Annotated in this window: 52 protein-coding genes and 1 pseudogene (1 of these 53 cut by a window edge); 27 read left to right on the top strand and 26 right to left on the bottom strand. The window is 70.0% G+C overall.

What is annotated here, in order from left to right; all coding sequences use genetic code 11:
- A protein-coding gene (locus tag AC3A5K_RS12115) for a GAF domain-containing sensor histidine kinase (RefSeq protein ID WP_487617795.1) crosses the window boundary here: on the top strand, positions 1-1,099 show its 3' portion. The gene continues 146 nt to the left of window position 1, outside the view; only the last 1,099 of its 1,245 coding nucleotides appear in the window; the start codon falls outside the window, past its left edge; the stop codon is at positions 1,097-1,099.
- A gap of 11 nt (positions 1,100-1,110) precedes the next feature.
- On the opposite strand, the gene AC3A5K_RS12110 is transcribed toward AC3A5K_RS12115, so the two are convergent.
- Positions 1,111-1,893 carry a transglutaminase domain-containing protein gene (locus AC3A5K_RS12110; protein ID WP_487617794.1) on the bottom strand — a complete coding sequence of 261 codons (783 nt, stop codon included), beginning with the start codon at positions 1,891-1,893 and terminating at the stop codon, positions 1,111-1,113.
- Between the two features lie 145 nt (positions 1,894-2,038).
- Here AC3A5K_RS12110 and AC3A5K_RS12105 point away from each other — a divergent pair, with 145 nt between their 5' ends.
- Together AC3A5K_RS12105 and AC3A5K_RS12100 are read left to right on the top strand one after the other, a co-directional pair.
- On the top strand, positions 2,039-2,878 hold the full coding sequence (locus AC3A5K_RS12105) for an SDR family oxidoreductase (RefSeq protein ID WP_487617793.1): 840 nt from the start codon (positions 2,039-2,041) through the stop codon (positions 2,876-2,878).
- 170 nt (positions 2,879-3,048) lie between these two features.
- On the top strand, positions 3,049-3,225 hold the full coding sequence (locus AC3A5K_RS12100; RefSeq protein ID WP_487617792.1) for a CsbD family protein: 177 nt from the start codon (positions 3,049-3,051) through the stop codon (positions 3,223-3,225).
- A gap of 131 nt (positions 3,226-3,356) precedes the next feature.
- Here the strand turns inward: AC3A5K_RS12100 and dinG are convergent, their stop codons facing one another.
- Entirely contained in the window at positions 3,357-5,519 is a 2,163-nt protein-coding gene (gene dinG / locus AC3A5K_RS12095; RefSeq protein WP_487617791.1) for an ATP-dependent DNA helicase DinG, read from the bottom strand.
- 107 nt (positions 5,520-5,626) lie between these two features.
- Between dinG and AC3A5K_RS12090 the strand changes: the two genes are divergently transcribed.
- Both AC3A5K_RS12090 and AC3A5K_RS12085 read left to right on the top strand, forming a co-directional pair.
- On the top strand, positions 5,627-6,271 hold the full coding sequence (locus tag AC3A5K_RS12090; protein WP_487617790.1) for a DUF5671 domain-containing protein: 645 nt from the start codon (positions 5,627-5,629) through the stop codon (positions 6,269-6,271).
- Positions 6,268-6,714: a hypothetical protein gene (locus tag AC3A5K_RS12085; RefSeq protein ID WP_487617789.1), complete on the top strand. Its 447-nt coding sequence runs from the start codon at positions 6,268-6,270 to the stop codon at positions 6,712-6,714. Before AC3A5K_RS12090 ends, AC3A5K_RS12085 begins: the two co-directional genes overlap by 4 nt.
- A 61-nt stretch (positions 6,715-6,775) precedes the next feature.
- Here AC3A5K_RS12085 and AC3A5K_RS12080 read toward each other — a convergent pair whose 3' ends face one another.
- Positions 6,776-7,231 (bottom strand): Rrf2 family transcriptional regulator, encoded by a 456-nt coding sequence (locus AC3A5K_RS12080; RefSeq protein WP_487617788.1) that lies wholly within the window; start codon positions 7,229-7,231, stop codon positions 6,776-6,778.
- A gap of 156 nt (positions 7,232-7,387) precedes the next feature.
- Between AC3A5K_RS12080 and AC3A5K_RS12075 the strand changes: the two genes are divergently transcribed.
- From AC3A5K_RS12075 to AC3A5K_RS12065, 3 genes are all read left to right on the top strand, one after another.
- Positions 7,388-8,311 carry an NAD(P)/FAD-dependent oxidoreductase gene (locus AC3A5K_RS12075; RefSeq protein ID WP_487617787.1) on the top strand — a complete coding sequence of 308 codons (924 nt, stop codon included), beginning with the start codon at positions 7,388-7,390 and terminating at the stop codon, positions 8,309-8,311.
- Between the two features lie 65 nt (positions 8,312-8,376).
- Positions 8,377-9,366, top strand: coding sequence for a serine hydrolase domain-containing protein (locus AC3A5K_RS12070; RefSeq protein ID WP_487617786.1), 990 nt, complete (start codon positions 8,377-8,379; stop codon positions 9,364-9,366).
- A gap of 105 nt (positions 9,367-9,471) precedes the next feature.
- Positions 9,472-10,263, top strand: coding sequence for a dioxygenase family protein (locus AC3A5K_RS12065; RefSeq protein ID WP_487617785.1), 792 nt, complete (start codon positions 9,472-9,474; stop codon positions 10,261-10,263).
- On the opposite strand, the gene AC3A5K_RS12060 is transcribed toward AC3A5K_RS12065, so the two are convergent.
- The 4 genes from AC3A5K_RS12060 to AC3A5K_RS12045 form a co-directional block, all read right to left on the bottom strand.
- Positions 10,236-10,532: a hypothetical protein gene (locus AC3A5K_RS12060; protein ID WP_487617784.1), complete on the bottom strand. Its 297-nt coding sequence runs from the start codon at positions 10,530-10,532 to the stop codon at positions 10,236-10,238. The two genes, AC3A5K_RS12065 and AC3A5K_RS12060, sit on opposite strands and share 28 nt — an antisense overlap.
- Positions 10,533-10,799: 267 nt before the next feature.
- A complete protein-coding gene (locus tag AC3A5K_RS12055) occupies positions 10,800-13,619 on the bottom strand; it encodes a PAS domain-containing protein (RefSeq protein ID WP_487617783.1) in 2,820 nt (939 codons plus the stop codon).
- 2 nt (positions 13,620-13,621) lie between these two features.
- On the bottom strand, positions 13,622-14,428 hold the full coding sequence (locus AC3A5K_RS12050; RefSeq protein ID WP_487617782.1) for a DUF72 domain-containing protein: 807 nt from the start codon (positions 14,426-14,428) through the stop codon (positions 13,622-13,624).
- Between the two features lie 334 nt (positions 14,429-14,762).
- The gene (locus AC3A5K_RS12045; protein WP_487617781.1) at positions 14,763-15,374 is read right to left on the bottom strand and encodes a flavodoxin family protein; all 612 of its coding nucleotides are present in this window, start codon (positions 15,372-15,374) and stop codon (positions 14,763-14,765) included.
- A 166-nt stretch (positions 15,375-15,540) separates the two neighbouring features.
- Between AC3A5K_RS12045 and AC3A5K_RS12040 the strand changes: the two genes are divergently transcribed.
- The 4 genes and pseudogenes from AC3A5K_RS12040 (at position 15,541) to AC3A5K_RS12025 (ending at position 18,744) form a co-directional block, all read left to right on the top strand.
- A complete protein-coding gene (locus AC3A5K_RS12040; RefSeq protein WP_487617780.1) occupies positions 15,541-16,752 on the top strand; it encodes an MFS transporter in 1,212 nt (403 codons plus the stop codon).
- 73 nt (positions 16,753-16,825) lie between these two features.
- Positions 16,826-17,332, top strand: a pseudogene (locus AC3A5K_RS12035) (pyridoxamine 5'-phosphate oxidase family protein); the annotation flags it as partial.
- A 418-nt stretch (positions 17,333-17,750) separates the two neighbouring features.
- Positions 17,751-18,308, top strand: a complete 558-nt coding sequence (locus AC3A5K_RS12030) for a DUF6630 family protein (protein ID WP_487617779.1) — start codon at positions 17,751-17,753, stop codon at positions 18,306-18,308.
- A 91-nt stretch (positions 18,309-18,399) separates the two neighbouring features.
- Positions 18,400-18,744 (top strand): hypothetical protein, encoded by a 345-nt coding sequence (locus tag AC3A5K_RS12025; protein WP_487617778.1) that lies wholly within the window; start codon positions 18,400-18,402, stop codon positions 18,742-18,744.
- Between the two features lie 26 nt (positions 18,745-18,770).
- Here AC3A5K_RS12025 and AC3A5K_RS12020 read toward each other — a convergent pair whose 3' ends face one another.
- The 5 genes from AC3A5K_RS12020 to AC3A5K_RS12000 all read right to left on the bottom strand — a co-directional run bounded on the left by AC3A5K_RS12020 (position 18,771) and on the right by AC3A5K_RS12000 (position 23,830).
- Positions 18,771-19,841: an endonuclease/exonuclease/phosphatase family protein gene (locus tag AC3A5K_RS12020; RefSeq protein ID WP_487617777.1), complete on the bottom strand. Its 1,071-nt coding sequence runs from the start codon at positions 19,839-19,841 to the stop codon at positions 18,771-18,773.
- 69 nt (positions 19,842-19,910) lie between these two features.
- A complete protein-coding gene (locus AC3A5K_RS12015) occupies positions 19,911-20,636 on the bottom strand; it encodes a glycosyltransferase (protein ID WP_487617776.1) in 726 nt (241 codons plus the stop codon).
- A 21-nt stretch (positions 20,637-20,657) separates the two neighbouring features.
- Complete coding sequence (locus AC3A5K_RS12010) at positions 20,658-21,653, bottom strand: aldo/keto reductase (protein WP_487617775.1); 996 nt, start codon at positions 21,651-21,653, stop codon at positions 20,658-20,660.
- Positions 21,654-21,681: 28 nt separating this feature from the next.
- The gene (locus AC3A5K_RS12005) at positions 21,682-22,848 is read right to left on the bottom strand and encodes a mechanosensitive ion channel family protein (RefSeq protein ID WP_487617774.1); all 1,167 of its coding nucleotides are present in this window, start codon (positions 22,846-22,848) and stop codon (positions 21,682-21,684) included.
- A gap of 85 nt (positions 22,849-22,933) precedes the next feature.
- Positions 22,934-23,830: a cytochrome c oxidase assembly protein gene (locus AC3A5K_RS12000; RefSeq protein WP_487617773.1), complete on the bottom strand. Its 897-nt coding sequence runs from the start codon at positions 23,828-23,830 to the stop codon at positions 22,934-22,936.
- 103 nt (positions 23,831-23,933) lie between these two features.
- Between AC3A5K_RS12000 and AC3A5K_RS11995 the strand changes: the two genes are divergently transcribed.
- A complete protein-coding gene (locus AC3A5K_RS11995; RefSeq protein ID WP_487617772.1) occupies positions 23,934-24,455 on the top strand; it encodes a CopD family protein in 522 nt (173 codons plus the stop codon).
- A 449-nt stretch (positions 24,456-24,904) separates the two neighbouring features.
- Here the strand turns inward: AC3A5K_RS11995 and AC3A5K_RS11990 are convergent, their stop codons facing one another.
- From AC3A5K_RS11990 to AC3A5K_RS11970, 5 genes are all read right to left on the bottom strand, one after another.
- The gene (locus tag AC3A5K_RS11990; RefSeq protein WP_487617771.1) at positions 24,905-25,156 is read right to left on the bottom strand and encodes a hypothetical protein; all 252 of its coding nucleotides are present in this window, start codon (positions 25,154-25,156) and stop codon (positions 24,905-24,907) included.
- Positions 25,157-25,318: 162 nt separating this feature from the next.
- Complete coding sequence (locus AC3A5K_RS11985) at positions 25,319-25,858, bottom strand: DUF2231 domain-containing protein (RefSeq protein WP_487617770.1); 540 nt, start codon at positions 25,856-25,858, stop codon at positions 25,319-25,321.
- A gap of 15 nt (positions 25,859-25,873) precedes the next feature.
- The gene (locus tag AC3A5K_RS11980; protein ID WP_487617769.1) at positions 25,874-26,248 is read right to left on the bottom strand and encodes a hypothetical protein; all 375 of its coding nucleotides are present in this window, start codon (positions 26,246-26,248) and stop codon (positions 25,874-25,876) included.
- Complete coding sequence (ctaD, locus tag AC3A5K_RS11975) at positions 26,245-28,785, bottom strand: cytochrome c oxidase subunit I (RefSeq protein ID WP_487617768.1); 2,541 nt, start codon at positions 28,783-28,785, stop codon at positions 26,245-26,247. Before ctaD ends, AC3A5K_RS11980 begins: the two co-directional genes overlap by 4 nt.
- Entirely contained in the window at positions 28,782-29,630 is an 849-nt protein-coding gene (locus tag AC3A5K_RS11970) for a cytochrome c oxidase subunit II (protein ID WP_487617767.1), read from the bottom strand. Before AC3A5K_RS11970 ends, ctaD begins: the two co-directional genes overlap by 4 nt.
- Before the next feature lie 121 nt (positions 29,631-29,751).
- Here AC3A5K_RS11970 and AC3A5K_RS11965 point away from each other — a divergent pair, with 121 nt between their 5' ends.
- The 3 genes from AC3A5K_RS11965 to AC3A5K_RS11955 all read left to right on the top strand — a co-directional run bounded on the left by AC3A5K_RS11965 (position 29,752) and on the right by AC3A5K_RS11955 (position 33,117).
- The gene (locus AC3A5K_RS11965; RefSeq protein WP_487617766.1) at positions 29,752-31,032 is read left to right on the top strand and encodes a putative DNA modification/repair radical SAM protein; all 1,281 of its coding nucleotides are present in this window, start codon (positions 29,752-29,754) and stop codon (positions 31,030-31,032) included.
- 109 nt (positions 31,033-31,141) lie between these two features.
- Complete coding sequence (locus AC3A5K_RS11960) at positions 31,142-32,581, top strand: UdgX family uracil-DNA binding protein (RefSeq protein WP_487617765.1); 1,440 nt, start codon at positions 31,142-31,144, stop codon at positions 32,579-32,581.
- Between the two features lie 104 nt (positions 32,582-32,685).
- Positions 32,686-33,117, top strand: coding sequence for a PepSY domain-containing protein (locus tag AC3A5K_RS11955; protein ID WP_487617764.1), 432 nt, complete (start codon positions 32,686-32,688; stop codon positions 33,115-33,117).
- Positions 33,118-33,280: 163 nt separating this feature from the next.
- On the opposite strand, the gene AC3A5K_RS11950 is transcribed toward AC3A5K_RS11955, so the two are convergent.
- From AC3A5K_RS11950 to AC3A5K_RS11935, 4 genes are all read right to left on the bottom strand, one after another.
- Positions 33,281-33,787, bottom strand: a complete 507-nt coding sequence (locus tag AC3A5K_RS11950; RefSeq protein WP_487617763.1) for a hypothetical protein — start codon at positions 33,785-33,787, stop codon at positions 33,281-33,283.
- Between the two features lie 91 nt (positions 33,788-33,878).
- Positions 33,879-34,265, bottom strand: a complete 387-nt coding sequence (locus AC3A5K_RS11945; RefSeq protein WP_487617762.1) for an EF-hand domain-containing protein — start codon at positions 34,263-34,265, stop codon at positions 33,879-33,881.
- A gap of 79 nt (positions 34,266-34,344) precedes the next feature.
- The gene (locus tag AC3A5K_RS11940) at positions 34,345-35,085 is read right to left on the bottom strand and encodes a hypothetical protein (protein ID WP_487617761.1); all 741 of its coding nucleotides are present in this window, start codon (positions 35,083-35,085) and stop codon (positions 34,345-34,347) included.
- Between the two features lie 153 nt (positions 35,086-35,238).
- A complete protein-coding gene (locus AC3A5K_RS11935) occupies positions 35,239-37,266 on the bottom strand; it encodes a M3 family metallopeptidase (protein WP_487617760.1) in 2,028 nt (675 codons plus the stop codon).
- Between the two features lie 119 nt (positions 37,267-37,385).
- Between AC3A5K_RS11935 and AC3A5K_RS11930 the strand changes: the two genes are divergently transcribed.
- Positions 37,386-39,014: a Na+/H+ antiporter gene (locus AC3A5K_RS11930; protein ID WP_487617759.1), complete on the top strand. Its 1,629-nt coding sequence runs from the start codon at positions 37,386-37,388 to the stop codon at positions 39,012-39,014.
- Positions 39,015-40,216: 1,202 nt separating this feature from the next.
- Here the strand turns inward: AC3A5K_RS11930 and AC3A5K_RS11925 are convergent.
- Entirely contained in the window at positions 40,217-40,486 is a 270-nt protein-coding gene (locus AC3A5K_RS11925) for a YkgJ family cysteine cluster protein (RefSeq protein WP_487617758.1), read from the bottom strand.
- Positions 40,487-40,499: 13 nt separating this feature from the next.
- On the bottom strand, positions 40,500-41,348 hold the full coding sequence (gene aroE / locus AC3A5K_RS11920) for a shikimate dehydrogenase (protein WP_487617757.1): 849 nt from the start codon (positions 41,346-41,348) through the stop codon (positions 40,500-40,502).
- Between the two features lie 275 nt (positions 41,349-41,623).
- Here aroE and AC3A5K_RS11915 point away from each other — a divergent pair, with 275 nt between their 5' ends.
- The gene (locus tag AC3A5K_RS11915) at positions 41,624-44,980 is read left to right on the top strand and encodes a S8 family serine peptidase (protein ID WP_487617756.1); all 3,357 of its coding nucleotides are present in this window, start codon (positions 41,624-41,626) and stop codon (positions 44,978-44,980) included.
- An 81-nt stretch (positions 44,981-45,061) separates the two neighbouring features.
- On the opposite strand, the gene hemB is transcribed toward AC3A5K_RS11915, so the two are convergent.
- The 3 genes from hemB to AC3A5K_RS11900 all read right to left on the bottom strand — a co-directional run bounded on the left by hemB (position 45,062) and on the right by AC3A5K_RS11900 (position 48,883).
- Positions 45,062-46,054, bottom strand: a complete 993-nt coding sequence (gene hemB / locus AC3A5K_RS11910) for a porphobilinogen synthase (protein ID WP_487617755.1) — start codon at positions 46,052-46,054, stop codon at positions 45,062-45,064.
- A gap of 421 nt (positions 46,055-46,475) precedes the next feature.
- Entirely contained in the window at positions 46,476-47,507 is a 1,032-nt protein-coding gene (locus AC3A5K_RS11905; protein WP_487617754.1) for a chorismate transformation FkbO/Hyg5 family protein, read from the bottom strand.
- The gene (locus AC3A5K_RS11900) at positions 47,504-48,883 is read right to left on the bottom strand and encodes an NAD(P)/FAD-dependent oxidoreductase (RefSeq protein ID WP_487617753.1); all 1,380 of its coding nucleotides are present in this window, start codon (positions 48,881-48,883) and stop codon (positions 47,504-47,506) included. Before AC3A5K_RS11900 ends, AC3A5K_RS11905 begins: the two co-directional genes overlap by 4 nt.
- A gap of 138 nt (positions 48,884-49,021) precedes the next feature.
- Between AC3A5K_RS11900 and AC3A5K_RS11895 the strand changes: the two genes are divergently transcribed.
- From AC3A5K_RS11895 to AC3A5K_RS11855, 9 genes are all read left to right on the top strand, one after another.
- Entirely contained in the window at positions 49,022-49,291 is a 270-nt protein-coding gene (locus AC3A5K_RS11895) for a phosphopantetheine-binding protein (RefSeq protein ID WP_487617752.1), read from the top strand.
- Positions 49,288-49,971 carry a COG4648 family protein gene (locus tag AC3A5K_RS11890; protein WP_487617751.1) on the top strand — a complete coding sequence of 228 codons (684 nt, stop codon included), beginning with the start codon at positions 49,288-49,290 and terminating at the stop codon, positions 49,969-49,971. Before AC3A5K_RS11895 ends, AC3A5K_RS11890 begins: the two co-directional genes overlap by 4 nt.
- Before the next feature lie 104 nt (positions 49,972-50,075).
- On the top strand, positions 50,076-50,804 hold the full coding sequence (locus tag AC3A5K_RS11885; RefSeq protein WP_487618203.1) for a lysophospholipid acyltransferase family protein: 729 nt from the start codon (positions 50,076-50,078) through the stop codon (positions 50,802-50,804).
- A complete protein-coding gene (locus AC3A5K_RS11880; RefSeq protein ID WP_487617750.1) occupies positions 50,801-51,109 on the top strand; it encodes an ApeI family dehydratase in 309 nt (102 codons plus the stop codon). Before AC3A5K_RS11885 ends, AC3A5K_RS11880 begins: the two co-directional genes overlap by 4 nt.
- A complete protein-coding gene (locus AC3A5K_RS11875) occupies positions 51,106-52,092 on the top strand; it encodes a lysophospholipid acyltransferase family protein (protein WP_487617749.1) in 987 nt (328 codons plus the stop codon). The genes AC3A5K_RS11880 and AC3A5K_RS11875 overlap by 4 nt, the downstream gene beginning before the upstream one ends.
- Positions 52,007-52,741 carry a LolA-related protein gene (locus tag AC3A5K_RS11870; RefSeq protein ID WP_487617748.1) on the top strand — a complete coding sequence of 245 codons (735 nt, stop codon included), beginning with the start codon at positions 52,007-52,009 and terminating at the stop codon, positions 52,739-52,741. The genes AC3A5K_RS11875 and AC3A5K_RS11870 overlap by 86 nt, the downstream gene beginning before the upstream one ends.
- Positions 52,738-55,128 carry an MMPL family transporter gene (locus AC3A5K_RS11865; protein ID WP_487617747.1) on the top strand — a complete coding sequence of 797 codons (2,391 nt, stop codon included), beginning with the start codon at positions 52,738-52,740 and terminating at the stop codon, positions 55,126-55,128. The genes AC3A5K_RS11870 and AC3A5K_RS11865 overlap by 4 nt, the downstream gene beginning before the upstream one ends.
- A complete protein-coding gene (locus AC3A5K_RS11860; RefSeq protein WP_487617746.1) occupies positions 55,125-55,562 on the top strand; it encodes a hotdog family protein in 438 nt (145 codons plus the stop codon). The genes AC3A5K_RS11865 and AC3A5K_RS11860 overlap by 4 nt, the downstream gene beginning before the upstream one ends.
- A gap of 79 nt (positions 55,563-55,641) precedes the next feature.
- Positions 55,642-55,855, top strand: a 214-nt coding sequence (locus AC3A5K_RS11855) for a hypothetical protein (RefSeq protein ID WP_487617745.1), incomplete at its 3' end; no start/stop codon positions are given.

The following is a 55,855-nucleotide window of genomic DNA, read 5'->3' as shown; positions in this document are numbered from 1 at the left end:
CTGGATGGCCTGCGCGGTCCACGACGCGATGTCCTTCGGTCTGCAGCCGGGGGGCGAACTGGAACTCGGCACGACGATCTGCAACGAGGTCCGCCAGCACCGCCAGCCGGTGGTGTTCGGCCACGCCAGTCGGGATCCGGTATGGGCGGACCATCCCACGACCCGGCATTACGGACTGGAAAGCTACATCTCGGTGCCGATCCACCGCGGCGACGGTGCGTTCTTCGGCACGCTGTGCGCCATCGATTCCAGGCCGGCGGATCTCGACAACCCCGGCATCGTGCGCACGCTGGAACTGTTCGCCGACCTGATCGGCATGCAGCTCGAAAGCGAGGACCGCCTGCGCACCAGTGCATCGGCGCTGTCGACGGCGCTCGACGTCGCACGGCTGCGCGAAACCTTCATTTCGGTGATCAGCCAGGATTTCAGGGCGCCCATCCAGGCGGTGCTGATGGACACCTACGAGATCCGTGAACACCCGGAACTCGATGCCGGACTGCGCACGCGCGTGCGCGCCATCGAAGCGAACGTGTGGAAGATGTCGGCGCTGCTCGACAACATCGTCGACTTCTCCCACCGGCGCCTGTCCGGCAGCAGTCCGGCGGTCCTGCAGTCGGCCCACGTCGTGGCGCATGAACTCGAACGCGTGGTGTCACAGGTCGCGGCGCAGCATCCCCTGCGGCCGCTCGCGGCGTCGATCGGGATCGACCATCCGGTCGAGTGCGATCTGCCGCGCCTCGGTCAGCTGCTGGTGATTCTGGCCACGCATGCGCTCAAGAGCGGCGACGCCGAGGACACCGTCACCCTCGACGCGTACACCCGCGACTACACGCTGCATGTCTCGGTGCTGGTCGGCGGCCGCGAGCTCGGTCCGACGATGCTCGCGCAGCTGTTCGAGCCGGCGTCCGCACTGGATCACGGCAGCGATCGGGACGCACCCGGCTGGGATCTGTTCATCGCCGCTGAAATCGCGCGCGCCCATGGTGGCCGCCTCGATGCGAACGTCGATCGTCGCGGCACGCATCTGGTGTTCTCGATGCCGTGCCGCGCGGACGCCGCGGGCGATCCATCGCAGCCGGCGACCCAACGCCCGGACTGAAACTGCGCAGGTCAGGGCGACAGCCCGACCCACACCTGCATGTCGATCGTCGCCAGCCCGCCATGGTTGGTGAGGAAGGCCACGTCCGCCGCGTCGCGGCCCGTCGCCACGACGATGCGTCCACCACGCGGCTCGGCCTGGGTGGGGTCGTAGGTGTACCAGCGCCCGTCGAGCCAGACCTCGAACCAGGCATGCAGGTCCATCGGCTCGAGCTGGTACAGATAGCCCACCACCATGCGTGCCGGCAGCCGCAGCGCACGGCACAGCGCGATGCCGACATGGGCGTAGTCGCGGCAGACACCGGCACCGTGGCGCATGGTCTCCAGCGCATCGGTGCTCGCGTTGCTCTCGCCGTAGCGATAGACGATGTGGTCGCGGATCCACTGGCAGATCGCATCGACCTGCGCGCCGCCGGGCGCGGCATTGCCGACGATGCCCAGCACCTCGTCGAACAGCATGTCCGACGGGCAATAGCGGCTGGGCAGCAGGAACTGCACGGTGTCGTGCGGCAGCTGCGCGGGCGGTGTGGCCGGCGCGTGACCGGCCACGGCGATGTCCGCCTCGGTCTCGATCTCGATCTCGGCGCGCAGCGTCATCCGGCCCTTGGGCACGATGAAGCGCTGGCAGACGTTGCCGAAGCCGTCGATGAATTCCGCAGGCCGCACCTGCGGCGTGAACCGCCAGGTTTCGCTGACCAGCCACTGGCTGGCGGTACTGCGCGGACGCAGCATGGCCACCACTGCGCAGTCGGCGTCTGCCTCCACCACGATCTCGCAACCGGCCTGCAGGCGCATTTGGACATTCCCGTTCGAAGGCGCGAGCGTAGACGACGCGATGTGCAGCCCGTGCACACACCGCAGCGGGTCTGCCTGCGCCGGTCACGATCGGCCGACGTCTGGGCGGGCAGGGTGGCGGCTCTCCACGGTCGAGAGGCACCCCATGCAACAGCCCGCACAACAGCAGACGGTCCCCGGCGTCGAAGGCAAGCTCGATCCGCCCGCCGATCACGGCGAAGACAGCTACCGCGGCAGCGGCCGCCTGCAGGACAAGGTCGCGATCATCACCGGCGGCGACAGCGGCATCGGACGCGCGGTCGCGCTGGCCTACGCGCGCGAAGGCGCGGACATGCTGGTCAGTTATCTCAACGAAGACGAGGATGCGCGCGAGACGCAGCGCCTGGTCGAAGCCGCCGGCCGCCGCTGCGAGCTGGTGCCCGGCGATCTGGCCGATCCCGCGCATTGTCGCGCGATCGTGCAGAAGGCGGTCGATGCGTTCGGCCGGCTCGATATCCTGGTCAACAACGCCGCCTACCAGATGAGCTACACATCGCTGGAGGAGATTCCGGACGACAAGTGGGACTACACCTTCCAGGTCAACGTCAGCGCGATGTTCCACCTGTGCAAGGCCGCGGTGCCGCACATGCAGCCGGGCGCGTCGATCATCAACACCAGTTCGATCAACTCCGACAAGCCGAAGGCGACGTTGCTGCCGTACGCGGCGACGAAAGGCGCGATCGCGAACTTCAGTGCGGGTCTCGCGCAGCTGCTGGCCGACAAGGGGATACGCGTGAACTCGGTCGCACCGGGGCCGATCTGGACGCCGTTGATTCCGTCGACGATGCCGCCGGACCAAGTGGCCTCGTTCGGTTCGCAGGTCCCGCTCAAGCGGCCTGGCCAGCCGGCCGAGTGCGCGCCGATCTATGTGCTGCTGGCGTCGGACGAAGCGAGTTACATGAGCGGCGGCCGCTATGCGGTGACCGGTGGCGCACCGATCCTGTGATCCCCGCGCGCCCGGTGCTGATGCGCAGGCGACTGAATGCGCTGCTGGATGAACGTGTGGCATCCAGCGTCGCGTTACGCGGGTTTTGCAGCGGAAAACTTCACCTCTGCATCGCGCGATCGCTTCTACAACGTGCGCACCCTGCAATCCCCGCAGGCGGAGCGATGACGATGGACAAGAACCGTACCGAAGGTGCAAAGAACCAGGTCAAGGGCACCGCAAAGGAAATCGCCGGCAAGGTGACAGGCAACACCGGCAAGCAGATCGAAGGCAAGGCCCAGAAAACGGCCGGCAAGGTGCAGAGCGCGGTCGGCAAGGCCAACGACGACGCCCGCAAGGGTCGTTGAGTTCCAACTGCGACGCGTCACTCGACAGGCGGCTTCGGCCGCCTGTCGCATTTGGGGGAGTTATGGAACACACGCCGGTTCTGATGCCGGCGCATCACACCCCGCGCCGCGTGTGACCGCGCAGACAGCCGTCAGCCGATCACCCGCTCGAACGGTGGCAGCGCATCCAGGATCTTCTTGCCGTAGCGCCGGCTGATCAGCCGCGAATCGAGAATGATCACGCGCCCGGTATCGCTGGACGTGCGGATCAGGCGACCGGCGAACTGGGTCAGCGTGCGCAGCGCATGCGGAATCGCGATCAGGTTGAAGGCGTTGAGGCCGCGGCCTTCCAGCCATTCGCTGAGCGTCGAGGTCTGCGGGTCCGTCGGCACCGCGAATGGCACCTGGGTGATCACGACCGTCGTGCAGGCCTCGCCCGGCAGGTCCAGACCTTCGCCGAACGAGTTCAGGCCGAACAGCACCGAACCGTCCTTCGCCGCCACGCGCTTGAGGTGCTCGGCGACGACCTGCGATTTGTTGGTGCCGGTCTGCATCTGCACCTGCGCGCGGCGCGAGGCCGGCAGCAGTTCGGCGACCTTCTCCATCTTCCAGCGCGAGGTGAAGAGCACCATGCTGCCCTTCTTCCAGTCGAGTTCGCGCACGAGGTATTCGGCGATCGCCTTGGGATGGCCTTCGCGGTCGTCGGGCGTGACCGGGAAATTCGGCACGATCAGCTGCGCCTGCCGGCGCAGGTCGAACGGCGAGGGCAGCGACGCCATCTCGGCGTGATCGGGCAGGCCGGTATCGATCGCGAAGGACTGGAAATCGCCGCCGCCGGTCAGCGTCGCCGAGGTCATGACCACCGAGTCGATGTCCTTCCACAGCAACTGGCGCAACACCTGCGCCGCCGACACCGGCGAACAGTGGCAGACCAGGTCGCCATCGCGGGTGGCGGTGACCCAGCGTGCGAACGGCGGCTGGCCGTCGCGGTCCTCGCGGCGCCAGCCCGACCACAGGTCGTGCTGCTGTTCGACCATCTCCAGCGCCATGCCGAGGCTGCGCTGCAGGCGCTCGCGCGCCGGATCGTCCTGCTTGCTGCGCGCGACCAGCGTCTGCGCCGCGTGCACCCAGTTGAACAGGGCGCGGCTGTCTTCGCCGAGCGTCTCGATCGCCGGCTGCCATGCCTCGGGCAGGCGTCCGTTGACCGCGCGCCACATCGGATCGCGGTCGTCGGGCTCGGGCCGCCACACCGCGTCGATTTCCAGCCGGAACGCCTTCAGCGCCTTCGACACGCGCGTCGCCAGCTCGATCGCCTCGTTCGGCAGCAGCGTGCCGATCTTCTCCTTGTCGACCAGCCGGTAGGCACCGGCGATCAGGATCTGCAGCCGCGAGACGCGCCGGGCCATGTCGCCGAGCGGCAGCTTCGCCGCCCCCTGGTCGATCGCGACGCTGGCCACGTGATGGCCTTCGTCGAGCACCAGCAGCATGTCGGCCGGCGCCGCCAGCAGCGGCTGGCCGTTCTCGACATCGCCCAGCGACAGCGACGACAGCAGCAATGCGTGGTTGGTCACCACGATCTGCGCCTCGCGCACGTGGTTGCGCGCCTTCAGCACCGGGCACTGCTGGGCGAAGCTGCAGCGGCGGCCGGCGCATCCCGACGCCGGTGTGGTGATGCGCGTACGCAGGGCCGGCGAGACGGGTTCGGGCGCGGCATCCAGATCGCCGTCCCACAGCCGGTCGGCATGCGCTTCCAGCAGCCGGCGCGCCGCCTCGGTCTCGTGCGGCGCCAGCGGGCGGTCGTAGAGCTGGGCCTCGTAGTCGCCGCCCTCGTCGGCGCCGAGCGGGGCATCGCCGAACATGCCGGCCTGGCTGGTCTCGCCATGCAGCTCGGCGGCGTTGCGCGTGCACAGGTAGCGCGTGCGGCCCTTGGCCAGCGCGACGGTCGCCTCGATGCCGGTCGCCTTCAGGAACGCGGGAATGTCGCGTTCGACCAGCTGCGACTGCAGGGCCACGGTACCGGTGCTGATGACCAGCTTCTTCTTCGTCGCCAGCGCGATCGGCACGCCGGCGGTCATGTAGGCCAGGCTCTTGCCGACGCCGGTCGGCGCCTCGGCGATGCCGATGCCGCCCGACGTCGCCAGCGCACGCGAGACCAGGGCGATCATCTGGCTCTGCGAGCGGCGGGTGCTGAAGCCGGGGGTATTGGCCTGCAGCTTCGCGTACGCATCGCGGATGTCGGCCTTCAGCGCGTCGGTCAACGCGCGCGGCGTCGCGGCGGCCGGTTCGGCCGGCGACTGGAGTTCGGGTTCGCCCATGCGCGCATTTTCCCACGCGCGGTCCCGCAGGCCGAGATTGATTTCTGAACGCGATGACCGGACGGCCAGGCGGCTGCTAGATTCGCGCCTTCGACAGGGAGATGCCGATGGCCGCGGCCACACAGGATCTGGACGTATTCGTCCGCGATGCGCTGGCGTCAGGCGCCAGCCGCGATGAAGTAGCCGACGTGCTGGACCGGGCCGGCTGGCCGCCCGAACAGGTGCGCAGCGCGCTGGGCACCTATGCCGACATCCCGTTCGCGGTGCCGGTGCCGCGTCCGCGTCCGTATCTCTCGGCGCGCGAGGCCTTCCTGCATCTGGTGCTGTTCGCCACGCTCTACGTCTCGGCGTGGCAGCTGGGCAGCCTGCTGTTCGACCTGATCAACTACGCCTTCCCGGATCCGGCCGATCCGGATTACCGGCTCGAACGGCTGGGCCAGTCGATGCGCTGGGCCGCGGCCTCGGTCGTCATCGCGTTCCCGGTGTTCGCCTTCGTCGCCCACAAGCTGTCGCGGGAGATCGCGCGCAGTCCGCTCAAACGGCTGTCGGCGGTGCGGCGATGGCTGACCTACATGACGCTGTTCCTGGCGGCGACCGTGCTGCTGTGCGATCTGATCGCGCTGGTCTACAACGTGCTGGGCGGCGAGCTGAGCGTGCGTTTCCTGCTCAAGGTGCTGGTCGCCGGCATGATTTCGGGCGCGATCTTCTCGTTCTACCTGCTCGATCTGCGCCGCGAGGAGATGGAGCCATGACGGTCTCCGGATACGGCCGCGGCCTGCTGATCGCCGGGGGTGTGGTGGCGTTGCTGGCCGTGGGTACGGTGCTGGTGCTGATCGGATCGCCGTCGGCACAGCGCGAGTCGCGACTCGATGCCGCGCGCATCCGCGATCTCGTGCGTATCGAGCAGCTGGTCAACACCCACGCGCGCCGCGAGAACGCGCTGCCGGCATCGCTGGCGGCGCTGGGCGGCAACGCCCGCGTCGTCGATCCGGTCAGCGGCCTGGCCTACGGCTACACCGTCGTCGATCCCCGCACCTTCCGCCTGTGCGCGACTTTCGCGACCGACAGCCGCAACGCCCTGCGCCAGGCGGAACCGTGGACGCAGCGCGACTGGCAGCATCCCGTTGGCGAGACCTGCTTCGATCGCACGCTCGAGCGCGGCGTGCAGGCCGAGTCCCCGGATTCCGTGCCCTGAGCGCGGGCTGGCGGCGACGCGCCTGTCGACGTCGCGCTGCCCTCCAGGTGGCGGCCCCGTCCTAGGCGCGGTGTCTGCCTCGCCGGCCGGCATGCGTGGCGCGCTTCGCTTCGAAATCGCGGGCGATGTCGGCCAGCGTCACCGCCGCCAGCCTCGTGCGCAGCAGGGTCTCGGCTGCGCCCATGGCCTCGATGAGATGCGCATTGACGGCCTGTTCCACCAGACAGTTCGGGGTGTCGTTCGCCACACCGAACGCGAACGGGGCCGGCGCGCCGAGCGCTTCGTGGATGTCGAGCAGGGTGATCGCAGCCAGCGGCCGCGCCAGCGACCAGCCGCCGCCGTGTCCCTTCAGCGAATGGACGTGGCCTGCATCGCGCAGGCCGCCCATGGTCCGCCGCACGACGACGGGATTGGTGTCAAGCATCGCGGCGATGTCGTCCGACGTCGCCGGCGCATCGCGTTCGGCGAGATGGATCAACACATGCAGCATGCGGCTCAGGCGACTGTCGTTGCGCATCGGAAGCATCGGGGTGCCGGGGACGCCCGGTATAGCAGCCGCCCGCTCACGACACAACACAAGTTGCAAGAGCGCGCGTGATCGGCGCATCATGAAACTTCATAAGTGGCGTAATGACGTCGCCGTCGGTGACGGGCGCCGCGCGATGGAGACGACATGAGGTATGACGTGATCGTGGTGGGTGGCAGCTTCGCCGGACTGTCCGCGGCCCAGGCGCTGGCGCGTGCGCGGCGGCGTGTGCTGGTCATCGATGGCGGCCTGCCGCGGAACCGTTTCGCCGCCGCAGCGCACAACATCTTCGGTCACGACGGCACACCGCCGGCGCAGCTGTTCGCGCACGGACGTGCGGAACTGGCGCGGTATCCGACCGCCGAACTGCTGGCGGCCCAAGTGCTGACCGCGACCGCGGACGCCGCGGGCGTTCTGGTCACCCTGAACGACGGCAGCACGCGCAGCGGGCGTCGGCTGGTGCTGGCGACCGGCCTGCGCGACACGCTGCCGGACGTATCCGGCGTCGCTGCGCGCTGGGGCGCCACCGTCCTGCATTGCCCCTACTGCCACGGCTACGAGGTCGCCGGTCGCGCGCTGGGCGTACTGGCCAACCATCCCGGCGCGGCGCATCACGCCTTGATGCTGCCGGACTGGGGCCCGACGACGTATTTCACCCAGGGACGCTTCCCGCCCGACGCGGATACGGCCGCGCAGCTGGCCGCGCGCGGCGTGACGATCGAACACAGCCCGATCGTCGCGCTGCTCGGCGAGGCGCCGGCGCTCGACGGCGTGCGCCTGGCGGATGGCCGGGTGGTCGCGATCGCGGCGGTGTTCATGATTCCGGCGAGCCACCAGGCGAGCCCGCTCGCCGCGCAACTGGGGTGCGCGTTCGACGACGGCCTGCTGGGCGCGCACGTCCGCGTGGATGCAATGAAGCGCACCACGGTGCCGGGCGTCTACGCCGCCGGCGATGCCGCGAGTCCGATGCACAGCGCGACCGCGGCCATCTCCGCCGGTGTGCTGGCGGGTGTCGGTGCACACCAGTCGCTGGTCGCCGAGGCTGCGGGCGCAGGCAGGCGCGTGGCCTGAGCGGACGCGGTCGTGGACGGCAAGGGTTCACCGCGAGTTTCCGCGTGGGCCCGGATACTGCAGCCATGACACGTCTGCTCTGCCTGTGGCTGCTCGCGCTGTGCGCGCCGATGGCCGCTGCCTCGACCACCGCGCTCGATGCCGTACTCGACGATGCCCAGGCCCTGGCGCCGCTGCGCACGGTGATCGTCGCGCGTGACGGCGCGGTGCTGGCCGAGCGCGGCTACCACGGTGGATCGCCGGGCCGCTCGACCAACATCAAGTCGGCGTCGAAATCGGTGGTCTCGGCCCTCGTCGGCGTCGCGATCGAACGTGGCCTGCTGGACGGCGTCGACCAGCCGGTCGCGCCGCTGCTCGCCGACCGCCTGCCGGCGTCGCCGGATCCGCGGATGGCGGACCTGACCATCGGCCATCTGCTGTCGATGCAGGCCGGGCTGCAGCCGACCTCGGGTCGCCAGTACGGACGCTGGGTCGCGCAGCGCGACTGGGTGCGCGCCGCGCTGGCGCAGCCCTTCGTCGACGCGCCCGGCGGCGGCATGCTGTATTCGACCGGCTCGACGCATCTGCTGTCGGCGATCCTCACCCGCGTCGGCGGCAAGCCGACGCTGCAGCTCGCACGCGAGTGGCTGGGGCCGCAGCCGGGTTTCGCGATCACCGCCTGGGAACGCGATCCGCAGGGGATCTATCTCGGCGGCAACCAGATGGCGATGACGCCACGCTCGCTGCTGGCCTTCGGCGAGCTCTACCGCAACGACGGGCGCGCCAGTGACGGCGCGCAGCTGTTGCCGGCGACGTGGATCGCCCAGTCCTGGCGACCGCGCACGCAGTCGATCTACACCGGTGATGGCTATGGCTACGGCTGGTTCACGCGCCGGATCGAAGGCCACGACGTGCGCTACGGCTGGGGGCACGGCGGGCAGATGCTGTACATCGTGCCGGCGCTGGAACTGACGGTGGTCATGACGTCCGACGAAAGCACCGGCACCGCGCGGTCCGGACATCTGGGCCAGCTGCACGGCCTGATGGGCCGCATCCTGGCCACCCAGTCGCGCTGAGTGTTGCACCCCCGCGACGCTGCGGGACGGGCATGGCGCTTCCGCGCGCTGCCCGGGGCCCCATCGTTACGGGGGTCGCAGTCCGCGACGCGCCGGTCGCCCCGCATGTCCCGCCAGCCCGCCCTGTACATCTCCCATGGTTCGCCGATGACCGCGCTCGCGCCCGGCCGCGTCGGCGAGCGCCTGGCCGAACTTGCCCGCCACCTGCCGCGTCCGCGCGCGATCGTCGTCGCCTCGGCGCACTGGCTGGCGCCGCGACCGCAGGTCGGGGCGGCGGCCGCGCCGGAGACGATCCATGATTTCGGCGGCTTTCCGCAGGCGCTGTTCGATCTGCGCTATCCGGCGCCGGGCGATCCAGCACTCGCGCAGCGGGTCGCCGGTCTGCTCGGCGATGCCGGACTGGACGTCGACGTCGATCCGGCGCGTGGCCTCGATCACGGGGTCTGGGTGCCCTTGCGGCTGCTGTATCCGGATGCCGACATCCCGGTGGTGCCGCTGTCGATCCAGCCGACGCTGGGTCCGGCGCACCAGCTTGCGGTCGGCCGTGCGCTGGCCCCGCTGCGCGACGACGGCGTGCTCGTGATCGGCTCGGGCAGCATCACCCACAACCTGCACGACTGGCGCGGCCACGATGCGGTCGAAGCCGAGTACGTGCGACTGTTCACCGACTGGGTCGAAACAAGAATGCGCGCGGACGACACACAGGCCCTGCTCGATTACCGCCGCCAGGCCCCGTTCGCGGCGCGTGCGCATCCTACCGACGAGCACCTGCTGCCGCTGTTCGTGGCGATGGGCGCGGCCGGTGGCGACCGGCTCGGCGCGCAGCGGATCGACGCCGGCATCGACATGGGCTTTCTGGCGATGGACATCTACCGCTTCGACGGCGCCGAGGTCTGAGCGACCGCGCGTGTCCACTGCACGCGGTCCTCGAAGCGGGCCGCGTAGCGGTCGCCGACATCGCGGCTGATCGCCGTCGCCAGGCCGTGGCCCACGCGCGCCGCCGTGCACAGCGCCAGGAAGGTGTCGGCGCCGAGCTCGCGCGCCGCATAGACGTACACGGCGCCATATCCGAACTCGACCGACAGGGTCTCGGCATGGATCGACCAGGCGGTCACACCGCTGTCGCCGTTGCGGTTGGCATAGCGCTGGAGGCGGGGCGGGGTCATGGCGGCAACATCCTGCGATCTACCAGGTGAACGCGCGGCCAGTGGCCGGCGTCCGTGCAGCGCGCGGTACTGCGGTGTGTGCGTGCCGGAGGCGGCCTGTGACGTGCCCGGGCCGTGCGATGTCAGCCATCGGCGCGTGCCTGAAGGTCGCCCGCGCGGCCGTCCGGGTTCGAATCGCGACGCAGCCCTGCATCGATCCGGTCATGCGCAAGGCGCGACGGGGGACGTGACATCCGCCGGGCCTGCCGGCGGATGCGGTCCGGCATCTCAGGCGGCGGCGGACTGCTGCGCCTGCACCGCCGCCTCGACGCTCGCGACGAGCTCGTGCTGGCGGAAGGGCTTGCTGAGGATGGTCAGGCCCGGCTCGAAGTCGGCCATGCTGGTGTAGCCGGAGACGATCACGACCGCGGTCGCCGGCAGGCGTCCCATCACATTGCGCGCAAGTTCGGCGCCGGTCATGCCGGGCATCAGGTGGTCGGTCACCATCACGTCCGGCGTCAGGCCGCCGTCCAGTGCCTGCAGCGCCTCTTCGGCCGACGCGGCCTCCACCACGCGATAGCCCATGTCGTCGAGGGCATCGGCGGTGCACATGCGTACGCCGTCCTCGTCGTCGACAACCAGTGCGGTGCCGCGGGAATCCGCTGAAGTGTTCACGTGTTGCCCCTCGTTGTGATGTGCGTCGGTGCCCGCGCGGCGGACGCCGACGGGGAGCCAGAGTTCAATGGTGGTGCCCGCATCCGGTGCGCTGTCGATCGCCAGCCAGCCGCCCAGCTGGGAGGCCAGACCATGGGCCATCGACAGGCCCAGTCCCGTGCCCTTGCCGACACCCTTGGTGGAGAAGAACGGTTCGATCGCGCGCTGGCGCGTGGTTTCGTCCATGCCGTGGCCGGTGTCGCGCACCGTGATCACGACGTAGTCGCCGATGGCGGCGGTGTCGTCTTCGGCCACGCCGACCCGGTCGTTGCGCACCGCCAGGGTCAGCACGCCGCCATCGGGCATCGCATCGCAGGCGTTGACGCTCAGATTGAGGATCGCCATCTCGAGCTGGTTCGGATCCGCCACCGCCGGCAGCAGCGGGTCGGCGATGTCGACGACCATCTGGATCCGCGGACTGCTGGAACTGTCGATCAGGTCGGCCATGCCCGCGACCAGCTCGCCGGCATCCACGTTCACCGGCTGCAGCGGCTGGCGCCGCGAGAACGCCAGCAGGCGCTGGACCAGCGTGGCGGCACGGTCGGCGGACTGGCGCGCGACGGCGACCATGCGGGTGCGTCGTTCCAGGCGGGATTCGGGATCGGCGGCCAGGTCGAGTGCGGTGACGATGGGCGTGAGCAGGTTGTTGAAGTCGTGCGCGACGCCGCCGGTGAGCTGGCCCATCGCTTCGAGCTTCTGCGACTGGCGCAGCGCGGCTTCGGCGTTGCGGCGGTCGGTCGTGTCGATCGCCTCGGGCACGATGGCGATGATGCGGCCGCCGGTGTCGCGGATCGGGCGGATCGACAGATCGTAGCTGCGTCGCCCAGAGGTCAGATCCACGGCGATCTCGTCGCGGACGGTCTCACCGCCGACCGCGCGCAGGAACATCGCGCGCACGTGGTCGGACATGTGCGGCGTCCGCGAGAACCACGGCGTCGACCACAGCGGCTGGCCCACGATGTCGTCGAAGCCGATGCCCAGCGTGTCGAGCACGGTGCGGTTGGCGTCGGTCAGTGTGCCGTCGATCGTGCACATGGCCTGCAGCTGGTAACTGGTCTCGAACAGCACCCGCAACTGCGCCTGCGAGCGCGACAGCGCCTCGGCCGCGGCCTGGATGTCGGTCACGTCGCGCGCGCTGCAATAGAAGCGGCCGGCTTCCGGCGTGGCCACCCACGACAGGGTGCGCAGGCTGCCGGCGCGGGTACGCCAGCGGTTCTCGAAGCTGCGCACCGGACGGCCGGCACGCAGCGACGCCAGGACATCCCGGGTGACGTGCTGGTCGTCGGGACTGACCAGCTCCCACCACGCGCGGCCCACCAGATCCTCGGCGCTCCAGCCCAGCACCTGGGTCCAGGCGGGGTTGACGGCTTCGATCGCGCCGTCGGGGTCCACGACCGCCAGCAGATCCGGCGTGACCTGCCAGGTCAGCGAGCGCTCGCGGGCGCGTTCGACCACCTGGCGTTCGAGATCGGTGTTGATCGTCCGCAGCTCCGCTTCGCGCGCGATCAGTGCCAGGTCGGACAACCGGCGTGCGGTCACGTCGACGCCCTGGACGAAGACGCCGATCACACCGGCGTCGCTGGTGATCGGCTGGTAGACGAAGTCGACATACCGCTCGACCGACGCGCTGCCGGGACCGGGCTGCACGATGTATTGCGCGCCGTCCGCGGCGTACGCCTGGCCGCTGCGGTACACCTGGTCGAGCAGCTCCAGATAGCCCTGCGCGACGGCATCGGGCAATGCATCCGCGACCCGCCGTCCGATGACCTGGCGGTCGCCGATCAGCCGCTGGTAGGCGGGATTGATGTACTGGAACTCGTGCTCGGGCCCGGTCAGCATCGCCATGAAGCTCGGCGCCTGTTCGAACATCCGGCCCATCTGCGCGACGTCCGCCTGCAGGCGGCGCTCGTTCTGCACCTTGCGGGTGACGTCGGTAGTGATGTTGAGCAGCCCGGCGATCGTGTCCGCTTCGTCGCGCACCGGCGTATAGGAGAACGTCCAGTACGTTTCTTCCGGATAGCCGTTGCGAAGCATCGTCAGCGGCATGTCCTCGTTCCACGTCGCCGTGCCCGACATCACGCTGTCGACCAGCGGCTGGATGTCGTTCCAGACGTCGGACCAGATCTGCTGCAGCGGCTGGCCGAGTGCGCGGGATTCCTTGGCACCGAGCATCGGCGCATAGGCATCGTTGTAGAACAGGGTGAGATCCGGGCCCCAGCACAGGCACATCGCGAAGCGCGAATCGAGCATCAGGGCCAGCGTGGTGCGCAGGGATTGCGGCCAGATTTCGATGGGACCGAGCGGCGTGGTGCTCCAGTCGAACGCGGCGATCCTGGCCGGCATGTCGCCGTGCGTGGGCAGGAAATCGAGGCGGTCGGCGGTAGGCGCGGGCACGTTCAACAGTCGGTGGGGACACGGCGGAACGCGGCATCCTGCCACAGGCGGTTGTCGCGGGGGGATGAGGACGCCGTGATGGTCTGCAGTGCGACGGCGTTGGGCACCGCGTGTCCCGCCGCGGTGTTGTCGAAGATCACCCAGCGCCGGGCCGACGCATGCGCGGCGACCGCATGCGCGATGCGTTGCAGCGCTTCGGCGTCGTAGGCGTCGTAATAGATGCGCGGCGCGCCGTGCAGACGCCAGTAGGCAGGCGACGCGGCGCCGCCCGGACGCGCATCGTCACCGAGGCGCGCCGGATCGGCGGCGACCCGCGCCACGCGCAGTCGTTGCAGCATCGCGTCGGCAGCGGGGGCGCACCAGCTCGCATGCCGCGGTTCGCAGGCGATATCGCCGTGCCAGCGACGCCGGAGCATGCGCAGGAAGCCGCCGGCCGTGCGTGCGTCGTAGGCCAGCGACGGCGGCAGTTGCACCAGCAGGCAGCCCAGCGCATCGCCCAGCGCCAGCGGACCTTCGAGAAACGCGTCCAGCGCCGGGCCGCAGCCGCGCAGGCGTGCGTCGTGGGTGATCGTGCGCGGCAGCTTGACCGAGAACCGGAAGCCGGGCGGCACGCTGGCGGCCCAGCGGGCATAAGTTGCCGGCCGGTGCGGGCGGTAGAAGGACGAATTGATCTCCACGCACGCGAAGCGGGTCGCGTAGCGGGCCAGTGCACTGCCGCCGGGCCCGAACAGGCCGGCATCGCGCGCGGCGATGGACCAGCCGGCGCAGCCGATGCGCAGTGCGGTGTCCGGTGGCGGCGCGGACGTCATGGCAGCAGGTTGATCCGGGGACAGGAGCCCTGCTGATAGCGGAACCGGTCGTCGGTTCGCGTGATCGCGACGGTGCGGCGCCTGCATCGCTGCGCAGCTGCGGCTGCCGAGCAGCCGTCGTGCGTCACCCGGCCTGCCGCCTTCGAGGCGAACTCTCTTCACTGCGACCGGAGCGATTCCGGATCACGGCTGCACACCGTCAGCGACGACGCCGGTTTTCGTGCAGCCTCGCCCGGCCGATCCGCAAGGCGGACGACACGGCTCGGTCAATTTCCAGTGACGCCGGCGTCTGCGTGCCAGCGACGCGTCAGGCAGGCGCCGCTACCGCGCGCGTTCAGTCCCGGATCGGCGGGTAGGGGTGCGCCTGCAGCAGCCGTGCGAGATGGGCGGCATTGCTGGCGATCGTGCGGATGGTGTCGTCCACCTTGTCCGGCGTGGTCTTCAGATCCTTGAAATCCGTGCTGCCCATCGCTTCGCCCACCCAGTACGGCGGCGACCCGCCGGGCACGGTGAAGCCCACGTCCACCAGGCCCTGGCACAGCTGGGCATGTACGTGGTGCGCACCGTCCTCGTTGCCGACCACGGCCGGGATCGCGATCCTGCCGAAGGTCGGATAGCGGCCGTCGTCGCCGATTTCGCCCAGCACCGCATCCAGGCGCTCCAGCACGCGCTGGGCGATGCTCGAGGGGTGGCCCATCCAGATCGGCGTCGCCAGCACGAGGATTTCGGCATCCATGATCCGCTGGCGCAGCGTGGGCCACTGGTCGCCATCGCCCTCGTCGGCGCTGACGCCGGGCCGGACGTCGAAGTCCGCGACCCGCAGACTGCCGGTGCGGACGTCGTGCCGTGCCAGCGCTTCCAGCACGAGGTCGAGCATGCGCTGGGTCGACGATGCGGCATCGCCGGGCTTGAGGGTGCAGTTGAGGCCGAAGGCGGTCAGAGGCATCGACATGTCCACGCAGGCGGTGTGGACCGCGACTGTCGACCGGCCCGCGTCCACGCGCCGTCGTCGTCGGAGGCGGTCCAGGCCGGCAGGTCGCAGACCCCCGTTCCGGCTGCATTTTGCTGCAATGCACAATAATGCGCCGTTGCACGCCCACGCCGAGCCCGACATGTCCACGCCCGCCCCCACGACCCCGATCCCGCTGCCGCGCCGTACCGCCGGCTGGATCCTGTTCGTGCTCGCACTGGGCGGGTTCGCGATCGGCACCAGCGAGTTCGCGATGATGGGCCTGATGCCGGAGCTGGTCCGCGCCTTCGACGTCAGCGAGCCGCAGGTCGGCCACATGATCAGCAGCTACGCGCTGGGCGTGGTGATCGGCGCGCCGCTGCTGGCGATCCTGGGCGCGTCCTGGCCCCGGCGCACCTTGCTGATCGCGCTGATGGGGTTCTATGCGCTCGGCAACCTGGGCACGGCGCTGGCGCCGGACTATCCGACGATGCTGCTCGCCCGCTTCGTCGCCGGCCTGCCGCATGGCGCCTACTTCGGCGTGGCGATGCTGGTGGCGGCGTCGATCAGTCCGCCCGGGCAGCGCGGCACCGCGGTCAGCCGGGTGCTGCTGGGCCTGTCGGTCGCGATCCTCGTCGGCAATCCGATGGCGACGTGGCTGGGCCAGCTGTCGAGCTGGCGCTGGACCTTCGCCCTGGTGTCGGTGTTGTCGCTGCTGACCGCCGCCTGGGTCTGGCGGCTGCTGGTGTCCACGCCGGCCGAGCCCGGACAGACGCCGATGCGCGAGCTGCGCGCGTTCAACCGGTCGCAGGTCTGGTTCGCGCTGGCGATCGGCGCGGTCGGCTTCGCCGGCATGTTCTGCGTCTTCAGCTATCTCGCGCCGACGCTGGTCGCGGTGACCGGCGTGGCCGAAGGCTGGATCCCGGTCGCGCTGGCGGCGTTCGGCGTCGGCGCCATCGTCGGCAATCTCGCCGGCGGCTGGTTGTTCGACCGGCTGCAGTTCCGCGCCGTCGCGGTGATCCTGACGTGGTCGCTGGCGGTGCTGCTGGTGTTCCCGCTGGCTGCGCAGTCGCCGTGGTCGATCCTGCCCGCCGTGGTCGCACTGGGCACGATGGGCGCGCTGGCACCGGTGCTGCAGGCGCGGCTGATGGATGTCGCCGGCGATGCGCAGACGCTCGCGGCCGCCTCGAACCACGCCGCCTTCAACACCGCCAATGCACTGGGTCCGTGGCTCGGCGGCATCGCGATCGGCGCTGGACTCGGCTGGACCGCGACCGGCTACGTCGGCGCGGCCACCGCGGCCGCAGGCCTGGCGCTCTACGTGTGGGCACGCCGCGATGCGCGTCGTCTGCGCACGGCGGACGCCGTCGGCTGACGCGCCACGCCTTCACGCACGGCAGCCGGAAGCGCATCGACACTGGCCGTCGAATCCACATGTGGAGTGCGAGATGGCAACGCGAAAGAGCAAGGCCGGGGATGACGCGCAGACGATCGCGAAACTGATCGAGGACATCGACGTCACGATGTTCACCACCGTCGGCAAGGACGGCTATCTGGTCAGCCGGCCGCTGTCGACGCAGAAGGCCCAGTTCGACGGCGAGAGGGTCTGGTTCTTCGTCGCCTCCGACAGCCCGAAGGTGGCCGAGATCGCGCGCGATTCCAAGGTCAACCTGGCCTACGCCTCGAAGGGCCGCAACACCTACGTCTCGATGGCCGGCGACGCCTACGTCAACAACGATCCGGTGAAGATCGAGGCCTTCTGGAACGACGCGCTGAAAGCGTATTTCCCGCGCGGTGTGCACGATCCCAAGCTCACGCTGATCGAAGTCGCGGTGCGCACCGCGGAATTCTGGGACGGTCCCGGCTCGCTGATCTCCAAGGCCTTCGCATTCGCGGTCGCGCGGGTGACCAAGCGCGAGGAGGTAATGGGCGAGAACCGCATCGTCGACCTGCGCCCCGGGCGCAAGACCTCGACGCTGCCGCCGAGCCACGCCGATGCGCGCAGCAGCGGCAAGGCGCCCGCGCGCAAGTCGGTCGCTGCCGGCAAGCAGGCCGCCCGCAAACCCGCCGGCAAGACTGCAGGCGCGACAGCGAAAACGCCTGCGAAGAAGGCCGCGCCCAGGACCGCTACTGCCACGAAGAAATCGGCGACCCGCAAGGCCGCGAAGAAGACGACCGCCCGCTGAGGGCCGTGCGCCCCGGCGCAGCGGATGCAACACGAACGGCCCGCACAAAGCGGGCCGTTCCATGTCCGGGTGCTGCGCCTTCGCTGCACGCGCGACTGAAGGCGGGGCATGCGAGGCGCGCCGGAAGGCTGCGCCGTCCGGTGCTTTAACGGCACACTGCACGCCCCGCCGCATCCGACACGCCGCCATGCACCTGCCCGATCACGACGACTTCGATCCCGACGACAACTTCGCCGCCAGCGAGCCGGGCGAGTCGCAGGAGCTCGACGACGACGCCGACATCGAAGCGCTCGCCTGGCAGTGGTTGCTGCTGGTCAATCCCGGCGACGAGGATGCGGCGCAGCAGCAGTTCCGCGACTGGCAGGATGCGCGTCCCGGCGACGAGGACCTGGACACCGAAGTCGCCGCACTGCTCGACGCCACCGACTGGCGCGCCAGCTTCCGCGTGCACGAGGACGATCCGGTCACGCTGATCGATGCGCTGAACACACTGGCCGGGCGCTTCCGCGTGGAGATCGACTGGAACCTCGAAGATCCCACCGACACCGCGCAGCTCGCGGGTATGTCGCCCGGCGCACTGATCGGCGTGGCCGACGACCAGCTGCGCATCGAGGGCTACACCATCTGGACCTGGGATCCGGGCGACGCGACGGTGGCCGGCGTGGTCGCGCAGCGCGACGACGACGAAGGCATGCGTCTGGTCGGGCACGCGCTCGGTCTGGACCTGCGCCCCGCCAGCGGCTGACACGCCGCGTGCACGCGCACGTCGCCTGACGCTGGTAGCGTGTGCGCGTCCGTCTCCGCAATGGGAGGGTGCGATGGACGCGAGTCAGACAATGCCTGCACGGCGCTGCGCGCTGCTGCTGGCGGCGCTGTGCGGCAGCATCGGCGCCGTATGCGCCAGCGACCAGGTGGACGCCGCTGTCACCGAGCCGGCGTATTCATCGGCGCACGAGCAGGCGCCGTGGCTGCAGCCCATCGACCGCGACCGGCCGATCCGCCGCATGTCCGCGCTGCGCGCGGAATACCGGCGTATCCGCGATCTGCGCATGGCGCAGATCCAGCCCGAGTACGAGCGCCGCCTGGCCGAAGGCGACGATGCTGACGCCTGGCGGGAGCGCACGCTGCGCGATGTCGCCAAGCGCGACCTGCGGGATCTGCGGGCGCGGCTCGATCGCTGAGCGGCGGCGCATCCGCGGTCGCGGTATCAGTTCGGGACCGGCGCCTCGCGCGTCTGCGTGCCGTCCAGCGCGGCTTCCGCATCCTCCCGGGCTTCGGCGTCGACATCCAGCCCGGCGTCGGCCTCGTTTTCGCCCGGCGCCAGTGCCAGCTCGACCAGGATCGGGAAATGATCCGAGCCCATGTCCGGCAGCCGCTGCATGCCCACCAGCGCGAAGTGCCTGCTGTGGAACAGATGGTCCAGCGGCCAGCGTAGGCCGGGCAGACGGGCGTGGAAGGTATTGAACATGCCGCGGCCGATGCGCGGATCGAGCAGACCGCTGACCTTGCGGAACAGACGGGTGGTGCGTGACCAGGCGACGTCGTTGAGATCGCCGGCGACGATCACCGGAATGCGCGAGCGTTTCGCCGCCTGGCCGACCAGTACCAGCTCGGCGTCGCGTTCCTCCGAGCTGTCGGATTCGGTCGGGCTGGGCGGCCGCGGATGCAGGGCGTGCAAGGCGATGCGCTGGCCATCGAGTTCCAGCGTGGCATGCATCGAGGGAATGTCGTCCTCGACCAGATAGCGAATCTTCGGCGCGTGCAGCGGCAGGCGCGAATAGACGTGCATGCCGTAGAGATTGTCGAGCGGACAGCGGATCACATGCGGCATCGCGTCCTGCAGCGTATCCAGCTGGCTTTCCCACCAGTGGTCGGTTTCCAGCGCGATCAGCACGTCGGGCGTGTGCGTGCGCACCAGCGCGAGCAGCCGGTCGGCATCGCGGTTGTGCATCAGCACGTTGCTGGTCATCAGGCGGATGCGCGGCGCGCCGGCGTCGGCGGCGTCTTCCACTTCGGTCCGGAACACGCGGGTGTAGGGCAGGATCCACCACGCCTGCCACAGCATGCAGGCGGTGTTCGCGGCCACGATCGCCACCGTCCATGCGTCGTCGAGCGGATGCAGCGACAGGTGCGCCACCAGCACCACCGCCGACAGCACCAGCAGCTGCAGGCGCGGGAAATCGAAACCGCGGATCCACCAGGCGCCGCTGCGGATCATCGGCACCAGGGTTGCGATGACCAGCAGCCCGGTGACGATGGCGAAGATGGTGGTGAGCATGAACGTGCCGGCGCAGAGGAGGCGGCACTATCGGAAACCGGCTGCCGATTCCGCGTGAATGCGCTGGGTTCAGCGCGGCGGTCGCCCATCCGGGCCGCCGTACCAGAGTTGCAGTGCCTCGCGGTTGCGCAGCATGTCGCGGCCGCGCCAGGCGAAGCGCAGCAACATGCGCAGCTGCTGCCACGGCGACGTGTGCGCGAGCTTGCGGCCCGAGGTCTGCACCGCTTCGCGCAGGATCACGATGCGCCCGACGCCGGCCAGGGCGCGGCTCATCGCGACATCCTCGCCGGCGTACCACGTGGTGTCGAACCCGCCCACGGCATCGAACGCGGCGCGCGTACAGAACAGGAAACAGCCCGGCGCGATGCCGGTGCGCCGGAACGCCAGCCCGACCAGCCGCACGCCCAGCCGGAGGTGCCAGGGTCGCGGCCCTTCCAGTTGCACAAGACAGCCGCCCCCTGCGGCGCCCGCTGCCAGCACCGCCATCGCCGCGCGCAGCAGCGTCGCGTCGACGCGGGTGTCGGCATCCACGAACACCAGCCAGGGCGCGGTACTGGCCGCGGCGCCGGCATTGCGGGTCGCCCCGATCTGCCGGTGCGCGACCTGTACCAGCCGCGCGCCGCCGGCGACGGCCAGCGCCGCGGTGTCGTCGGTGGACGCGTCGTCGACGACCACCGTTTCGGCATCCACGCCCGCATCGGTAATCGCCTGCCGCAACGCGTCCAGCGTCGGCGGCAGGCATGCGGACTCGTTCCAGGCCGGAATGACGAACGCGACCTGCGGCGGCGTGAGCATGGGTCTGCGCTGCGCTGGGCGTCAGCGGTTCAGCGCGCCCATGCCGGCCGCGGGATAGCGCGTGCCGGCCGCGGCATCGGGCGGAAAGATCGCGTCGATGCGCGCGAGGTCGTCTTCGGTCATGTGGATGTCGAGCGCGGCGATGTTCTCGTCGAGGAAACCGATGCGCTTGGTGCCCGGGATCGGCACGACGTCCTCGCCCTGGCCGAGCACCCAGGCCAGCGCCAGCTGGCCCGGCGTCACCCCGTAGTCCTGGGCGATCGCCTGGACCTGTTCCACCAGCGCGAGGTTGCGGTCGAAGTTCTCGCCCTGGAAGCGCGGCGAGCGGCGACGGTAGTCGTCCTCGTCGAAATCGTCGACGGTGCGGATCGTGCCGGTGAGGAAGCCGCGGCCGAGCGGCGAATAGGCGACGAAGCCGACGCCGAGTTCGCGGCAGGCCGCGAGCGTGCCCGTGGTCTCGGGTTCGCGCGACCACAGCGAGTACTCGCTCTGCAGCGCGGCGATCGGATGCACCGCGCAGGCACGGCGCAGCGTATCGGCCGAGGCTTCCGACAGGCCGAGATGACGCACCTTGCCCTGCTCGACCAGGCGCGCCATCGCACCCACGGTGTCCTCGATCGGCACCTGCGGATCCACGCGGTGCTGGTAGTACAGGTCGATCGTCTCCACCTGCAGGCGCTTGAGGCTGGCCTCGCAGGCGGCGATGACGTATTCCGGGCGGCCGTCGATGCCGCGCGCGTCCGGGTTCGACGGATCAAGCTGGATGCCGAACTTGGTCGCCAGGAACACATCGTCGCGGCGGCCGTCGATCGCACGGCCGACCAGTTCCTCGTTGATGTGCGGGCCGTACATGTCGGCGGTGTCGAGCAGGGTCAGGCCCTGGTCGAGCGCATGGCGGATGACCGCGATCGCATCGGCATCGCTGCCGCGGCCGCCGTAGAACGCGCTCATGCCCATGCAGCCCAGGCCGATGGCCGAAACGGTGGGGCCGCCGAGGCCGAGGGTGCGGGTCTTCATCGGGTGACTCCGTCGAACAGAAGGTGGCTCACTGTGCGGGCTGGCGTGGGAAGCCGGCGTCGACGTCGGCCGCGCTGACGGTTTCCGCACCCGGTGAACGGGTGTCGGACCGTCCGCCGCCGTGATCGCCTGCGGCGCGCGTGGACGCGTCATCGAGTGCACTGACCTCGTTGCGCACCCGCGGCAGCGCGTCGGGATGGTGCGCGTGCAGGAAGGCGAGCATGCCTTCGCGTACCGCGCAGCGCAGGTCGAACAGATCGCCGGAATTGCGCGCGCTGACCAGCAGGCGCACCTCGATGGTGTGGCGGTCGGTCTCGGTCACTTGGGCCACGCAGACGCGCTGGTCCCACTGCGGACTGGCGTCGCACAGGCGCTGCAGTTCCGTGCGGATCGCCTCCATCGGTGCGCGGTGATCCAGCCACAGGAACGCCGTGCCCAGCAGCTGCGCGCTGCTGCGCGTCCAGTTCTGGAAGGGATTGGAGATGAACCACTGCAGCGGCACGACGAGGCGCCGCTCGTCCCAGATGCGCACCACCACATACGTCGAGGTGATCTCCTCGATGCGGCCCCACTCGCCTTCGACGATCACCACGTCGTCGAGCCGGATCGGCTGTGCCAGCGCGATCTGCAGACCGGCGATCAGATTGCCGAACACCGGCTGCGCGGCGACGCCGGCGATCAGGCCGATGATGCCGGCCGAAGCCAGCATCGCGGTGCCGACCTGGCGCACCTGCGGAAACGTCATCAGCGCCAGCGCGACGCCGACCAGCACCACGGCGCCCTGCAGCACGCGGCTGATCACGCGGGTCTGGGTATGCACGCGGCGCGCGGCGAGGTTGTCCTCCACGTCGACCGGATGATCGAGCAGCACGCGATCCTCGACCGCGCCGATCACGCGCGCCGCCAGCCAGGTCAGGCACAACATGCCGCCGATCGCGATCCAGTGGCGCAGGGTGCCGATGATCACCGGATCCAGCGGCGTCGCATTCAACGCGATCGCCAGAAACAGCAGCGGCAGCGCGATCGCGGCGGGTACCGCGACCACGTAGGCGATGCGGGCGCGCAGGTGTTCGCGTGCATGGCGGCCCGCGGTCCGGGCCAGTGCGCGCAGGCCCAGATGCAGCATCACGCCGAGCAGCAGGGCGACCGCCAGCGGCCAGATCGTGGCCAGCAGCATGTTCCAGTCCCAGACCATGCACGTCTCCAGTGTTCGATGGGGACGGCCGATGGTGCACTGCGGCAGGTCGAGGGCATGTGGACCGTGCGACGGCTTCCGGTGATCAGCGCAGTGCCGGTGACTCCGCGGCGCCACGCACGCGGCGCATCAGCGCGATCACCAGCGACAGGCCCACCACCAGATGCGGCGCGCCACTGACGACCCACATCAGCAGGCCGGCGAGCTGCTGGTCGCGCAGCGGATCCAGACCGACCAGCAGAGCGCGGTCGGTGAAGGTCGGATACAGCAGGCGCGGCGCGAACGTCAGCAGCGCGCCGAGAAACCCCATCGACATCATCACGGTCACCAGCGCGACCAGCCCACCGACCGCGCCCGCATCGGTGCTGCGTCGATGCCAGACCGCCGACCAGAACCAGAGTCCGGCCAGCAGAATGCTCGCGAGCATCATGCGATGCACCGGCTCGCTCGCCAGCGTCGCCGCCGTCGCGCCCGGCAGATGCCACAGCAGCATCGTCGCGACATGCGCGACCGTCGCCAGCGACAGCGACTGCGCGAGCGGGGCCAGCGGACGCAGCCAGGCCTGCAACCGGTCGGCCCCTGCACGCGGCCACGCCGCGCACGACACCTGCGCGAGACGTCCGCTCAGCAGCAAGGGCGGCGCCAGCGCGAGCAGGGTCATGTGCTGGGCCACGTGCGCCGACAGCGCGTACGCGCCGAAGGCATCCAGCGGCCAGACGAGGGCCAGTACCAGGGCCAGCAGGCCGCCGGCGAATGCCGCCACGTGGCGCGGGGTGAGGTCGCCGTGCGATTCCGGTGCACGGCGCAGGCGCGTCAGGCCAACTGCATAGACCAGCGCGAGGACCGCCAGCGGCAGCAGCGACCAGGCCGTCGGCGTCCAGGCGGTGGCCAGCGTCGGCGGCGGCCCTTCGGGCAATGCCGCGGCGGCGGGCAGGGCGGCCGTGGTCAGCAGCAGGCAGGACAGGCGGGCAGGCAATCGCATGGCGGGCACCCTAGCGCGCCGCGCACGTCGCTGCACGCGATGGGCACACGGGCTTGATCCGCCTCCGCGTACCCTCGCACATCGTTCTGATGCAGGTGGCGCGGTGTATTTCTGGCTCAAGGTGCTGCACATCCTCGCGATGACCGTCTGGTTCGCCGGCCTGTTCTTCCTGCCGCGGCTGTTCGTTGCGCGTCATCGCGGCGAGATCGACGCCGATCCGGTGTTCTGGAATCCGGTCGCGAACACGCTGTTCTTCCGGATCATGACCCCGGCGGCGCTGCTGACGATCACCTTCGGCGGCATCCTGATCGCCTGGAATCCCGCGGGCGCGTGGCTGGTGCTCAAGCTGGTCGTGGTCGCGGCTGCGGTGCTGCTGCATCTGTATTTCGGCCTGCTGCTCTACGAACTGGGCCATGACCGCGACCACCACGGGCCGACGTTCTATCGCGTCATCGGCTGGGTGCCGCTGGTACTGCTGCTGACCATTGCGGGGATTACCGGAGCGAAGCCGTTGACGCTCGGCAATCTGCCAGCGCCGCCTTCGGGGGCGGCGGATGCGGAGGAGCTGGTGCCGGGGTTGGAGGAGGGCGGCGAGTTGCCGCCGCTCGAATTGCCGGGGACTTAGCGGGGCGCAGCCGCGTCGCGCTCTTTGTCTCGTGATGCCTGATTCCCTCATCGCAACTTAGGCGGCGCGACGCTCTCGCTGCTCGCTGTTCGCTGTTCGCTGTTCGCTGTTCGCTGTTCGCTGTTCGCTGTCTGCTGTCTGCTGTCTGCTGTCTGCTGTCTGCTGTTCGCTTTGGCTTTGGCTTTGGCGTTGCGCAGACGCGAATTAGCCGGATTGCATCCAGACCCGAAGGGCGCCGCACATGGACGTGCGGCGTTTTCCGACCGAGGCAGGATGCCGAGTCGGAAAATCCCGGAACGCCTTCCCGCGTGGGGCTGCTTCGTCGGGGCATAGGCCCTTTCTTTTGGTTACTTTTCTTTGGGCCAGCAAAGAAAAGGGACCCGCTCGCCGGCAGGCGAGTGGAAGCCTTGCCTCTACACCCGCACGCCGCAGGCGATGCCGACGCGGCCTCAAACGCTTTCGTCCGCTGGCGCGGCCGAGTTCATTTCTTTTGTCGGACGACAAAAGAAACGGAACCAAAGAAAAACGTCTCCCCGACGGAGCACATCCGGCAATTCACTTGTTCCGGGATTTTTCGACTCGCCATCCATGGCTCGATCGAAAAACGCCGCACATCCATGTGCGGCGCCCTTCGGGTCTGGAAGGTGCGTAGGCGCTTGGTTCTTCCGGCAATGCAACAGCAACAGCAACATCAGGCCCATGGAGAACGCAGGCGTGATCGCAGTTGAAACTGCGGGTGCGGGTGCGGGTGCGGGTGCGGGTGCGGGTGCGGCTGAAAAGAGAAGGCGGCAGAAGCGGCCATCTATGCCCTCGCGGTGTGGAGCAACTGCAGACGCAAACAAGCGCTGCGCCGCGACCGCCCATCACTCCGCCGGCGGCTTCTCCACCGCATCCCGCCCACTCGCCGCCTCGGTTTCCTCGTCGCCATACACACCGATGCCATGGCGGAAGCTCAGCGTGCCGCCCAGCCAGCCGGCGACGCCGACCAGCAGGGCCATGACCGCCGACGACATCAGGCCCCACGGCCACACCGCAGCCACAGGATCGGGCAGGCGCAGCCACACGCCGAGGGCGGCCATCGCCAGCACCATCACCGCGACGATGAAGTGGTTCCAGGCCGAGACGTGCCGGCGGACCACGCGGATCGACATCATGTCGATCGTTCCGACGACACCCGCCAGCACGCCGAAGCCCAGGCCGCCGACGTTGAACCAGAACGAGAGTTCGGCCCAGAACGGGGCGCCGAGCCACAGGTACAGGACGTCGGTCACCACGACCATCGACAGGAAGGCGATCGGAAACGTCACCAGCATCGGATGGATCGGATGCTTGGCGATCGCCAGCACGCTCTCCACGGTGTGGCTCTGGGTGTCCGGGACGGGTTGTTTCAGATCCTTGCGCATGGGTCCCTTGGCGCCTCAGGCGCAGGTCGGCAGCAGTGCCACGGGCACCACAGTGAAGGTCACGCCTACGGCCGCGACGATCGCGACCAGCAGGCTCAGAAGGGCGATGAAGCGCTGCCGGTCCGGCGCGGCGCGGCCATCTTCGGCATGCGCGCGCCAGGCGCGGTGGATGCGCTTCGCGCGCAGGCCTTCGTAGGCGATGAGCAGCAACGCGGCGGCGGTCACCGCCCACAGCGCCCAGGTCACGCTCTCCATGCCGGCGATCCGCGTACGCCAGACCTGCTGGGCGCAGGCGATGCCCTGCAGGCTGTAGACCGTGACGAAGTGCACCGCCCACACGATCAGCGGCGCGCACATGCGGGTCAGGCTGATCTGGACAGGCGTGCTCACAGCCACCTCGGAATCAGGTGCAGCACCGCCCAGGCGATCGCACCCTGGCCGACGACGTAACGCCAGAAGCCGGCGGCGATCCGCGATTCGAGACTGCGCACCGCATCGACGTGTCCCCGGTAGATGCGCATCGCGACGAAGCCGCCGATCAGCATGGCGATCGCGACATGCAGGGCCTGGAAGCCGGCGAGCGTCCACACCACCGATGCATAGGCGTGGACCTGCGGCAGGCCGGTCGCGGCCCAGATCGCGGGCAGGTGCACGCACAGGAACAGCGCGCCGGCGACGATCGCCGCAAGCTGCCAGGCGATCGCCAGTCGCGGCTTGGCTGCACGCAGGGCCGCCGGTCCGCGCCAGGCGGCCAGCAGCGGTACCGCCAGCAGGGCGAGCGCGACCAGCGTCGGCGTCCACGCCGCGACGGTCGCGCCGCCGGCCGGCCAGGCCGGGGCGTTGAGCCACAGGTAGAAATAGGCGAACACCAGCGACGCGAACAGCGAACCGTCGATCAGCAGCGTGCCCACCAGCGCCCACCAGCCGGGCGCGTTCTTCGCCGCCGCCTGGGTCGGCAGGCGCAGGCCGGGCGCGACCTCGAGTTCGATCGGCAGGTGGCGGTCGTTGACCGTCCACAGCCAGCGCAGGAACAGGCCGATCAGCGGCACCAGCATCAGGATCGACAGCCAGTACTGCGAGGTGATGAAGCCGCCGAGCAGCACCGCGATCACCAGCGCCGCCAGCAGCGGATACCAGGTCGACACCGACAACTTGATGACCTGCTCGGGCTGCGCGGACTGGATGCCGGTGCCGAGGATCCACCGGTGTCCGCCGTGCGCATCGCCGAGCAGGCCGTCGGTGCGGCGGGTGGCGGCCACGATGCCGGGATCGCGCCACAGCGGATAACGGTCGTCGACCACCGGAATCGAGGCGAAGTTGTACTTCGGCGCCGGGTGCGGTAACGCCCATTCCAGCGTGCCGGCCTGCCATGGATTCTCGGCCTGGCGGCGGCCGAGCACGAAGCACAGCGCCACGTCGATCAGGATCGCGATGATGCCCACCGCCAGCACGAACCCGGCCGCGGTCGACAGCAGGTTGAGCCACTGCACGCCGAGTTCCAGCGCATAGGTGTCCACGCGTCGCGGCAGACCGGCCAGGCCGGTGATGTGCATCGGCAGGAAGGTCAGGTTGAAGCCGATGAACACCAGCCAGAACGCGCTGCGGCTCAGCGATTCGGACGGCATGCGCCCGCTCGCCAGCGGCAGCCAGTAATACAGGCCGGCGAACATCGGGAACATCATCCCGCCGATCAGCACGTAGTGCAGATGCGCGACGACGAAGTGGGTGTCGTGGGCCTGCCAGTCGAAGGGCACGAAGGCCAGCATCACCCCGGTCAGTCCGCCGCAGACGAAGGTCACGAAGAATCCGATGATGTGCAGCATCGGCACCCGCAGCCAGGGTTTGCCGGCCCACAGCGTGGCGATCCACGCGAAGATCTGGATGCCGGTCGGGATCGCCACCATCATGCTGGCCGCGCTGAAGAACGCCAGCGCCAGCAACGGAATGCCGACCGCGAACATGTGGTGCACCCACAGGCCGAAACTCAGGAAGCCGGTCGCCACCAGCGCCAGCACGATCCAGGTGTAGCCGATCATCGGCCGGCGCGCGAAGGTCGGGATGATCGTCGACACCACGCCCGCGGCGGGCAGGAAGATGATGTAGACCTCGGGGTGGCCGAACAGCCAGAACAGGTGCTGCCACAACAGTGGATCGCCGCCGCGGCCGACCTCGAAGAACGCGAAATCGAACGCGCGCTGGATCTCCAGCAGCAGGCTGGCGAGGATCAGCGGCGGAAAGCCGAACGCGATCATGAAGGCGGTCACCAGCACCGCCCACGCGAACAGCGGCATGCGGGTGAGATCCATGCCCGGCGCGCGGGTGATCAGGATCGCGACGATCAGCTCGACCGCCGCGGTCACTGCCGCGATCTCGGCGAAGGTCACGCCGATCAGCCAGAAATCCGCACCCTTGCCCGGCGAATACGTCGCATCGGTCAGCGGCGTGTACATGAACCAGCCGCCGTCCGGCACGCTGCCGAAGATGAAACTCGAATACAGGAACAGGCCGCCGAACAGATAACACCACCAACCGAACGCCGACAGGCGCGGGAACGGCAGATCGCGCGTGCCGAGCATCTTCGGGATGAGATACATCGCGAAGCCTTCCATGATCGGCACCGCGAACAGGAACATCATCGTCGTGCCGTGCATGGTCACGAACTGCGCGTAGCGCTCCGGGTCGAGCACGTTGAGGCCCGGCCACGCCAGCTGCAGGCGGATGAACATCGACAGCATGCCGCCGATCAGCAGGAAGCCGAGACCGGTGACGATGAAGCGCAGCGCGATCGTCGTGTGGTTGACCGCGGTCAGCTGGCCGACCAGGCCGCGACCATTGGCCCACACGCGCTCGAGCAGGGCGATGCGGTCGGCGTGGCGCAGCTGGTCGCCGGGCGTGGGATTGACGTGGTCGGGCGCGACGGTACTCACAGCACATTCTCCGAAGCGCCATGACGCGGCGGCGCGCGTCCGGCAGGTGCGCCGGACGAGGGCGGCTCGTCTGCGGGCGCGGGCGGGCGCGCGGCCAGCCATTCGTCCAGCGCGTCGGCCTCGATCACGCGCACCGGAAACAGCATGCGCGCGTGTTCCAGGCCACAGAATTCGGCGCACTGGCCGCGCATCGGCACGTCGCGGTCGGCGCGCAGGCGCAGGGTGTTCACGCGGCCGGGAATCGCATCGATCTTGCCGCCCAGGCGCGGAATCCAGAAGCTGTGGATGACGTCGTCGCTGGTGATCCGGAATTCGATCATGCGGCCGCGCGGCATCGCCAGTTCGTCGATGCTCTCGCCGATCACGCGGCCGTCGGCATCGCGGTAGCGGAAGTGCCACTGCCACTGGCGCGCGGTGACTTCGACCACCGCGTCGGGCTCGACGCCGACGCCGGTGATGCGTGCGCTGGTCAGGCTGCCGTAGACCAGCAGCGCGGCCACGACCACGGTCGGCAGGACCACGCCGCCCCACAGGATCAGGCGTTCCGGACGCTGCGGTGCGGTGCCACCGGTGCGCCGGCGCAGCACGCGCCACAGCAGCAGCATCACGCCCAGCCACACCACGGTGAAGATGCCGGTCATCAGCCAGCCGCCGCGTGCGATTTCGGCGGCGGCAGGGCCGGCCGGCGACAGCGTCGATTGCGGCCCGGCGCAGCCGGCCAGCGTGACCACCAACGTGGCGAAGAGGGCGCTGCCAGCGCGGCGGTGTCGTGTCCGGATGTCGATGATCGTGCCGCCCCAAGGTCCGCGTGCTGCAGGCCGCCGGTCGACAGGCCAGGCGCGCACGCTACCGATCGTGACGGCCACGGAATGTGAATGCGTCGCGATAACGCGTCTCCATCACGGCATTCAGCGCGGGGCCGGCGCAGTCTCACGCGCTGAGACATCGATCCGCCACCGTGCACGCGTGAATCTGACCGAAAAGCTCGCGATCCTCGCCGACGCCGCCAAGTACGACGCCTCCTGCGCGTCGAGCGGCGCGAACAAACGCGACTCGTCGAAGACCGGCGGCATCGGCAGTACCGAGGGCATGGGCATCTGCCATTCGTACACGCCCGACGGCCGCTGCGTGTCGCTGCTGAAGATCCTGCTGACCAATTTCTGCGTGTTCGACTGCGCGTACTGCGTCAACCGCGTATCGAGCAACGTGCGCCGTGCGCGCTTCACGCCCGAAGAGGTCGTGACGCTGACGCTGGATTTCTACAAGCGCAACTACATCGAAGGTCTGTTCCTCTCCAGCGGCATCATCCGCAGCGGCGACTACACGATGGAGCAGATGGTCGAGGTCGCGCGCAGCCTGCGCGAGGACCACCGCTTCGCCGGCTACATCCACCTCAAGACGATTCCCGATGCCGCGCCGGAACTGCTGGCCGCGGCCGGCCGCTACGCCGACCGCCTGAGCATCAACATCGAGCTGCCGACCGAGGCCGGCATGACCGCGCTGGCGCCGGAGAAGACCCACGCCGGCATCCACGGCGCGATGGGCGAACTCAAGTGGCGCATCGACGAGGACAAGGATGCGCGCCGGGTCAAGCGCCAGGGCGTGACCGTGCGCCGCGCGAAGGCGCCGCGCTTCGCACCGGCGGGGCAGAGTACGCAGATGATCGTCGGCGCCGATTCGGCCAACGACCGCAGCATCCTGGAAACCAGCAACCGCATGTACGGCACCTACCGGATGCGGCGGGTGTACTACTCGGCCTTCAGTCCGATTCCCGATGCATCGAAGAACCTGCCGCTGCAATCGCCGCCGCTGCTGCGCGAGCACCGGCTGTATCAGGCCGACTGGCTGCTGCGTTTCTACGGCTTCGATGTCGATGAAATCACCCCCGACGCGGCCGGTACGGAAGACATCGATGCCGACACGCCGGGCATGCTCGATCTCGATGTCGATCCCAAGCTGGCCTGGGCGCTGCGCAATCCGGCGCGTTTTCCGGTGGACATCAACCGCGCGCCGCGCGAGATGCTGCTGCGCGTGCCGGGCCTGGGCACGCGCAACGTCGAGCGCATCCTCTCCGCGCGCCCGCATGGCGCGCTGCGCCTCGACGACCTCGCACGGCTGCGCGTGCCGCTGAAGAAGATCATGCCCTTCGTCACCACACCGGGGCACCACCCGCGTCAGCGGCTGGACGATCCGGCGCGTCTGCGCGCCGAGCTGGCGCCGCAGCCGCGCCAGGCGAGCCTGTTCTGATGTCGCGGAGACGCGGCGCCATCCAGTCGAGGTGCGATGTGGTGCTGCTCCCCGTGGGCACGGCCGCGAACGGCGCATCCGTCGCGGTTGTTCTCCGCTAGGCGCGCACATGCCACGTGCGTCGAATCCCGCGCCTGCGGCGCATGTGATCGCCGAGGTCGAACCGCCCTGGGATGCGGGCGTGTGGCGCGCTGCCGCACGTGCGGCCCTGCGGGCGGGCGTGTCGCCGGAGCGCATCGACTGGTCGGGCGGCGCGCAGGGCTCGTTGCTGGGCGGCACCGATCTCGCCCTGCTGCCGGCGACGCGTGCCGTGCCCAACGTGCCGGCCGAATTCCTGGCACTGGCCGGCGCGGCGTTGTGCCATCGCGCGGTGGATCGTCACGGCCTGCTCTATCGCATGCTCTGGCGCATTGCCGAAGGCGAACGCGCGCTGCTGCAGCGCGCCTCGGATCCCGACGTGCATCGCGCCAATACCCTCGCGCAGGCGGTGCGGCGCGACGCGCACAAGATGAAGGCCTTCGTGCGCTTTCGCGCCGTGCCGGGCGCCGACGAGGAATACGTCGCCTGGTTCGAGCCCGACCACTGGATCGTCGATCGCGTGGCGCCGTTCTTCGCGCGCCGCTTCGCCGGCATGCGCTGGGCGATCGTCACCCCGTACCGCAGTGCGCTGTGGGACGGGCAGACGCTGGTGTTCGCCGCGGGCGGCACGCGCGCCGATGCGCCGTCGGAAGATGCGCGCGAGGACCTGTGGCGCACCTACTACGCCAATATCTTCAATCCGGCGCGGCTCAACACCACGATGATGCGCGCCGAGATGCCGCAGAAATACTGGAAGCATCTGCCCGAGACCGCGCTGTTGCCGGATCTGGTGCGCGACGCCGGCCTGCGCGTGCGCGAGATGGCCGAGCGCGCGCACGAAGCGCCGCGTCGCCGTATTCCCGCAGCGCCGGCAGCGGCGCCGGTCGAGGCCGGCACGCTCGAGGCCCTGCGCGAATCGGCGCGCGACTGCCGGCGGTGTCCGCTGTGGCAGCCGGCCACGCAGATCGTGTTCGGCGAGGGCCCGGCCGATGCGCGCACGATGATCGTCGGCGAGCAGCCGGGCGACGAGGAGGACCTGTCCGGACGTCCCTTCGTCGGACCTGCGGGGCGCCTGTTCACACGTGCGCTGGACGAACTGGGCATCGATCGCCGCGCGCTCTACCTCACCAATGCGGTCAAGCATTTCCGTTTCGAACCGCGCGGCAAGCGCCGCCTGCACAAGCGGCCCGACGTTGCCCACATCACCGCCTGCAACGGCTGGCTGCAGGCCGAGATCGCGCAGGTGAAGCCCGAGCGCATCGTCTGCCTCGGCGCCAGCGCTGCGCGCGCGGTGTTCGGGCCGGGCGTACGGCTGAGCGAGGAACGCGGTATCTGGCGGACCCGCGAAGACGGCGTACGCGCGTTCGCCACCGTGCATCCCTCGTGGGTGCTGCGGCAGGGCGAAGCCGCGGCCCAGGCGGTCGCCTATGCAGGCTTCGTCGACGATCTGCGTCGGCTGGTCGAGGCCTGACGCGCTGCGGGCGCGTTCTGGCTGAACGGGGCGCTGCACCGTTCACTCCTGCTTCGCGGCAGCCCGCCAAGACTCGCCGCACCCCAAATGCAAGGAGTCTCCCGATGAAGCAGTCGACTGCTGTCCGTGGCCTGGTGCTGGCCCTGTCCCTGGCCGCCGGCGCTGCCGTTGCGCAGGACGCGATGACGAGCACCCAGGTGCGCGCCGCGCTGACCGAAGGCGGTTACACCGAGATCACCGATGTCGAATTCAAGGACGGCGTCTGGAAGGCCGACGTCAAGGATGCCAATGGCAGCAAGATCGACGTGCGCCTGGATCCCGCGACGGGCCGCATCTATCCGGACAATGCCGGCGCGACCAGCCTCGGCGAAGCCGACATCCGCGCCAAGCTGACCGCCGAGGGCTTCACCCGCATCGAAGACGTCAAGTTCGACGACGGCATGTGGGAGGCCGAGGCCGACAACGCCCAGGGCCAGCGCATGGACCTGAAGCTGGACCCGCAGGACGGTCGTATCGTCAGCCAGACCCGCGACTGATTCCGTAACACCGCCACTGCGGCACACGCGAAAGGCCCGGCGCATGCCGGGCCTTTTTGCATCCAGCGTCAGGCCGATCGCGCAGGCGTCAGCACGTCACAGCGTGGCGCAGGAATCGTCGTCATCAGCGCGCAGTCAAGGCCTCCGCGCAAGGCGTGATGCGTCAGCTGCGCGCGTGCTCGGGCACCGGCACGTCGTGCGGCATGCGCTCGCGCACGCAGTTGGCGGCGGTCTTCGGCGCCGTCTCGTGTTCGACCAGGCACTGCGCGGCGATGACCGCCCAGCGTGACACCGCGTCGTCGCGGTCGCCCAGCGCGCCGGTCGTGACCATCCAGCGGCCGATGTCGACCATGCGCGCGCGCTCGTCCAGCGAGGCCACCGCATCCAGCGCCGCGGCGCTGACGACGAAGCTGTACGCGAATCCGGCAGTCGTGCGTTCGACGGTCGCATCGGGAGGCGCCAGGCCGCCGGGCGCCTCCAGCAGCGCATGCAGGCGGACCGCCTCGCGCGCCTTGAGGTCGCCGGCCGAGCCGATGGTCGTGCGCAGGATCACCGTCGTGGTCAGCGCGCCGATGAAGATGCCGCCCAGCAGCACGAAGACCGCGCCGATCAGCATCGGCGTGCGCGAACGGCGCACGCCGTCGTCGGGGTTCAAACGGGGGTGTTCCACAATCGACTCCGCTGCCGGAACCGTCCGGCGCGGTGCATAGGCTAGCGCACGGGGTTTGAACGTCCGCGGCGGCGGACGCCCGGCGCCGTGCTCAACGCAGCCAGCCGGCGAGTTCCTCGCGGCTCAGGCGGCCGTCGCGGTTGACGTCGATCGCGTTGAACTCGGCGTCGAGCGTCGGATGCGCGCGGGCCTCGGCACGGCTGATGACGCCGTCGCCATCGGTATCGAGCGCTTCGAAATCGATGCGGTACTGGTCGCCCGTGACCGACCGCGGCTCATAGGAGCGGATGATCACCTGCTGCCCGCTGGCCTGGCCGTAGGTGGCGACGCCGGTCTGGCGGCCGGACTGCGAGGCGATCGTCGGCGGATCGACGCCGGTCTCCAGCGCGCTCGTGCTGACCTGGGCCCAGGCGAACGGCGCGGCGAGCAAACAGGCGAACGGAACGGCCGCTGCGGACAGGCGCTGGCGCAGGGTCATGGCGGATCTCCTCGGCTGGACAGGGCGCCAACGATGCCGCGCCGCGGCCCCATGCCGCGTGAACGTGAATGCGCTCGGGTCAGCGCCGGCGACGTCGACGCAACTGCAGGGCGACGGTCTGGATCACGAGCACACCGGCGATCGCGAGCGCGATCCACGCGGACGTCGTCGCCCCGACCAGCGGCCAGCCGGTCTGCTTGAACCACACCGCGAACAGGCCCCACACCGCCACCGCCGTATAGGCGATGTTGCCGCGCATGCGCGCGTTGAGCACCAGCAGCAGCACCGCGGCCACCGCCCACAGCACCAGCGTCCAATTGAGCATGCGGCTGGTGGACAGCAGCTCGTAGGCGACGATCGCCTGGGCGAGGTTGAGGAACGCGGCCAGCGACAGCCAGCCCGCATGCAGCGACAGCGCCAGCCAGGCCAGACGCCGGCCGCGTCCGCCGGCGGTCGAAAGCTGCAGCGCGCACCAGGCCGTCGCCGCCAGCGCGGCGAAGATCACCACCACGCAGGTCCAGAACATGCCGGCCGAGAACAGCGGCATCCAGATCGTGGTCAGCGCGAAGCCGGCAGCCGCGACCGGTGCGATGCGACCCAGCAGCGGATCGCGACGGCGCGTGCCCGTGGCCTGCCACGCGGCGTAGGCGACATCCAGCAGGAAGATCAGGCCCCACACCGAGAACGCATAGCCGGCCGCGACCAGCAGGGTGGGATAACGGTCGGAGATCGTGCCCTGGTCCGGTCCGAACATCCCGGTCTGCGAGAGCCAGCCGACGGCGGGCATCGCGATCGCACACAACAGGACGAGCAGACGCATGGGGTGTCTCCGGCGGAATCGGCGCGGATGCTCGCACCGGCCGCGTGAGGGCCTTGTCGGAAGGGACACCGCGCGTCGCACGCATTCGCTGACTTGGCGTCGAAACGCGCCACACGCGCCCGGTGTGACGGGCGCGTGTGGTGGTCTGCGGGCTCAGGCCGCGGTCATGCCGCCATGGCGCAGGAGGGCGGCGATGTCCGGATCGCGTCCGCGGAACGCGCGGAAATTCTCGATCGCATCGCGGCTGCCGCCGCGCGCCAGGACCTCGTCGCGGAAGCGCGCGCCGGTCGCGGCCACGTCGTCGGGCGCTTCCTCGAACGCGGCGTAGGCATCCGCGCTCAGCACCTCGGCCCATTTGTAGCTGTAGTACCCGGCCGCGTAGCCGCCGGCGAAGATGTGGCTGAACTGGTAGGGGAACCGGTGCCAGGCCGGCGTGCGGTTGACCGCCACCTCGTCACGCACGCGCTCCAGCAGCTGCAGGGCATCGTCCCGGGCCGGATCGAAGCCGGCATGCAGCTGCATGTCGAACAGCGCGAACTCGATCTGGCGCAGCGTCTGCAGCCCGCTGTGGAAATTGCGCGCGGCCAGTATGCGGTCGAACAGCGCCCGCGGCAGCGGCTCGCCGGTGTCGACGTGGGCGGTCATCGCCTGCACCCGGTCCCATTCCCAACAGAAGTTCTCCATGAACTGGCTGGGCAGTTCCACCGCGTCCCATTCCACGCCGTTGATGCCGGCGATCGGCAGCTCGCCGATGGACGTCAGCAGCTGGTGCAGGCCGTGGCCCATCTCGTGGAACAGCGTGGTCACCTCGTCGTGGGTGAAGGTCGCCGGGCCGCCACCGGAGCCACGGCCGAAGTTGCAGACCAGGTAGACGATCGGCGTCTGCGTCCGATCGCCGTGCACCCGGCGATTGCGGCAGTCGTCCATCCACGCGCCGCCGCGCTTGCCCTCGCGGGCGTAGAGGTCGAGATAGAACTGGCCGACCAGCGCGCCGTCGGCATCGAGCAGCCGGTAGAAGCGCGCATCGGGGTGCCACAGCGGCGCGCTGTCGGGTTCGACCCGCAGGCCGTACAGCGCGTGGATCACGTCGAACAGGCCGGCCAGCACGCGGTCCTCGGTGAAGTAGCGCTTCACCTCTTGGGCCGAGTAGTCGTAGCGCGCCTGGCGCAGGCGGTCGCCGGCGAAGGCGATGTCCCAGGGCTGCAGCGTGTCGAGGCCGAGGGTGTCGCGGGCGAAGGCTTCGAGCTCCGCGCGGTCGCGCTCGGCATGCGGGCGGGCGCGTGCGGCGAGGTCGCGCAGGAACGTCAGCACCTCGTCCGGCGTACCGGCCATCTTGGTGGCCAGCGACAGGTCGGCGTAGCTCGCATGGCCCAGCAACGCGGCCTGCTCGGCGCGCAGCGCGAGGATGCGCGCGATCAGCGGGCCGTTGTCGAGTTCGGCGGGACCGGACTCCGAGGCGCGCAGGCCGTAGGCGCGGTACAGCGTTTCGCGCAGGTCGCGGTCCTCGGCGTAGGTCTGCACCGGCAGGTAGCAGGGCATCTGCAGGGTCAGCGTCCAGCCCGCGTGGCCGCGGGACTCGGACGCCGCGCGTGCGTTGGCGACGACGTCGGCCGGCAGGCCGGCCAGGCGCGCTTCGTCGTCGACCTGCAGCGAAAACGCATCGGTCGCATCCAGCACGTGTTCGGAGAACGTCGAGCCCAGCGTCGCCAGTTCCTGGCGGATCGCGGCGAAGCGGGCCTTGTCGGCATCGTCGAGCGCGGCGCCGCCGAGGCGGAAGTCGCGCAGCGCATGATCGACGACGCGCCGGCGCAGCGGATCCAGTCCCAGCGCGTCGGCCTCGTCGGCCAGCCGCTGGTACTGCGCGAACAGCGCCTGGTCCTGGCCGAGCGCGCTGAAGAACCCGGTCACCGCCGGCAGCGCCGCGTTGTAGGCCGCGCGCAGTTCGGGCGTGTTGACCACCGCATTGAGATGCGAGACCTGGTTCCAGGCCCGGCCGAGGCGCTCCGTCGCATCCTCCAGCGGCGCGATCACCCGCTCCCAGCCCACCGGCTGCGTCTGCCCGGCCACGGCCACCGCGGCCTGCGCTTCGGCGATCAGCGCATCGAGTGCGGGCTGGACGTGGACCGGTTCGATCGCATCGAAGCGGGGCAGGTCGGCGGTGTCGAGCAGGGGATTGGTCATGACGGGCGCAGGTGCGGAAGACGCGTCCGATTCTAGGGGCCCGGACCTGAGCGGCGCGTGGGGCGGCGGTGCGCGACAGGTGCCGTATCGTGGCGGCTCTTTCCGTGCGTGCGTGGGCCATGCATTCCATCGAAGTCGTGCTGGTGATGCTGCTGGCCGTGGTCGTCAGCGGCTATCTGACCCGCGTGCTGCAACGCTGGTTTCCGGTGCCGCTGCCGGTGGTGCAGATCGCGCTCGGCGCGACCATCGCCGGCGTGTTCGGCCAGGGCGTGGCGCTGGACCCGCATCTGTTCTTCGTGCTGTTCCTGCCGCCGCTGCTGTTCCTCGACGGCTGGCGGATTCCCAAGAGCGGCCTGTTCCGCGATCGTGGCCTGATCCTGCCGCTGGCGCTGGGCCTGGTGGTGTTCACCGTGATCGGCGCGGGCCTGCTGATCCACTGGCTGATCCCGGCAATGCCGCTGGCGGTCGCGTTCGCCCTGGCCGCGATCCTGTCGCCGACCGATCCCATCGCGGTGTCGTCGATCGCCGCGCGTGCGCCGATTCCGCCGCGGATGATGCACATCCTCGAAGGCGAATCGCTGCTCAACGACGCCTCGGGCCTGGTGTGCTTCCGCTTCGCGGTGGCCGCGGCGATGACCGGCAGTTTTTCGCTGGTAACTGCGTCGTTGACCTTCCTGTGGGTCGCACTGGCGGGCGTGGCGATCGGCGTCGCGGTGACGGTGGCGATCAACCGCGGCCATGCCCTGGTGTCGCGCGTCTTCGGCGAGGAAGCCGGCACGCCGATCCTGATCAGCCTGCTGACGCCGTTCGGCGCCTACCTGCTGGCCGAACAGGTCGCCGCGTCGGGGATCCTGGCCGCGGTCGCGGCCGGCATCACGATGAGCTACGTCGAATTCAGCGGCCGCGCGCTGGCCACGACGCGCGTTCAGCGCGCCGCGGTCTGGGACACGGTGCAGTTCTCGCTCAACGGCATCATCTTCGTCCTGCTGGGCGAGCAGCTGCCGTGGATCGTCGAACGCGCCGCGACCACCGTGCGCGAAGCCGGCCACGTCACGCCCTGGTGGCTGGCGGTCTACGTGCTGGCGATCTACGCCGCGCTGTTCGCACTGCGCTTCGCCTGGGTGTGGGTGTCGCTGCACATCGGCCTGTACCGGCGGCACGCCCGGCGCCTGCCCGAATGGCGACTGGTCGCGGCGATGTCGCTGGCCGGCGTCCGCGGCGCGATCACGCTGGCCGGCGTGCTCACGCTGCCGCTGCTGCTCGCCGACGGCAGCCCGTTCCCGGCGCGCGATCTGGCGATCTTCCTGGCGGCCGCGGTGATCGTGGTCTCGCTGCTGCTGGGCAGCGTGGTCCTGCCCCGCCTGCTGCGCGGCCTGACCCTGCCGGTGGAAGACGAACCCGACCTGGAAACCGACCGCGCCCGCCACGCCGGCGCCGTTGCTGCCGTGGCTGCAGTCGAGCGCGCCCAGCACGCGTTGCCTGCCGCCCAGGCCGACCCCGACCTCTACGCCAGCGCCGCGGTGCGGGTGATGGCGCTGTACCAGGAACGTCTGCGCCGCGGCACCAGCGGCGTCGTCGACGCGACCGAACTGCGCCGCGCGGACAGCGCCGAGCGTGCCCTGCGGCTGGCGGCGGTCGCGGCCGAGCGCGACTGCATCTATGGGCTTGTGCGGCAGCGTGAGATTTCAGACGAAGTCGCACGGCGGCTGGTGCGGGATCTGGATCTGCTGGAGGCGCGGTATCGGTAAGTGGGCGGCGCTTTTGTATTGCGTTGTTCTGGCGAGGCAGCTTCTGCTTCCGATGTTTCCGTTCCTTCTGCCGCTTTAGCCGGTGCTCCGTTTTTTGGTTGTCCCAGCTTCCTGTCGCTCGCGTTTTTGCGGTGGCTTTCGACAAGCCTGTTGTCGTTGTCGTTGTCGTTGTCGTTGTCGTTGTCGTTGTCGTTGTCGTAGCAGTGGCAGTGGCAGTGCAGTGCAGTCGCAGTTGCGGTCGCCTTTGCTCCCGCTGTCGCATTGGCTCTTGCTCTGGCTTTCAGCCTTTGACGTATCGAGCCGTAAAGCGAGCCGAGCATCGCAGGGGGGGCGGGGCCGGAGAGCAGCCCATGTCTGAGCGCAGCGAGTTTGGGCTGCGTGCCCCGTCGCCCGAGAAGCGCAGGGGCCCGATGCGGCTTCATCGCATCGGATCGCGTCCGGCGACGGCGTTTTTGCTTACTTTTGGCAAGACAAAAGTAAGCCGCGCGACAGCGCGGAAGCCCTGTCCTTGGCAAGGACGCTGATCGCGCCCAACAGCGAACACCTCGCGCGGATTCCGATTCCGATTCCAATTCCAATTCCGATTCCGGATCTGGATTGGATTGGATTTAAAGCCGAATCAAGAAAAGAGCGGTGGATCAATTGCACGGCTTTCGCACGCTGACGCGTGCGAGTTCCTTTTTGACCGGCCAAAAAGGAACCAAAAAGCCCGTTCGCCGGACGCGATCCGGCACGGCTGCGCCGCGCCGGTGCCCTGCGCGCCTCGCCTGACGCGGCACGCAGCCCAAACTCGCTTCGCTCAGACATGGGCTGCTCTTCGGCCCCGCCGCCCTGCGATGCTCGGCTCGCTTTACGGCTCGGTAGATCAAACGCTGACAGCCAAAGCCAAAGCCAAAGCCAAAGCCAAAGCCAAGGAAGGCCGAAGCCGAGGACGTCCAAGGCCGAAGCCGAACCCACAGCTCGTCATTCCCGCGCAGGCGGGAATCCAGAGACTTCGAGATTCGGAGGCGCAAGGTCCCTGGATTCCCGCCTGCGCGGGAATGACGGCGAAAGGGCCAGCTGTCGACACAGAATCCAACGCGAACGCCAACCGCAACCACCAACCACCAACCGCAAACCGCAAACGCAACGTCGAACGCGCGACGTCACGCCTACGCGCAACCACCAACCCTCGCGTCATGCCACCCGATCACCACACCCGCTCAGGGCGCCGTCAACCGCTCCAACTGCTCGAGCATCGCAAACGCCGACGCCCGCGATCCGCCGCACATGTCCATCGACGGCCGCAATGACCCGCACACCGCCGGCCGGTCCGGATGGCCGAACAGCCGACAGCGCAGATCCGCATCGAGTTGCACGCAAGCCACGCCCGCCGGTTTGCCGTGCGGCATGCCCGGAATCGGCGAGGTGATCGACGGGGCGATGCAGCAGGCCGCGCAGCCGGCGCGGCAGGCCGGAGTGGACGCAGTCATCGCGATGGCCGACTCAGTCGGCCGTCACCAGTGTGGACGTGCGCAGCAGCAGGGCGGCGTAGACGGCATCGGTTTCGGGGCGTTCGCCGTACCACAGCGCGAAACTCTCGGCGGCCTGTTCGACCAGCATGCCCAGGCCGTCGACGGTCTGGCGCACGCCATGCGCACGTGCCCAGGCGAGGAAGGGAACCGCGGCTTCGCCGTAGCTCAGATCGACGGCCACCGTGCGCATGCCCACCAGGGAGCGCGGCAGGTCCGGGACCACGCCGGCGCGGCCGGCCGAGGTCGCGTTGACGATCAGGTCGAACTCGCCCATCTCGCCCAGCTGTTCGAGATAGCGCGGATGCACGCGCGCCGGATCGCCGAGCGCGTCGGCCAGTGCGTCGGTGCGGGTGGACGTGCGGTTGACCACGGTCAGGCCGTCGACGCCCGCGTCGAGCAGGGCGGGCGCGACGCCGCGCGCTGCGCCGCCGGCGCCGATCAGCAGGGTGCGACGGCCGCGCAGGTCGAGGCCCTGGCGGTCGGTGAGGTCACGCACGAGGCCGGTGCCGTCGGTGTTCTCGCCGTGCCAGCCGTCGCCCTCGCGGACCAGGGTATTGACCGCGCCCGCGCGCCGGGCGCGATCGCTGGCGGTGTTGGCCAGCGCGAACGCAGCCTCCTTCAGCGGCAGCGTCACGTTGGCACCCGTGCCACCGGCTGCGGCAAAGGCCTGCAGCGCCGCCTCGAAGCCCTCGGGCGCGGCGTCGATCGCCGTGTAGTCGACCGGGCGGTCGAGCTGCTGGCCGAACGCGGCGTGAATCCGCGGGGACAGCGAGTGGGCGACGGGGTGTCCGAACACGGCGAGGCGGGTGGCATGGGTCATGGCGTCTCCAGAAGGGCGCGCGGAGCGGGGATCGCCGCAGTCTAGCGGCGGCGCCGCGAAGGCGGGCACGCGAAAACCGGGGCCTGAGCCGCTCGGTTCGGGGCGATCTGTCAAAAATCTGGCGCCGGACTGTGCCGAGTGCGTCAGAAAGTTGTATATAACGTCACATCGTGTCGGTTGTGGGGCGGTCGACACGACAGGGAGCCGCGGCGGTCCGGCAGTCCGGGCGTCGTGCGCACGTGGTCTGGCAGATTCCAATTCGGGGAACCCTCCGCATGTCTCGCATTCGTAAGGTCGGCGCGGTGTCCGCGTTGCTCGGTCTCGCTGTTGTCGCGGTCGCAAGTACCGCACTTCCTTCCCGTGTGCCGGCCGTCCAGGCCGCGGTCGATTCGGCCAAGGCCGGGGTCGGATCGCTGTTCGGCGCCGCGCCGGCCGAAGTCGCGCTCGCAGCCGGTCCGCCCGGCACGCCGGGCACGGCGACCGCGGTGGCGGCGTCGGATCCCACGCCCGAGCGCTACATCGTGGTGTTCGAGGAACCCGCACTGGCGACCTACCAGGGTGAGGTCAGCGGCCTGGCCGCGCCCGCGCGCCGCGCCGATGCGCGCGGCAAGCTGCGCCTGGACGTGAAAAGCGCCAGCGCCCGCAGCTACGTCGCCTACCTGCAGCGCCGCCAGGCGGATCTTGAAGGCGCGATCGCGCTGCGCACCGGGCGCCCGCTGGATGTCGAGCGGCGCATGCAGCACGCGATCAACGGCGTCGTCGTCGAGCTCACCGCGGCCGAAGCGGCGCGGGTCGAGCAGATGCCCGACGTGCGTCTGGTCGAGGCCTATCGCGAATACGCGCTGGATACCGATACCGGCCCGGCGCTGATCGGCGCCCCCGCGGTCTGGAACGGCGAGTGGGCCGGCGCGACCGGCGACTTCAAGGGCGAGGGCGTGGTGTTCGGCATCATCGACACCGGCATCAACTTCGGCGCGCCCTCGTTCGCGGCCGTGGATCCGGTGGACAGCTACCAGCACGTCAATCCGCTGGGCAGCGGCACCTATCTGGGCACCTGCGCGGCCGGCGGCGTGGATGCCGGGCGCTGCAACGACAAGCTGATCGGCGGTTACGACTTCGTCTGCGACGCGCCGACCTTCGCCTGCGGCCAGCCGAACATCCGCGAGGAACCCGGCTTCGGCGACACCAACACCCACGGCAGCCATGTCGCCTCGACGGTCGCGGGCAACTACCGCGATGTGCTGTTCCGCGGCAGCCCGCGGCGCATCTCGGGCGTGGCCCCGCGCGGCAACATCGTCGCGTTCGACGCCTGCTACACCAATACCGCGACCGGCCAGGGCTCGTGCCCGAACACCGCCACTGTCGCCTCGATCAACCAGGCCGTGGCCGACGGCGTCGTCGACGTCCTCAACTATTCGATCGGCGGCGGTGCCACGCCGTGGACCGAGGCGGTCTCGCTGGCGTTTCTCAATGCCAGCAACGCCGGCATCTTCGTCGCGGCCTCGGCCGGCAACAGCGGCCCGGGTCCGAACACGATGGGCCACCTGCAGCCGTGGGTGTCGTCGACGGCGGCGTCCCAGCACGGCCGCGGCGCCTTCGCATTCGCGCTCAACGTCAGCGGGCCGCAGCCGGTGCCCGAGCCGCTGGCTCCGTTGCTGCTGATCGAAGGCGGCAGCGGCGTGCCGCTGACGACCTCGATCCCGGCGACCACGCCCCTGCGCGTCAGCCCGCGGATCGATGCCGCCGACGACGCCTGTACGGCGTTCCCGGCCGGCACCTTCCAGGGCGCCATCGCGCTGGTCCGTCGCGGCACCTGCTCGTTCACGATCAAGGTCAACAGCGCCAGCGCCGCCGGCGCGATCGCGGTGATCATCGCCGACAACCAGCCGGGTGCACTGACGCCGTCGGTGCCCGACACCTCGGTGCCGGCGTTCGGCGTGCCGCAGGTCGAAGGCAACCAGCTGCGCGACTTCCTGCTCGCCCATGCCGATGCCACCGCCGGCATCGCCTATCCGCCACTGGCACTGCCGAATGTGGTCGACGCGCTGGCGTCGTTCAGTTCGCGCGGACCGGCCGGCAGCTTCGATCTGGTCAAGCCGGACGTCACCGCGCCCGGTGTCAGCATCCTCGCGGTCACCGCCGGCACCACGATCAGCGGGTTCGAGGACGCGCTGGGCCTGCTCAACGGCACCTCGATGGCGTCGCCGCACCAGGCAGGCGCGGCCGGGCTGATCCGTCAGGCGCGTCCGACGTGGTCGGTGCCGGAGATCAAGTCCGCGCTGGCCCTGACCTCGAAGACGCTGGTGTACCGCGAAGACACGGTCACGCCGGGCACGCCGTTCGACCGCGGAAGCGGCCGCATCCGGGTCGACCAGGCGATCAATGCGGGTCTGGTGATGCACGAGACCGGCGCCAACTACCTGGCGGCGAATCCGGCTGCGGGCGGTGACGTGTCGGCGCTCAACCAGCCCAGCCTGGCGAAGCGCAACTGCTATGCCGGCTGCACCTTCGTACGCACCTTCCGCAATCCGCACGCGGCGGCCTCGAACTGGCGCATCCGCTTCACCGGCGTCAACGCGACCGCGGTCCCGGCGACCCTGAAGGTGCCCGCGGGCGGCACGGCGACGGTGCGCATCACCGTCAACAGCCGCGACGTCGCGGCCGACGGCAACTGGCGCTTCGGCGAGATGGTGCTCGAGTCGAGCGGCGCCATTCTCGGGCCGCAGCGCACGCCGCTGGTGCTGCCGATCGCGATCGCGGTCCAGCCGCCGGTGGTGCAGTTGCCGGCGTCGATCGGGCTGGCGCTGCAGGCCGGACGTTCCGGCACGGCGCTGGGTTCGGTCGGCAATGCCGGCGGCTCGCCGCTGGTCTACAGCGTCGCCAACACCGGCGCAGGCGCGTTGAAGGTCGAAGACCGGCTGCGCGGCGCGGTCAGCAACGGCTTCCGCAGCGTGTACCGCACCGATGCCGGCACGCCGGTGGCGCAGTTCGCGGCCGAGGACTTCGTGCTGCAGGGCGAAACGCGTCTGACCTCGCTGTTCAACGAAGGCTTCGCAGTCGGCGGCACCTCGACCAGCACCAGCCTCGGCTGGGCGATCTATCCGGACGTGGGCGGCCTGCCCGCCGGCAATCCGGTGACCGCGCCCGATGCCGCGGTGTGGCGTTACGCCTCCGCGCTCAACGGACCGGGCGTCACGGCGGCGGGGACCAACTACGGTCTGAACCTGGTCGCGGCAAACCAGAACGTGGTGCTGCCGGCCGGCCGTTACTGGCTGGTGACCTATGCTCGCGGCCCGTACGCCTCGGGCTGGGCCTGGTTCGCGACCGCCGAGGGCGACGGCCGCTTCGCCACGCTGTCCATCGCCAGCACCGGCGTGGGCGCATGGGCCGCCACCACCTCGTTCGGCGGTCTGTCGACGCGGATCCTGGGTGAGGTGAGCTGCGGCGCGCCGTGGCTGGGCGCGGTCACACCGCCGTCGGGCACGGTGCAGCCCGGTGCCAGCCAGGCCAACCGCCTGGCGCTCAGCGCGGCCGGCCTGCCGGCGGGTCGCCATGTCGGCCACCTCTGCGTGACCAGCAACGATCCGGTCACACCGAAGGCGGCGACGCCGGTGGTGCTGACGGTCAACTGACCGCGCGCGTCACCCACGAAAACGCCCGGGCATGCCCGGGCGTTTTTTTTTGCGTATCCGTGCGGCCGCGCGGTGCGGAACTCAGGCGCGCGCGTGCAGCCAGCGCGCCGCATCGAGTGCGAAGTAGGTCAGCACGCCATCGGCGCCGGCGCGCTTGAAACCGAGCAGGGCTTCGAGTGCGCACCTGCGCTCGTCCAGCCAGCCGTTGGCGGCGGCGGCCTTCAACATCGCGTACTCGCCGCTGACCTGGTAGGCGAACACCGGCACGCCGAATTCGTCCTTCGCGCGGCGCACGATGTCGAGGTAGGGCATGCCCGGCTTGACCATCACCATGTCCGCGCCTTCGTCGAGATCCTGCGCGATCTCGCGCATCGCCTCGTCCGAGTTGCCCGGGTCCATCTGGTAGGTCGACTTGTCGGCCTTGCCGAGCGCGCCGGATGACCCCACCGCGTCGCGGAACGGGCCGTAGAACGCGCTGGCGTACTTGGCCGCGTAGCTGAGGATGCGCGTGTGCACGTGGCCGTCGGTCTCGAGCGCCTCGCGGATCGCGCCGATGCGTCCGTCCATCATGTCGCTGGGCGCCACCACGTCGGCGCCGGCGCGCGCGTGGCTCAGGGCTTGCTGCACCAGCGCGTCGACGGTGATGTCGTTGACCACATAGCCGTCGGCATCGGTGATGCCGTCCTGGCCGTGCGAGGTATAGGGGTCGAGCGCGACGTCGGTGATGACGCCGAGCTCCGGGAAGCGCGACTTCAGGGCGCGGATCGCGCGCTGGCACAGGCCGTCGTCGTCCCAGGCAGCAATGGCATCGAGCGACTTGGCTTCGGGCGCGGTAACCGGGAACAGCGCGAGTGCCGGAATGCGCAGTTCGCTCGCGGTCTCGGCGACGCGCAGGAGTTCGTCGATCGACAGGCGCTCGACGCCGGGCATCGACGGAATGGCGACGCGGCCATCGGCCTCGTGCACGAAGACCGGATAGATCAGGTCGTCGGCGGTCAGCGTGGCTTCGCGCATCAGCCGGCGCGAGAAGTCGTCGCGGCGCATCCGCCGCATGCGGGTATCGAGTCGGGTCATGGCGCGGATTCTACGCGGGCGCCGGCAGACGGCCGTGCGACGCGGGGTCGCAGGAGCTGCCTGGACGATGCCGGAGCGGATGCGGGTGACCAGAGTCCGGGGCCTGGCCGCACCGGCCGGTCGGCCAGGATCAGCGGGCCAGGTCTGCGCGCGAGCGCGCGCGCAGAAGGTGCTGCGAGATCGCCCGGATGCTGCGGGCGCGGCCCCGCTCGCGATGCTGCCTGTGGCACCACAGCCGGTGCGCCCGTCGGGACCTGTCGGCACATGCGCGCGCTCACGGAGCCCGCACGGCAATTGCAGGGTGTGGGCGCGACCTTGGTCGCGAAGCTTGATGCGCGCCGGCGCGCCGAGACCGGCACGCCGCCGTCCCGGTCGCAATGCGACTGCACGGAATGCCCCGCGCAGGCGCTGCCGTCCGGCCTCAGCCGGCGTCGTGCACGCCGTCGATCTCCAGCGCCAGCTCGCGGCGGCAGATCGCCGCGTGCAGCACCACGCGCGGCACGCGGTCGCCGAAGCGGGCGTCCAAGGCGTCGGCGACGATCGGCAGGTCCTCGGCGTCGCGGACGTAGACCTTGAGCCGCGAGCCGGGGCCGAATTCGGCCGGCAGGTCGGGATGACGCTGGCGTGCGGACGCGATCAGGGCATCGAAGTTGGCGAAGGTCTCGTCGAGCTGGGCCAGCAGCTCGCCTTCGTGCTGCGAGGCATGGCCGACGACGCTGGCGGTGCCCGAGAGCATCAGCGGCATCGCGCTGCCGGCGGGCGGCAGCATGGCGCGGGCGAAACTCGGCGACTGCGGGCCGTACTCGCGCGGGTACTGGTAGGCGCTGACCTGACGCGGATTCTCGACCGGCGTGCCCGGCACGCGCGCGGCCAGCCAGTACACCTGGATCGTGCGCGCATCGTCGCAGCGGCCGATCGCGGTCGCGGCCGGCAGGTTCGAGGTGTCGAAGCGGCCCAGCCCCCGCGCACGGCCCACGCAGAACTGGCGGTAGCGCTCGGTGTCGCCGTCGCCGTGGGTGATCGCGTCGAGGTAGTTCCAGATCCGCAGCAGGTGCGGATAGTCGCTGCCTTCGATGAAGCGCGACATCTGGCGATACGCGTGCTCGGCAGCCAGCAGGATGCCGCTGTGGTCGCCGTCGCCGGTGTGGCCTTCCGGCTCGTCGACCTCGATCGCGCCGAACAGCAGCTCGCCGTCGCAGGACCAGGCGATCTCGCCATCGCGACCCGCGTGCACCGGCGCCTGCGCATGCCAGACCTCGAGCGGCGCCGCGCCGTGCGGCTGCAGCGGCACGCGCAGGTAGCGCGGATCGTCGACGTGCGGCGCATCGCTGCCGAAGCCGAGCACGGCCAGCACATCGTCGCCCGCGAGCAGGGCCGCGGGCGCGGCGTCGACGTATTCGACGCGCAGGCGCGGTGCGCCCGGCGGCACGCCGAGGGGGTGGGGACGACTCATGGATTGCCCTCGTGCAGCGTGTCGCCGCTGAAACGCGCGCCGACCTGGCGGCGCCGCGCGAACCAGCCGCGCAGCGCGCTCGGCGCGATCGCGATCGCATTGACCGCATAGACCAGACGGAACAGCCGCAGGCGCTTGATCACCGCGCGGTTGTCGAAGACATCGCCGGCCAGCATCGAGATGACGGCCTGTTCGAGCTGCCAGTCGTTGCGCGGCGCGGCAAACAGCCGTTGCATCACCGGCGTGGTGAAGCGATGGATGAACCAGCTGAAGTGCTTGAGACCGCGGCGCAGGCGGCGGCTCATCGCGCGCTGCAGCTGCGCCTCGCGCGCGGGCTCGCGCAGCGCACCGTCGACCACCGACGCTGCATGCTCGGCGCTGTTCATCGCCAGATACACGCCGGACGAGAACACCGGGTCGATGAAGGCATAGGCATCGCCCGCCATCACCCAGCCCGGGCCGCTCATCTGCGTGCAGGCATAGGAATAGTTGCCGGTGGCGTGCACCGGCGCGATGCGCTCGGCCTGCTGCATGCGGCTGGCCACCGACGGTGTCTGCAGCAGCGTCTGCATGAGGAAGTCCTCGTTGGACCGCCCGGCATTGCCGTCGCTGCGGCGCTGCTTCAGGTATTCGGGGAAGCACACCGCGCCGATGCTCATGACGTCGTCGGGCAGCGGGATCAGCCAGTACCAGCCGTGGGCGAAGCGATCGACGGTGATGTTTCCGGCGTCGTCGCCCTCGCGGCGCTGCACGCCGCGGAAGTGGCTGAAGATCGCCGCCGACTGGTGCTGCGCGCTCTTGCGCTTCAGCTTCAGACGGTTGCCGACGAAGGTGTCGCGGCCGCTGGCATCGACCAGATAGCGCATCTTCACCTGCAGCGCGCTGCCGTCGGCGGCGCGTGCGGTGGCGCCCACGGGCCGGCCGCCGGCGTCGTGTTCGAGCGATTCCACCCGCACCTGCATCCGCGCATCGACGCCGTTGGCGCGCGCGTTCTCGAACAGCAGCGCGTCGAATTCCGAGCGGCGCACCTGGAAGGCGTAGCCGAACTTCGGATCGAGCGCGCGTTCGAACCGGAACACGTGGGTGGTGTCGTCCGCATCGTGCACCGGGAAGTCGGCGCCGAGCTTGAGCACGCCGATCGCGCGCACCTGCTCCAGCACGCCCAGGCGTTCGAGGATCGGCAGGTTCATCGGCAACAGCGATTCGCCGATGTGGAAACGCGGATGGGCGTCCTTCTCCAGCAGCAGCACGGAGCGGCCCTGGCGGGCCAGCAGGGTGGCCGCGGTGGTGCCGGCCGGACCGCCGCCGATCACCAGAACGTCGACTTCGAGGCTGGCCGGATCGGGGCTGGCGGCGGCAGGTGCGGTGCAACTCATCCGGTCATCGTCGTGCTGTACGGGCAGGCGCGCATCATAAACGGAAGCATTCCGTGCGTCCGGCGGGCGAATGCGTGCTTGCGCAGGCCGGGCCGATGCCGGATCGTGACAGCCCTGCCACGTCCACGGAATTCCGCAATGTCCGCCCAAACCGATGCCGAGCACGCGCTCGCCGAACTGCTGGTCGAAAGTCTGAACCTGGAGGACACCCAGGCAGGCGACATCGATCCCGAGGCGCCGCTGTTCAATGCCGGACTCGGCCTCGATTCGATCGATGCACTGGAGCTGGCGCTGGCGATCAGCAAGCGCTACGGCTTCCAGCTGCGTTCGGACAACGACGAGAACCGTCAGATCTTCGCCTCGCTGCGCGCGCTGTCGGCGCATATCGAACAGCACCGCACCACTTGATCCTGCTGCTGCAACTGCTGCTGGCGCTGGCCTACGCCGCGCTGGCCCACCTCGCCAGCCTGTGGCAGAGCGATGCCTGCGCGCTGGGTGCGCTGGGCGTGCTGATCGCGATGATGCTCGTCGAACCGCTGCTGGGGCGGCGGCTGTGGGCCTGGCTCACGCTGCCGCTGGCCTGCTGGGGCGCCTGGGCGCTGTACACGGCCGGGCACGCGGCATTGCCCCTGCTGCTGGTGCCGGTGGTGTTCGTGCTGGCGATCGCGTGGATCTTCGCGCGCACGCTGCGCGCCGGTTCCGAGCCACTGATCACCCGGATCGTCGCCGGCATCGAGGGCGGCACGCCGGCTTCGATCGAGCCCGAGCTGCGCCAGTACACCCGCACCCTGACCGCGGCCTGGGCCGTGGCGCTGACCGGTATGGCCGGCGCCAACCTGCTGCTGGCGATGCTGGCCAGTCCTGCGGGGCTGCTGGAAAGCGTCGGCGTGGCCTCGCCGTTGCCGATCACCTGGGAGCAGTGGTCCTGGTGCGCCAACCTGCTCAACTACGGCGTGATCGGCGGGTTCTTCCTGATCGAGTTCGCGGTGCGCAAGCGGCGTTTTCCCGGGCGCTACCACAGTTTTTTCGATTTCCTGCGCAAGCTGGCCGGACTCGGGCCGATGTTCTGGCGTGACCTGCTGCGCTGATGCGCGCCAGTCGACCCGTCTTCACACGCAGCAAACGCTATCCTATGTCCGAGATGGAATACCGACAGACCCGTGCCGACGCCGTAGCGCCCGCCATCGCCGAGATGTCACGGCGGGTGCTGAACGTGCTCGAATTCGCATTCACCCTGGCCTGGACGGCCTGGTGGATCAGCGTGGCGCTGCTGCGCCAGACCCTGACCGGACGGCGCGATCTCGCGCTGGACATGGCGCGCACGCACTGGGCGCCGGGACTGGTCGGCCCCGCCGGCGGATTGACGGTGGAGGGCGCGGAATCGATCGACTGGTCGCGGCCGTACCTGATCGTCGCCAACCACGAATCGCTGCTCGACATCTGCGTGCTGTTCATGGCCGTGCCGGTGCCGCTGCGTTTCCTGCTGAAGGAAGAAATGCGCCGCGTGCCGCTGCTGTGCGGCTACGCGCGTGCGACCGGCATGCTGTTCATCACCCGCGACGATCGCCGCGCCGGTCCGCAGCTGCGGCGCCAGGTCGCCGGCGTGCTGCGCGAGGACCAGTCGCTGTGCCTGTTCCCCGAAGGCACGCGCACCCGTGACGGGCGTCTGGGCGAGTTCAAGTCCGGCTCGTTCCAGGCGGCGATCGATGCCGGCGTCGAAGTGCTGCCGATCGCGCTGCACGGCACCGGCGCGGTGCTGCCGGCCCGTGGCTTCTTCCGCGTGAGCCGCGGCCCGATGCGGGCCACGGTGGGGCGTCCGCTCGCGGTGGCCGACCGCGTCGGCGCGGCCGGTCGCCAGGCGCTCGCACGCGAGGCGCAGGACGCCGTCGCGGCGATGCTGGGGCGGTCGTCCCGTCCATGAGCCGGTGTACGTTCGTCGTCCCGGGCACGCATCCGTGCCTGCCGGGACATTTTCCCGGTCGGCCGCTGGTGCCGGGCGTGGTGATCCTGGATCACGTGGTCGCAGCGATCGAAGCCGAACACGGGCCGCTGGGCGCGCTGCGCCTGCCGCAGGTCAAGTTCGTGCAGCCGCTGGCCCCCGACGAGACCGCCGAGATCGCGCTGGACGCGACGCCCGTCGATGCCGGCACGCGCTGGCGTTTCCGCGTGGAACGCGACGGCGTCCTGCTGGCCAGCGGTGATGTCGTGGCGGGCAACGCGGCATGAGCGCCGGCTGGAAGGCGCGCCGCGAAGGCGGCGGCCGCTTCGCCCTGACCGTGATGCGCGCCTTCGCCACTTATTGCGGACGTGCGCCGACGCGCCTGCTGCTGTATCCGGTGACGCTGTACTTCATGCTGCGCCGGGGTGCCGAGCGGCGCGATTCGCGCGCGTATCTGAGCCGGGTGTTCGGACGTCCGGCGACGCTGCTCGAGGTCGGGCGCCACTTCCACACCTTCGCCTCGACCATCCTCGACCGGCTGTTCCTGCTCAGCGAGAACACCCGCCGTTTCGACGTGCGCACCACGGGCCTGGACACGCTGCACCGGCATCTCGACGCCGGCCGCGGCGTGCTGCTGTACGGCTCGCATCTGGGCAGCTTCGAAGTGCTGCGCGTGCTGTCGCGGCAGCGCAAGGAATATGCGATCCGGGTGGTGCTGGACAAGGCCCACGGCAAGGCGATCACCGAGCTGCTGGATACCTTGAATCCCGAGATCGCCGCGACGGTGATCGACGCCAGCCAGGACGGCCCCTCGGTCGCGCTGGCGATCGGCGCGGCGCTGGACGAGGGCGCGATGGTCGCGCTGCTGGTCGACCGCAGCCAGGAAGGCGGCCCGACCCAGAGCGTGCCCTTCCTCGGCGCGCCGGCGGAATTCCCGGTCGCGCCGTGGCTGCTGGCTGCGGTGCTCAAGGTGCCGGTGATGCTGGCCTTCGGGCTGTACCGTGGTGGCCGCCGCTACGACCTGATGTTCGAACCCTTCAGCGAAGGCGTCGCGCTGTCGCGACGCGAGCGCCAGGCCGGCGTCACCGCGCTCATCCGGGGTTATGCGGAGCGGCTCGAACATCACGTCCGCAGTGCCCCCTACAACTGGTTCAACTTCTATGACTTCTGGAAACGCGACGACGATGTGCCGCCCGCGGCCGCGCGCCTGCCTGCTGCTGACGACACTGCTGCTGACGCTTCCGGTCTGGGCCGCTCCGCAGGCCGCTGAGCCTTCGCAGGCGCGTCCTGCGCCGCGCGCCGACCAGTCGCGCGATCGTGTGCCGCCACCGGTCGCCGCGCGTGGCCGCGAGGTCGACGCCGACTGGATCCTGCACCGGCTGACCCGGCCGCCGCCGCAGTCCACGCCATTCCTGGAACTGCGCCTCTCGGCGACCCTGCGCCGGCCGCTGGTGGTGTCGGGCGAATACCGCCGGCCGGACGCCGACACCCTGGTGCGCGAGGTCCGCGTGCCGTACGCCGAAACCACGACGATCCGCGATGGCGAAGCCGTCGTCGCGCGCGCCGGCCGTTCGCCGCGCACCGCCTCGCTGGCCCGCGTGCCGGAGCTCGCCGCGCTGCAGGGCAGCTTCGGCGCGCTGCTGTCGGGCGACCGCACCCTGCTCGAAACGCATTACGCGATCGAAGCCGACGGCGTGCCCGCCGACTGGACGATGACGCTCACCCCGCGCGATGCGCGCACGGCCACGCGCATCGCCGCGGTGGTGCTGCGCGGCCGCGACGACGAGCTGCGCTGCATCGAGACCCGCCCCAAGCAGGGCGATCCGCAGCCCACGTTGCTGGGCGGCGCGGCCAGCGGCGCCGGTGAACTCGCCTCCCTCGACGACGCCCTGCGCGCCTGCCGCGACGTGCCGCGTTGATCCGTGACGCGCTGCTGCAGCGTCCCGGCCTGCGCCTGGCGCTGGCCGTCGCCTGGCTGGTCGTGCTGCTGCTGGCCGGCTGGCTGATCGCGGCGCGCCTGGAATTCAGCGGTGACCTGCGCCGGTTCCTGCCCGACGCGCGCACGCCGGAGCAGAAGCTGCTGATCGACGAACTGGGCGAAGGCCCGGGGTCGCGCCTGTTGCTGCTTGCGGTCTCGGGCGATGCGCCCGAGGTGCTGGCCGACCAGTCCCATGCGCTGCACGCGGCGCTCGCGTCGGACGATCGCTTCACGGTCGTCGCCAATGGCGCCGATGCCGATCTGTCGGCATTTCCCGCCGAACTGCTGCCCTACCGCTATCTGCTGACGCCGTCGTTCGACGAGACGCCGCTCGACGCCGATGCGCTGCGCGATGCCTTCGATGCGCGGCTGCAGGACCTCGGCTCGCCGGCGGCCGGGCTGGTCGAGCCGCTGCTGCCCTCGGACCCGACGCTGGAAACCCTGGTGCTGGCCGAAGGCTGGGCGCCGGCCGCGGCGCCGCAGCGGCTGTTCGACGTCTGGTTCGACCGTGCCGGCGAACGCGCCCTGCTGCTGGTCGAAACCCGCGCGGCGGGCTTCGATCCGACCGGGCAGCTGGACGCCGTCGACACGATCCGCGGCGCCTTCGACGCTGCGCGCGGCGACAGTGCGGCCACCCTGCAGATGACCGGACCCGGCGCGTTCTCGGTCGACATCGGCGGTCGCACGCGGCGCGAGGCGCAGCGGATCGGCCTGGCCGACACCATCGGCCTGGTGATCCTGCTGCTGCTGGCCTACCGCAGCTGGAAGATGCCGCTGCTCGGCGCGCTGCCGCTGGCCAGCGCCGGCATCGCCGGCCTCGGCGCGGTCGCGCTGCTGTTTCCCGGCGGCGTGCACGGCATCACCATCGCGTTCGGGTTCACCCTGATCGGCGTGGTGCAGGATTACCCGATCCACTTCTTCAGCCACCAGCGCGCCGGCCTGTCGCCGTGGAAGAATGTGCGCGGGCTGTGGCCGGCGCTGTCGACCGGTGTGATCGCGACCTGCATTGCCTACGCGACGTTCCTGTTCTCCGGTGTCGACGGCCTGCGCCAGCTGGCGGTGTTCACTGTCGCCGCGCTGGCCGTGGCCGCGTTGGTCACGCGCTACCTGCTGCCGGGCCTGGTCGATCCGGCGCCGCCCGACATCGCCGATTCGCCGCGCCTGCAGCGCCTCTGGCACCGGATCGAAGCGCTGCCGCGTCCGAAGTGGTCGCTGGCCGTGCTGGCCGCGGCCAGCGTCGCGGCGATCGCCTTCGCGCCCGGCCCGACCTGGCAGAACGACCTGTCCAAGCTGACGCCGGTCGATGCGGACGCGATGGCGCTGGACACCGAACTGCGCGCCGAACTGGGCGCGCCCGACGTGCGTTACGTGCTGGTGGCGCAGGGCACGGCGCCCGACGCGGTGCTGGCGGCGACCTCGGCGCTGCGTCCGGCGCTCGACGCCCGCGTCGCCGACGGTCGCCTCGACGGCTACGACATGGCCGCACGCTACCTGCCCGATGCCGACGTCCAGCGCGCCCGCCAGGCCGCGCTGCCGGACACGCCGACCCTGCGCGCGCTGCTCGACGAGGTGCTGGTCGATTCGCCGTTCCTGCCGGAGGCGTTCGCGCCGTTCCTCGCCGACGTCGAACGCGCGCGCACCGCGCCGCCGCTCACGCTGGCGGACCTGCAGGGCTCGCCGCTCGCGAGCGCGGTCTCGGGCCTGCTGCTGGTGCATCCGGATCGCGCCACCGCCCTGGTGTCGCTGAGCGGCCTCGACGATCCGGCCGATCTGGTCGCGTTGGCCGCGCAGACACAGGCGCCCGGCGCCGAGTTGCGCCTGCTCGACATGAAGGATGCGTCCGAATCGCTGGTGATCGAATACCGCGGCCGCGTGCTCGCGGCGATGGCGCTCGCCCTGGTGCTGCTGGTGGCCACGGTGTGGATCGCGTTGCGCCAGCCGCGACGCGTGTGGCGCGTGCTGCTGCCGACGCTGCTGACATTGCTGGTGATCGTCGCGGTGCTGCGCCTGGCCGGGGTCGAACTCACGCTGTTCCACCTCGTCGCGCTGATCCTCGCCGCGGGCCTTGGGCTCGACTACGCGCTGTTCTTCGAACATGCCGGCGACGACCGCGCCGACCAGATCCGCACGCTGCACGCGATCATCGTCTGCAGCCTGATGACGCTGCTGGTCTTCAGCCTGCTCGCGCTGTCGTCGATCCCGGTGCTGCGCGCGATCGGCAGCACGGTCGCGCTCGGCGTGGTCTGCAACTTCGTGCTGTCGTTGCTGGTCGCACGCCACCGCGCCGCGATCGACGCGGCCCGCGCCGAACCGGCGCCGATCGCATGAGCCACGTCGATCGCGCCACGATCATGGCGATGATTCCGCACCAGGGTGCGATGTGCCTGTGGGATGCGGTCACCGCCTGGGACGACGCGCAGGTGATCCTGCGCAGCGCCTCCCACCGGGACCCGGCCAATCCCCTGCGCAGTGATGGCCGCCTGCGCGCGCTGCATCTGTGCGAATACGGCGCCCAGGCGATGGCCGTGCACGGTGGCCTGCGCGCCCGCGACAGCGGCGCCCCGGTGCGTCCGGGCATGCTGGTCGCCTTGCGCGGCGTGCAGCTGCATGCCGCCCGCATCGACGATCTGGCAGGCGATCTCGTCTGCACTGCCGAAGTGCTGGTGGAGTCGGAGGACAGCCAGCAGTACGCATTCCGCATCGAGTGCGATGGCGTGGTGTTGGCGGAAGGTCGGGCGGCGGTGATGTTGGGGGCGGCGTAAGTAGGGACGCGCTGCGTTTCGTGCGGCGTGGCTGGCGTTGAGAAGGTGCTTTCGGCGCTCCAGTTGTAGCGTTGCTTCATTGCCCTCGCTTCTGCACCTGCACCTGCACCTGCACCTGCGTTCATTTTTCCTCCGTTTCTTCGCCGTCGCTTTGGCTTTTGCTGTGGCCTTGGCTTGGCTTGGCTTTGCTTTGCTCTGGCTTTCAGCCTTTGACGTATCGAGCCGTAAAGCGAGCCGAGCATCGCAGGGCGTCGGGGCCGAAGAGCAGCCCATGTCTGAGCGCAGCGAGTTTG

The sequence above is a fragment of the Luteimonas sp. Soil_C_5 genome (genome assembly GCF_057656615.1).
The sequence above is the reverse complement of the archived record's forward strand: the minus strand, read 5'-3'. Positions and strand labels throughout refer to the sequence as shown.

Excerpts from the sequence above, each read along its gene's own strand:
- AC3A5K_RS12110 (WP_487617794.1), bottom strand. The coding sequence starts at position 1,893 with ATGCGCCTGCAGGCCGGTTGCGAGATCGTGGTGGAGGCAGACGCCGAC.
- AC3A5K_RS12105 (WP_487617793.1), top strand. The coding sequence starts at position 2,039 with ATGCAACAGCCCGCACAACAGCAGACGGTCCCCGGCGTCGAAGGCAAG.
- AC3A5K_RS12100 (WP_487617792.1), top strand. The coding sequence starts at position 3,049 with ATGGACAAGAACCGTACCGAAGGTGCAAAGAACCAGGTCAAGGGCACC.
- dinG (WP_487617791.1), bottom strand. The coding sequence starts at position 5,519 with ATGGGCGAACCCGAACTCCAGTCGCCGGCCGAACCGGCCGCCGCGACG.
- AC3A5K_RS12090 (WP_487617790.1), top strand. The coding sequence starts at position 5,627 with ATGGCCGCGGCCACACAGGATCTGGACGTATTCGTCCGCGATGCGCTG.
- AC3A5K_RS12085 (WP_487617789.1), top strand. The coding sequence starts at position 6,268 with ATGACGGTCTCCGGATACGGCCGCGGCCTGCTGATCGCCGGGGGTGTG.
- AC3A5K_RS12080 (WP_487617788.1), bottom strand. The coding sequence starts at position 7,231 with ATGCGCAACGACAGTCGCCTGAGCCGCATGCTGCATGTGTTGATCCAT.
- AC3A5K_RS12075 (WP_487617787.1), top strand. The coding sequence starts at position 7,388 with ATGAGGTATGACGTGATCGTGGTGGGTGGCAGCTTCGCCGGACTGTCC.
- AC3A5K_RS12070 (WP_487617786.1), top strand. The coding sequence starts at position 8,377 with ATGACACGTCTGCTCTGCCTGTGGCTGCTCGCGCTGTGCGCGCCGATG.
- AC3A5K_RS12065 (WP_487617785.1), top strand. The coding sequence starts at position 9,472 with ATGTCCCGCCAGCCCGCCCTGTACATCTCCCATGGTTCGCCGATGACC.
- AC3A5K_RS12060 (WP_487617784.1), bottom strand. The coding sequence starts at position 10,532 with ATGACCCCGCCCCGCCTCCAGCGCTATGCCAACCGCAACGGCGACAGC.
- AC3A5K_RS12050 (WP_487617782.1), bottom strand. The coding sequence starts at position 14,428 with ATGACGTCCGCGCCGCCACCGGACACCGCACTGCGCATCGGCTGCGCC.
- AC3A5K_RS12045 (WP_487617781.1), bottom strand. The coding sequence starts at position 15,374 with ATGCCTCTGACCGCCTTCGGCCTCAACTGCACCCTCAAGCCCGGCGAT.
- AC3A5K_RS12040 (WP_487617780.1), top strand. The coding sequence starts at position 15,541 with ATGTCCACGCCCGCCCCCACGACCCCGATCCCGCTGCCGCGCCGTACC.
- AC3A5K_RS12030 (WP_487617779.1), top strand. The coding sequence starts at position 17,751 with ATGCACCTGCCCGATCACGACGACTTCGATCCCGACGACAACTTCGCC.
- AC3A5K_RS12025 (WP_487617778.1), top strand. The coding sequence starts at position 18,400 with ATGCCTGCACGGCGCTGCGCGCTGCTGCTGGCGGCGCTGTGCGGCAGC.
- AC3A5K_RS12020 (WP_487617777.1), bottom strand. The coding sequence starts at position 19,841 with ATGCTCACCACCATCTTCGCCATCGTCACCGGGCTGCTGGTCATCGCA.
- AC3A5K_RS12015 (WP_487617776.1), bottom strand. The coding sequence starts at position 20,636 with ATGCTCACGCCGCCGCAGGTCGCGTTCGTCATTCCGGCCTGGAACGAG.
- AC3A5K_RS12010 (WP_487617775.1), bottom strand. The coding sequence starts at position 21,653 with ATGAAGACCCGCACCCTCGGCCTCGGCGGCCCCACCGTTTCGGCCATC.
- AC3A5K_RS12005 (WP_487617774.1), bottom strand. The coding sequence starts at position 22,848 with ATGGTCTGGGACTGGAACATGCTGCTGGCCACGATCTGGCCGCTGGCG.
- AC3A5K_RS12000 (WP_487617773.1), bottom strand. The coding sequence starts at position 23,830 with ATGCGATTGCCTGCCCGCCTGTCCTGCCTGCTGCTGACCACGGCCGCC.
- AC3A5K_RS11990 (WP_487617771.1), bottom strand. The coding sequence starts at position 25,156 with ATGGGCCTGATGTTGCTGTTGCTGTTGCATTGCCGGAAGAACCAAGCG.
- AC3A5K_RS11985 (WP_487617770.1), bottom strand. The coding sequence starts at position 25,858 with ATGCGCAAGGATCTGAAACAACCCGTCCCGGACACCCAGAGCCACACC.
- AC3A5K_RS11960 (WP_487617765.1), top strand. The coding sequence starts at position 31,142 with ATGCCACGTGCGTCGAATCCCGCGCCTGCGGCGCATGTGATCGCCGAG.
- AC3A5K_RS11955 (WP_487617764.1), top strand. The coding sequence starts at position 32,686 with ATGAAGCAGTCGACTGCTGTCCGTGGCCTGGTGCTGGCCCTGTCCCTG.
- AC3A5K_RS11945 (WP_487617762.1), bottom strand. The coding sequence starts at position 34,265 with ATGACCCTGCGCCAGCGCCTGTCCGCAGCGGCCGTTCCGTTCGCCTGT.
- AC3A5K_RS11940 (WP_487617761.1), bottom strand. The coding sequence starts at position 35,085 with ATGCGTCTGCTCGTCCTGTTGTGTGCGATCGCGATGCCCGCCGTCGGC.
- AC3A5K_RS11935 (WP_487617760.1), bottom strand. The coding sequence starts at position 37,266 with ATGACCAATCCCCTGCTCGACACCGCCGACCTGCCCCGCTTCGATGCG.
- AC3A5K_RS11930 (WP_487617759.1), top strand. The coding sequence starts at position 37,386 with ATGCATTCCATCGAAGTCGTGCTGGTGATGCTGCTGGCCGTGGTCGTC.
- AC3A5K_RS11925 (WP_487617758.1), bottom strand. The coding sequence starts at position 40,486 with ATGACTGCGTCCACTCCGGCCTGCCGCGCCGGCTGCGCGGCCTGCTGC.
- aroE (WP_487617757.1), bottom strand. The coding sequence starts at position 41,348 with ATGACCCATGCCACCCGCCTCGCCGTGTTCGGACACCCCGTCGCCCAC.
- AC3A5K_RS11915 (WP_487617756.1), top strand. The coding sequence starts at position 41,624 with ATGTCTCGCATTCGTAAGGTCGGCGCGGTGTCCGCGTTGCTCGGTCTC.
- hemB (WP_487617755.1), bottom strand. The coding sequence starts at position 46,054 with ATGACCCGACTCGATACCCGCATGCGGCGGATGCGCCGCGACGACTTC.
- AC3A5K_RS11905 (WP_487617754.1), bottom strand. The coding sequence starts at position 47,507 with ATGAGTCGTCCCCACCCCCTCGGCGTGCCGCCGGGCGCACCGCGCCTG.
- AC3A5K_RS11900 (WP_487617753.1), bottom strand. The coding sequence starts at position 48,883 with ATGAGTTGCACCGCACCTGCCGCCGCCAGCCCCGATCCGGCCAGCCTC.
- AC3A5K_RS11895 (WP_487617752.1), top strand. The coding sequence starts at position 49,022 with ATGTCCGCCCAAACCGATGCCGAGCACGCGCTCGCCGAACTGCTGGTC.
- AC3A5K_RS11885 (WP_487618203.1), top strand. The coding sequence starts at position 50,076 with ATGTCACGGCGGGTGCTGAACGTGCTCGAATTCGCATTCACCCTGGCC.
- AC3A5K_RS11880 (WP_487617750.1), top strand. The coding sequence starts at position 50,801 with ATGAGCCGGTGTACGTTCGTCGTCCCGGGCACGCATCCGTGCCTGCCG.
- AC3A5K_RS11875 (WP_487617749.1), top strand. The coding sequence starts at position 51,106 with ATGAGCGCCGGCTGGAAGGCGCGCCGCGAAGGCGGCGGCCGCTTCGCC.
- AC3A5K_RS11870 (WP_487617748.1), top strand. The coding sequence starts at position 52,007 with ATGTGCCGCCCGCGGCCGCGCGCCTGCCTGCTGCTGACGACACTGCTG.
- AC3A5K_RS11860 (WP_487617746.1), top strand. The coding sequence starts at position 55,125 with ATGAGCCACGTCGATCGCGCCACGATCATGGCGATGATTCCGCACCAG.